This is a genomic window from Bacillus glycinifermentans, from assembly GCF_001042475.2.
Lineage (GTDB): Bacteria > Bacillota > Bacilli > Bacillales > Bacillaceae > Bacillus > Bacillus glycinifermentans.
This window is the reverse complement of the sequence record NZ_LECW02000001.1, coordinates 115,343-172,541: the sequence shown is the minus strand read 5'-3', so window position 1 is coordinate 172,541 and position 57,199 is coordinate 115,343. Positions and strand designations below refer to the sequence as shown.

Below are 57,199 nucleotides of genomic sequence, written 5' to 3'. Positions count from 1 at the left end.
GAATCTTCAAAATACTCCCAGACGGGGCCGGATATGACAAACTGCAAGCCGAAATAATTGATCATATCTTTAATAAAATCGGCAATGACCCAAATGTCATAAATGGTAGTCTGCGGTTTCCGCCGCAACCCGTACAGCCCGCACAGATCGGTGGCACCGATCCGTATGTTCAGGATGACATCCTGGTAGAAGACGAGCGTCGATTTTAGTTCCTCCAGCGCCTTTCTTCTCGTTTCCATGGCAAGTAAATCCGGGGTTTCAAAAATAGGCATTCCGTACAGTGTAATGCCTGATTCTTTCGACAATTTCGATAGAGTATCAAGGTAGTGCTCGGCATTAAACGTTGAAAATTTGGGAAAGACGAACCCGGTGAACAGGTGAAGCGCCCTGCCAAGCTTATTACCTAATTCAAGCATTTGTTCAGGCTCACGCACGCGGATGAACATCAGCGGAAGCACGTCGGGATTTATGTTCCGCAATTTTTGAGCCTGATAAATGATGTCGGCTTGGCTGACAAGATTGTTTTCAGCCTGTAGAACTTCACAGTCGCCGATCGAGTCCTCAAGACAGAAAACAACGGAGCATAGGGCGGGATATTTTCGTTTTATGATCATGTCTGCGATGTCACTGCGGTTTCCCGGCACATAAAGCGTAGCTCCGAGCGCATACTCGAGTATGTGTTTCGGGGAGTCCTTCGTCACCATACCAGGCTGTTTGAAAAAGACATTTTCTTTTTGAGAGGCCGATAAAAAATCAAAGTACTGCAAATGGATCACCTTCTTTAGCTAAAGGACAACGCCTGCCGCTGTTTGACTATGTAAAAAAGGAGTGGGGCAGGAGACCACCCTTCCACCCCTTCGATGTTCTTTTTATTCTTCCTTTGAAGCGGCCGTTTGTTCTTTGACAGCTTTTTGTTTGTTCATATAGTGAATGATAAATGTCGCTGCAAAAGCAATAACCAGAATGATGAAGAATACGCTGTGCGGCATCTCGATGTGCCATACGCTTGCAGCCATTTTCAAAGCGATGATTCCAATTAAAATAAACGCAGTCGTTTCAAGCTCAGGCACTTTATCAATCAGTGTCAGGAAGAATTTTGCGACGGTCCGCATCATTAAGATGCCGAGCATTCCGCCGATCAGCAGCACCCAAACTTTTTCAGAAATCGCAAACGCGGCAAGGATGCTGTCGACCGAGAAAGCAAGGTCCATCAATTCCACCGTAATGACGGTAGCCCAGAACATCCCGAACACGCGAACCATCCAGCCGTCTTTTTTGACGGTGTTCGCATCATCATCGCCGTCTCCGATAAAGAAGTGCTTAATGACGAGCCATGCCAGATATGCAGCGCCGAGCAGCTTGATCCACCAGAATTTGATAAGGATCATGCCGAGTCCGATAAACAGAAATCTAAAGAAATACGCTCCGACCAAACCGTAAGTCAGCGCTTTTTTACGCTGTTTTTCCGGAAGGTGTTTCACCATCACGGCGAGAACGAGTGCGTTATCCGCCGACAAAAGCCCTTCCAGTACGACCAGTGAACCGATCAGCCCCCACGAGACGGGATCGCTTAAAACCTCAACCCACATTTTCCAGTCGAAAAATGAGGCGTAAATTGAAATAATATGATTGAATAAATCCACGTTTGGTTACCTCCTAATGATTGAAAAGGGAAACTGAACCACAAAATCGTGGTCCAGTCTGTAAAACTAGACTTGCAGGCCGTAATTTCGGCAAAGCGAAGCCAATCCGCCCGAAAATCCGCTGCCGATCGCATTGAACTTCCAGTCCGCTCCGTGGCGGTAAAGCTCACAAACAACCACTGCCGTCTCGATCGAAAAGTCTTCTCCTAAATCAAAGCGAAGCAGCTCTTCATTTGTCGCATCATCGACAAGCCGCACAAAAGCGTTTGATACTTGTCCGAAATTTTGGCTGCGGCTTTCTGCATCATGAATCGTCACGGTGATGCCGATTTTCTCGACATGGGCGGGAATTTTGGAAAAATCGACGATGATCTGTTCGTCATCGCCGTCCCCTTCCCCCGTCCTGTTGTCGCCTGTATGAATGACGGCGCCGCTCGGATGCTCCAGATTATTGTAGAAAACAAAATCATGGTCGTTCACGCATTTATCATTGGCGTCAACGAGGAAAGCGGAAGCGTCCAGGTCAAAATCAGCTCCGCCCGTATATTTGTTTGTATCCCATCCTAAGCCGATCAGCGCTCTCGTTAAGCCCGGATTCGTCTTTGTCAAGTCGATCCGCTGTCCTTTCGATAATTGAATAGCCATATGGGTGGAACCTCCTTTACAAAATGTCAGGCTGCGGGCAGATGCGCCCGCTGACTAAAACATTAGCCGACTTGCAAGCCGAAATCTGTGGCAATCCGCGCCAGTCCGCCCTGGTATCCGGAACCGATCGCAGAAAATTTCCACTCTCCGCCGTGGCGGTAAAGCTCACCGGTGATCAGCGCCGTTTCAATGGAGAAGTCCTCAGCCAGATCATAACGGATCAGCTCTTCGTTTGTCTCTTCATTCAGCACGCGGACATATGCGTTTGACACCTGGCCGAAATTTTGCCTGCGGGCTTCCGCCTCATGAATCGTAATGACGAATGAAATCCGCTCGATATTAGCCGGCACAGCGTTCAAGTCGATTTTCACCTGCTCATCGTCGCCTTCGCCCAAACCTGTCCGGTTGTCGCCCGTATGTATGACAGAACCGTTGCCGCCTTGGGTTTGGTTATAAAAAACAAAGTCTTTTTCCGACGCGCACTTCCCTGAAGCATCAAGCAAAAACACGCTGGAATCCAGATCGAAATCAGCTCCGCCGTCGTATTTATTGACGTCCCAGCCAAGTCCCACGACAACTTTTGAAAGGCCCGGATTCGTTTTCGTTAAATCGATCTTCTGCCCTTTTGCTAATGAGATTGCCATTTGTATCTCTCCTTTTCGTTTTTTTCGCTTAAGCGTAGCGTTTGACGAGGTCTGTAATGCTCGTATCGTTTGTGCCTTCTCCGACGGCAGTGAACTTCCATTCGCCGCCATCGCGGTAAATTTCGCCCGCTATCAGGCTTGTCCGCCCTGAATAGTCCTCTTTAAGATTGTATCTGACCATCTCTTGGCCGTCAGCCCTGTTGACGATGCGGATGAAGGCATTTTCGATCATTCCGAAGTGCTGGCTTCGTTTGACGCAGTCGTAAATGTTCACGACAAAAACAAGCTTGTTGATTTGAGCGGGAACCTTTTGAAGATCCACGATAATTTGCTCATCGTCGCCGCTGCCTTCCCCTGTCAAATTATCGCCCGTATGATCGACGCTGCCGCATCTGCTTCTCAAATTTCCAAAATAAATCACATTCTTGTTTTCTGTGACTCTTCCATTTTCAAGCATCAACACAGAGGCATCGCAATCCACGTTCGGTGCACCTCCGCCGAAAAGCTTTCCAAAAAACCCGCCGCTCCCTGATGAAACAGGGTCCCAGCCAAGGCCGACCATGATTTTGGAAAGCCCTGCATTTCCTTTTGTTAAATCAATCCGCTGACCTTTCTCTAAAGAAATAGCCAAACCGTTCACTCCCCTATAAAATCATAAATTGTAAGAAAAATATTTGCTGAAACGACATCATTCACGCCAGCGTGATTCATTTCATCATACTACAATCATTCGATCTTTTCATTAAATATACGACTAATGAATCAATATTTAATCTGCTTAACCATATATACGGACTACTCCAAATGAAGGTTTCACTTTTTTTATAATCTTTTAAACCTAAACCATTGCAAGGGAAAACAGACTTCGTTAAAATATATCTAAAAGATATATATCATATAGATATAGAAAGGCGGCAGCCATGTCCAGGAAAAACAATACGCCTTATGCCCTGCTCGGTTTGATCACGGCCGGCTATCGAACGGGATATGACATGAAGCAAATGATCGACAGGAGTTTGAATCACTTTTGGAAAATCAGCTACGGCCAGATTTACCCCTCACTGAAGCACCTGACAGAAACCGGATGGGTGACGGCTGAAGCATCCGCCCAAGAAAATAAGCCCGATAAAAAAGAGTACCGCATCACCAAGGAGGGACAGGAAGCGCTGCAAACCTGGCTGGAAGAGCCGATCAAAGAAATCGCTGCGGAAAAAAACGAGTTTCTGCTGAAGATTTTTTTCAGCAAACAGCAAGACCGGCTGTCGACCGCCGAAAAAGTCAGGGAGTATCAGCAAAAGCTTAAAGAACGATATGACGCTTACCGCGCAATAGAACAATCGATCATAGCGTGTAAGGACAATTCGCGCGATTCAGAGTACTGGTTTTTCACGCTTGATTATGGAAAGCGGAGCACGCGCGCCGGAATTGAGTGGTGTGAAGCGACAATCAGCCGTTTAACAAACCGGGAGGATCTAGACTAATGGGAAAAACGATCTTCACTAAGCCGATAACGGCCGATCCCGATGACGAAGTAGTTGTATTTGTGATCGGCATGCGGATCAACAAATGGCACGCAGTTCATAAATGGTGGCCTGTGTTTACCGCCATGCCCCGGATGGTCCGCGAGCTTAATAAAAACAAAGATTCCGGCTTTCTCTCTATGGAAACATCGATCAATTTCCGGACGATCTTCCTCATCCAATATTGGCGTTCATTTGAAGCCTTGACTACCTATGCAAAAGAAGAAAAGCACATGACAGCCTGGCGCAATTATTATCAAAAATCGGCCGCATCCGGAGCTGTCGGCATTTATCATGAAACATATACAGTCCCAAAAGGCCGCTATGAAACGTTTTATCACAACATGCCGCTGTTCGGGCTGGCAAAAGCATACGGCCATACACCCGTCACCCGCCGGACAAAAACGGCGGAACAGCGAATCAAAGGATGAAAAAACGCCTGCATCCTGCAGGCGTTAGTCAATATGGCGCCTTTAACATGTGGCGCCGTTTTTCTTTTAAAAAGCTCCTGCTCCGCTGCCGCCGTCAGACGCCGAACCGCCTGCATCATGAGCCTCGCCGCCTGAATGAGAGGCCGTGTGCTGCCAGCTTGAAAACGGATATTGAAGATAGCCGGCTGCAGCCAGGCCGAGGACCGGGGATGTGCGGTCAAACGCATCGGATGATGGCTTGACCGATGCCTGGAATTGATTCTCAACCTCGAGAACAATCGCATAGATCATGCTTTTTTCTTTTTCTAAACTGTTCAAAGGTTCTCCTTTTTTCAGCTGACTTCTCCAATAGAGGATCGATCTTCTGTATACAGATGCGCAGCTGTTTTCTTTTAAGGAGGGAATCATGGTAATCAGCAGGATCGACAGCACGAGAGACCCGCCGTAGGACATAATGGTTTCAGCACTTTCGGTGAAAACAGATGCGAAAAACAGCCCGATGAAAAACAGGATCGAATACAGTTTAGATTTCGCAAGAACGATGCCGGCCGATAAGGCAAAACCGAAGATGATGCACGCAGTCATAAAACCGATCAGCGGCGCGATATCCGCATAAAGGATATTGAGCAAAAGCCCCGTATGGACGAAAAGGAGGGAAAGCGAAATCATTCTAAGCCAGCGGTTTTCTTGAAAGAACTCTCTGTACACAGGATCTTGCTTGACGCTTTCCGTCCATTTTTGAACCACATTTTCCAGAATGATTCGCTTTCGTTCGTACTTTTCAAGGTCTTTCCGCTTTTTGACTTCCTCTTCTGTCGGTCCGCTGAGCGAGTCCAGCCTGAATGTATATGCATTTTCTCCCGTTTCGTCAAAAAGCTTTTCGATGAGCAGCCGATCCGGCTTCGGCAGATCGGCCTTATTTCCGGAAAAATCGAATTGATACGTCTCATTCGGCGCTTTTTTATCGCAGAGAAATCTTCCCTCCGCTTGTACCCTTTTCATGGTAAGGAGCCCCCGCTGGTAAAGCGACAGCAAACCGGCGATCAGATCGCGGTCTTTGAAGGCCCCTTTTTTGTACAGAAAGGCAACAAGCACGGGATCTAACGTTTCCAACTGTTCGACCGGAAGCAGCTTTCGGTTTCTCTTTCTGATGATCGAAATGATCACCAGGATGACAAGCGCCAAACCGATGAGCCCCGCAGAAACCCATATCAGCCTGTTTGCGTTTCCCATCCGCTCGTCATGTTTGGCATAGCGTATGGCCGTGTTTCTTTCCTCTTTAAGCAAATCATCATTCGGCTCAATAGACGGATGACGGACTGCCTTTGGCAGCGCATTCTGAGGGAAGTAAATTCTCAGCTCAGAGCTTGTCCCCGCCGGGTAAAGAGCGCTTTTATACGTGACAGTCCGGTCTTTGACCTCCGCGATCTTCCCTTTTCCTTTTTCGCGTAAAAACGCGTGTATTCCGGAGTCCTTAACCGGATCCGGAAGCTTCACCCGGATCGTCACATGATGATAATCTTCATTTGTCTTTTCATAAAAAGAATGGAACAAAACGGACGTATCTTCAAACTTTTGTGCGGCTTCCTCGACGGTATAGTGGTACCGCACGGTTTTCGTTTCGTCTTTTGAAGCCGCATACACGAAATACGTTCCATCTTCAAACTTTGTTTTTAACGGCCGGGATCCGCCCCGCTTTTCGGAAAGATACGCTTTAAACCCTTTCACGCGGCCGGACGTCTTCTCGGTGAACGACCTTGTCATCCCGTTGAAGGAACCGTGAAAATCGTATGTATACACTTCCTCAACATCCAAATCGCCGTTTTCTTTCACCGATGCCTGAATATCAACCTTATCAATCGAAAAGGATTTTTCCGCGTCAGAAAATCCTGCAATAAGAAAAAAAGCACTGAACATCAAAAAGAAAAAGGAACGCTTCATCTTCAGTAAATCCTTTCATTTTTTGTCTCTGCCTTAAATATACGGAAAAGCGGGAGAATTGTTTCAGATGTTCATAGATATGACACTGAATGTCCAAATGTTTTATATAATAGATGAAAATAGATTTTTCAAAGAAAGAAGGATGCCTTTTGTTGAAAAAATTCATCATACTGCTTTCTATCACGTGTATTCTTTCAGCTTGTCAAAAGAACTATAAAGGTGAATATGTCAAATGGGGGGACTCTCTCACAGAGGAAAACAAAAATTGCTTAAAAGAGCATCAAATCCCTTTCAAAGATAAAGGCGGGACGACATATATCCCTGAGGATGCATTTGATGCAGCAATCAATAGCTGTTCTTAATGCGGGCCCGCCGACTCCTCCGAATGACTTCGCGCCGATAAGTCAGGTGACGTCAGTCACAACTGTTCCGCGGGATTCGCAAGAGTTTACTCTTTATGCAAATCTCCCCGCCTTTTTCCTTCCACCCTGATGCACTACGGCCTTCCGCAAAGGCCGTAGAAAAAAAGGTGCAGCATTTCTTCGGTAAAATGGCTGTTTTTCTCAAAAGCCTCTCCCAGCTCTTTTGAATGTTGAATGATCATGTTCATGTACACAAGAAAGCTTTGCGCGGTAATGATAGAAGAGATCGCACCCGACCGGTGGCCGTCTTCTATCAATTGAAGCATAAGCGGAATGATTTTTTCGTCATATTGCGTTTGAATATAGTCCATCATTTCATTGTCTTCGATCATCAGCTCTCTGATCATCGTGAGCGTAAACTTTTCGCGATTGGCTTCTTTCTTTTGCAAAATGATATGTTCAATCTTTTCTTTCACCGATATATCTTTATTCATGTATTCCGTAAACTCGTCGACGGCTTGGTCAATATAGTCCTTGAATACCTCATGCAGAAGCGCTTCTTTGCTCCCGAAATAATTGTAGATCGTTACCTGCGAAACATTGGCTTTCCTGGCGATGTCCGTGATGCGGATTCGCTTCGGTTCCCACGTCTTCAACAGCTCCAATGTCGCTTTCTTGATCTTCTCTTTAATCAATGAAGCCCTTTTTTCAAATCCGTTCATCCAATCATCCTTGCTGTAAATATTCTCATAATGAAATTATAACATAAAAATATTTCATTAATTTTCATTGACACGCCAGTTGTTCCGAACGTAGAATGAATTATGTAATTTATGATTAAAAATATTTCATTTTTTTCACTTTGGAGGGTATTCCAATGCTGACAGTTCAAGGATTGACCAAAACATTCCCGAACGGAAAAGGCATATTTGATGTTTCATTTTCCATTCAAAAAGGAGAGGTTTTCGGATTTTTGGGCCCGAACGGCGCCGGAAAGTCGACAACCATCCGCCATATCATGGGGTTTATGCAGCCTGATCAAGGCGAGATCACGGTAAACGGAATGGACGTGCGGAAGCATCAAGGTAAGATTCAGCACCATATCGGCTACCTTCCCGGAGAAATCGCTTTTATCGAGGGAATGACGGGGAAGACGTTTCTCGATTTCATGGCTGACATGCAGGAGATCAAAGATACCGCGAAGCGCGATAAACTGATCGACCGCCTGCAATTCGACGTGCATACCCCGATCAGAAAAATGTCAAAAGGGATGAAGCAGAAAGTGGGGATCGTCGCCGCCTTTATGCATAGTCCTGAAGTGATCATCCTTGATGAACCGACATCAGGGCTTGACCCGTTGATGCAAAAAGTGTTTATTGACATCGTCCTCGAAGAAAAAGCGAACGGGACGACGTTTTTAATGTCCTCCCACAGCTTTCCGGAAATTGAAAGAACCTGCGACAGGGCCGCGATCATTAAAGACGGCAGGCTCATCGCCGTAAAAGATATTCACGAGCTGCAGACCATGCAGAGGAAAGTGTTTGAAGTGACGTTTGAAAACGAAGCGGACATCCCGGCTTTCATCGAGTCCGGCCTGCAAATCGAATCGCGTCAAGGCAACCGGGTTAAGGTCGCCGTTTGGGGAAATCATGATCGGTTTATAAAAGAGGCTGCAAAATATCGCGTCCGCCATATTGATGTGTCGACGCAAAGCCTTGAAGAAGTGTTTATGAACTACTATGACAGAAAGGGTGCAGCGAAATGAATCTCTCCCTGTATAAACAAATGATGAAAACGAATGTGAAAGGCATCATGAGCTATGCGGCAGGTTCGGCGTTTTATATCCTTTTGATCCTCGGCATCTATCCAAGCATTGCAAAAAATACCGGGGATTTTGAGAACATGATCAACTCAATGCCGGAGGGAGTTCTGAACGCCTTCGGGTTTGAAAACGGGTTTGGGAGCCTGGAAGACTTTATGTCAGGGGAATATTACGGACTCATCTTTATCATTATCCTTTCGATCTTTGCCGTCATGCTGTCAACAAAGCTTTTGGCAAAGCTGGTTGACCAGGGCGCAATGGCTTATATCCTGTCAGCACCGACAACAAGGGCAAAGGTCGCTTTCACACAGGCCGCCGTTTTAACAACCGGGCTGTTTATCATTATGGCCGTGACAACCATTGCCGGGTTGGCCGGATATGTATGGATGATCGGGGATGAATACGACTTTCATGTATCCAGGTTCCTTTTCATCAATCTGCTTGGCTTTTTGCTCTTTTTTGCGGTCAGCGGCATTTCGTTTTTCATTTCGGCCGCTTCAAATGACGAGAAAAAAGCCCTCAGCCTATCCGGAATGATTACATTTTTGTTTTTCAGCCTGGATCTGATCGGTAAGCTTAGCGAAAAGACGGAATGGCTCAGAAATCTCTCTATCTTTTCTTTATTCAGGCCCGGCGACATTGCAGGAGACAGCGCCGAAACATTGAAAGCCGCCCTTATTCTTTCAGTCATCGGCTTAGCCGCTTTTTTGACCGGTACTTTGATCTTTAAAAAGCGCGATTTGCCGCTGTAATGCAAAAAACCGCCGTTCCTTTTCAGGACGGCGGTTTGTGTTTATTGTTTATTCAACGACGCGTCTTACGACTCCGCTGAAATGGGCTCTCCAATAAGGGTTGCTCATGGAATCGATGGATACTCCGCGTGAGCTGTTGTCATTCAGGAATTGGCCGTTTCCGAGATAGATTCCCACATGGCCGTTTGTTTTATAAGTGTCGAAGAAAACCAAATCTCCGCGTTTCATGCTAGACGGGCTGACAGCGCGGCCTTTGCCGAGAAGCGTGTCAGTGTTACCGCCGAAACCAAGCTCTACGCCTGCTGAAGCATAAGCCCAGCGAACGAAAGATGAGCAGTCAAAACGGCGGGCATCGATATCAGCTTGCGTGCGTCCGCCTCCCCATTTGTACGGAGAACGGCCGACGATGCTTGATCCTGTGCTGATCGCGACTTCAATCGCACTGCCGTTGTTGCTTACAGCTGAACCTGAAGAATAGCTGCGTGAAGAGCTTTTTCTTGCTTTGCTGCTTGATGATGAACCGTTGTCAGAAGATCCGTTTGATTTGCTGACTGATCCGGAATCTGATGAAGATTCGGATGTTTTGGCTTTCGCTGACTCTTCCTTAGCTTTGGCGGCGGCTGCAGCTGCTGCTTTTTCATCTGCGATTTTTTTCGCAAGCGCAGCTTCCTCTTTTGTGAGTGAGCCTGATTCTTTTTTCAGGTCGTTCAGTTCTGATTCGGCTTTATCTTTCTTGGCTTGCAGCTGTTTGGAGAGGTTGTCCTGCTCCTTCAGCTGTGCATCAAGGTCTTTTTTAAGGTTTTTCAGATCCGCAAGCGTTTTTTGGATCTCGTCCAGTTTCGTATTCAAATCAGACATTGCTTTTTCAAGCTTGTTTTTATCTTTTTCCTGTTCATCAAGAAGGTCTTTGTCCGCATCTACGATCGTTGAAACAGCAGTCGCACGGCTGATGAAATCGCCAAAGCTTTGCGCGCCGAGAAGAACGTTGATGTAGCTTTGCGATCCGCCGCTTTCCTGCAGGCTGCGCACGCGCTTTTTAATGACTTTTGAACGCTCTTCAATTCTTTTTTCCGTTTCTTTGATTTCTTTTTTCAGTGCGGCCACTTCTTCTTTCAATTTTTTGTTTTCAGCTTCTTTGTCTTCGATTTTGTTGCTTGTAGCAAGCGCTTTTTCATCAAGCTCTTTCATCTTTTCTTCAAGCTTTTGCTGTTCCTCTTGAAGCTTTGCGATTTCCCGTCTTTTGCTGTCGATGCTTGAATCAACTTCAGAACGTTTTTTCTGAACTTCCTGCTTTTGTTCTGATGCGCTTTTCGCTGACGCATTTTCGTTCATAAAAGGGGTAAATAGACCGGCGGTGCCAAGGACCGACGCTAAACCAAAAGCATAAACTTTTTTCTTCACTTTCTACTCCTCTTTCCTTTATGTATTTTTGTCTTTCCTTTATGTATTTTTGTTTTTTCATTATGTAAATTCGAGAAAATATTAAAATGTTAAATAATAAATCTTCCAGACTTACGTCCTATGATAAAAATCTTCCAAACTGATGTACAGACGTTATTATAACATCTATTTTCGACAATAGGTGCCAAGTTATATTACATTTATATTTCGTTTTTATTTCAAGGCTGTCATGTTTTGACTGATTCTGTTAACAGCTCGTTTGTTTGACCTTGCAGCGATAATTTTCTATGCTGGTTTTACACGTTTTGGACGTTCAATTTACAGGAAAGGAAGTCCGAAGACTCATGCTACATCTCAGCATTTTAGACCAGGTTCCGGTGTCAAAAGGATCTGATCCGAATACGGCGCTGAAACAGTCAGCCGAGCTGGCCGGATTGGCTGATGAATGGGGGTACAGAAGATACTGGTTTGCCGAGCATCACAGTACAAGAGGGCTTGCAAGCACTGCCCCCGAGATCTTAATCGCCCATATTGCAGCAAAGACCTCGAACATTCGCGTCGGTTCCGGCGGCGTCCTGCTCCCGCAGTACAGCCCGTTTAAAGTAGCCGAAACCTTCCGCCAGCTCGAAGCGCTGTATCCCGGCCGGATCGACCTCGGGCTGGGCCGCTCGCCCGGGGGAACCGCAAAAACGCGTCTCGCGCTGACAGACGGAGTAAAGAAGAGCCTGCACGATTTTCCGAGGCAGCTTCGGGATTTGATCTACTATCTGACAGATGACATCCCTTCTGATCATGAGTACGCCGGGATAAAGGCCGCTCCCCTTACGGCTTCATCTCCAGGTCCATGGCTGCTCGGGCTCGGGGAAAACAGCGCGGAACTGGCGGCCGGCATGGGCGCGGGATATGTATTCGGCCATTTCATCAATCCGGAAAGAGGCGAAGGCGCCTTTAAAACTTATCACGAACGCTTTCAGCCGTCCCCTTTCTTTGACAGACCCCATTCTCTCGCCGCCGTCTTTGTCGTCTGCGCCGAAACCGATGAAAAAGCGGAAGAGCTCTGTTTAAGCCAGGATCTTTGGCTGCTTCGGGTGGAAAAAGGGCTGGACAGCCGCGTTCCAAGCATAGAAGAGGCAAAATCGGCCTCCTATACGGCCGCCGATAAGGCGAGGCTTGAGAAAAACCGAGGGCGCATGGTGATCGGCTCGCCCAAAACCGTCAAGCAGAAGCTGCTGGAGCTCTCAGAGCGCTACCAAACGGAAGAGATGATGGTGTTGACGAACGTTTACCGTTTTGAAGATAAAAAGCAGTCTTTTGAAAGACTGGCGGAGCTGTTTTTATAAAAAAGCAAAAATCCCTTTTCAAACGGCTTGAAAAGGGATTTTCAGATTTTAAAACATCCGGTAAACATTTTCGCACTCTTCTGCTCTCGGCTCATAAAAACAGTGCGATTTGTAGCGTCCGACATGCGGCTGGTTATACCACTGAGCCGGGCATGCACCCGCCGGCTTGAAGTACCACAAACTATATTTTGCGGGCCAGAACCGTTCCCCGTTTATAGACCTTCGGGCCAAACGCCTTTCTTTGTCCCTCGCCCTTTGATAAAAATATCCGTGTATCACCGCCTCAAAGGCGTGGGGCTGAAAAATCATCTGCCGAATGGTGCGCAGACCTTTAAAATCCGAACAATTCGCTCTGATACGGTTGATTCCGACGTTTCCGACAAGAAGCATTCCCTGAACCCCTTCGCCTTCGGCTTCCGCTCTCAAGAGCCTTGCCAAAAGGGTAACGTCTTTAGATGAAGCCTGAACCACTGCCATTTTGCCACCCCCATTTTACTGTCATCTTTATCATATTCTTTTTGATTTGGGTGATGACATTAAAATCGTTTCACGGCTTATCTTTGACATCCTGTGCGGAATCAGGATATTCTTCTGTTAATCAGAATTGTAAAAAATTGAAATCGGGGTGGTGCACGTGTCAGCAATCGTAAGCCCGGATTGGGTCATAAAGCGGCTGAAGGAAGATCCGGACCGAATGGTTATCGTCGATGTAAGCTTTCACTTATCAAAGCCTGAAGAGGGCCGAAAAGCGTATTTGAAAGGGCACCTTCCGGGAGCCGTTTACGTTGATTTGGAGCGGGATTTATCAGGGGATACCGGAACACACGGAGGAAGGCATCCCCTGCCGGCGCCTGAAACGTTAGCGAAAATGCTTGGCGATATCGGCATCGATCACGAGACGGCCGTTGTCGTCTATGATGACAACGGCGGCATGTTCGCCGCGCGCTTCTGGTGGCAGCTCCGCCATCTCGGCCACACAAGCGTCTATGTATTGGACGGCGGCTTGTCGAGCTGGGTAAAAGAAGGGTATGACATCACGTCAGAAGTGCCGAAGCCCGTTCCGCGCAAATTTGTTCCAAAACCCCGGGAAGATGAACTCCTTGATGCAAAACAGGTGAGAGAACGGATCGGCCGCACGGGTTCGATCTTGATCGACGCGCGGGAAAAAGCGAGATATGCTGGGGAAATCGAGCCTCTTGATCATAAGGCCGGCCACATTCCCGGAGCCAAAAACTACTTTTGGAAAGGCAATTTTCGCGAAGACGGCAAATGGAAGAGCCGCGAAAAGCTTAAACAGCACTACGCCTCATTAAACCCAAACAGCGAAATCGTCGTCTATTGCGGATCAGGCGTCTCAGCCTGTCCGAATGTGCTCGGATTAAGGGAAGCGGGATTTAAGAACGTAAAGCTGTATGCCGGGAGCTGGAGCGACTGGATCAGTTACGCTAGTAACCCGGTGGCGACCGGGGAGGAGTAACCGGGGGCTCTATGCACTCCTTCATTTAGGTTTTTTGCAGATTAAAAGAATTGTACCGGGAGAGATAATGAAGGTGAACGAAGACGTCGTAACTTTTAAATGCCCGACATGTAAACAGGTTCCTGAGAAGCCAAAAATGGAAAGCAGCCGATTTGAAATGGTTGCTTTTGAGGAAGGGATTGAATGGTCCGATTTCACCGGCAATGTGCCTTCTTTGGATGAGCGGATATGGACTAGATCTGATCAAGCCCCGGTTGCCGGGGAGGAAAGGATTATACAAGTATCCCATCCGTTTCACTTGGCTATTGGCGAGACGTTCTGGACGTTGTTCATGCCCGCACGCTCCAGTCTAAACGGATGGGACAGCTATCCTTCCGAAATTGGCCGGTCCGCGTTTGTCCAATTCGGCCTGGAGCAAGTCATTGACCGCAATGAAGAAAAGGCATGGGTGAAAATCAACATACACCATGCCGTTTATCTGAAAGACATCAGCTCCATCCTCCCCGTCCGCGATGGTTCGGGGGCTTTGAATTTTTTTCATTTGTTCGATCCTGTTTCCACCTACGGCGACTGGATCCTGCTGGATGCAAACGCACAAAGCAATTTGGGAGTATGGGCGCTGATACATAAAACAGCCGAACGCAGCCATCTGGCGATCTGGCGGCATATGGCGAGTGGGAATCTCATTCCTATTTGGTCTATGGCGGAAATCTGATCATACCTGAGAAGGAGTTGGCGGCTTTTCTAAACACCTGAATTTAGCGTTTGTATGCGCCCTGGTTTTTGCGCCGGGCGGAGTTGTCGATGCAATCAATTATCATCCGTTTCTTAGATCATTTTCCCTATAAAAACTTTTCCGTTATGAGCATCGATGAATACGGGCGATATCGGGCGGTAGACGAGCCTGTAATGATCATTTTTTTCCCGTTTGTATTCTCTCTCCCATTGCAGCTTCACATCAAAAGCCTCTGTGAAAATAGCTTTTGCTTCTTCAGCTGAAATAGCGGGTGACGGGTTCATCTCTTTCAGTGTTTCCGGTTCTATTTCGGGCCCGAAAAACCCGATGACACGACCGTTTGCGCGGCTGATGATGATGTTCACAGATTCCGCTCTTAATGGCATTCCTTCATATTGAACATCAAATTGAAAATGGGCGTTCTGTCCGCTTTCTTCATTCTCCAAAGGGTGCATGCGGAAAAATTCCCCGGCATTCGGATAAAGCCGATAGAGAAATTGCAACGCCCTTTGAAGGCATGCTTCTTCGGTCAAAACAGGAGGTCCTTCCGCTTTAATAAAAGAGAACATTCCCTTCAGTTTTCCCGATTGTTTATCTTTCTTGATTTTCAGCGTATTTTGATTGCGCTCTTTGAAAAAGCCTGTCATGGTAAAGTCTGTTGGCTCAGGATCGCCTCCTTCACGCCATACGGTTACAATCGAATCTCCAAAATCAATTTCACGAATTTTCCGAAGAGAAGAGCTGAAGCCGATCATTTCATTGATGTCTGCGTCACGCTCAGCTTCAGGCAATAAAGGGAGCGGTGTTGTTTCCGTCTCTTCTTCATCCATTGACACTTGTAACATTTCACTTTCCTCTGACGAATCGGCAGGATGGCTCAAAAACGGCAAATCCGCCTCATAAACAAGATGCGGCCGATCGTCTCCCCCCTTGTACAAATTCTGATGAATCTTTTCGATGGCAAGATTCAATTCAACGCTCTCAAGATAATGGGAGATCACCGTTTCCTTATCAATGATCTGCTTTGGAACAGCAAACGAATCTGTCCCGCCGTCATAGCGAAATCTCTTCACTTCTCCGTTTCTTCCGACCGTCACGGAAAAGCCCGTTTGCGGCAGCGGAAGATCGAGAACGGTCTGGGCGTATGAATATTGAACAGTGTCTTCTGTCACGTTCTCCCGCTGGAAAACAAACGCTTCTGCTGCATGTGGATAATGGCGTTCGACAAATTGCAGGGCCTTTTGCTGCAAGCGTTCTTCCGGAAGCGTGTCCTTGTATGTTTTTAATGACGCGCCTTCTTTCGTCAGACTGATCAGGCTTCCTTCATGATCCAATTCTACTGTAATGCCTCTATCTTCATTGTCCGCATCCTCCCAAACATAAAAAGCCCGGCCTTGTTTTTCTTCACAGCAATCTTCGATCATGAGCCGATAGTTTTCAGGGACAGCACCGATATGATGAGCTTTTTGCTTTAACTGTTGACCGTTCAAATCCAATCTCCCTTTCCTTTTATTTTTCGCAACTATTTATACGAAAGGGTCTTTTAATAGTTTCAAAAAATTGGATTTGATTGATATTCAGATGAATGATGCCAGTCTGACACTGTAATATCTCATCGCCTTAGGTACCCCTTTTATTTCAAATACCCCTTTATAAATCAGCTCCCGGATTCGATATTCGATAAATTCATCGCCGATGTATTCATCCAGATGGCCGAGAACCTCGCCAACGACCCTCGGCCAAACGATAAAATCCTTTTTTGAATGGCGTTCCTGGAGCTTTGCTGCTCTATCAATAATCAACGCATCGAAAAAGTTCTCTTCTACACCTTTGATTTTTTTATTTTTCCACGTTCTTAATACGTTTTTACTTCTTGAAAGTTCTTCCCATTCCGTAAGAAAACGATGCTTCCCTCCTTGAGCCAGGCGGGATTTGAAGGCTCTTTTTTCATACAAAACTCCGAGTTTTTCAGGGAGGATTTCGCCTGAATGCCTATAAACGACAGCACCCTTTGAAGATGTATTAATGTGGAATATATCGTTTGTTTTGCGATGCAATAACTTGAGCGCAAACCTGAGCCCGGTTTGTTCATGGGCATTGTCTCCCGCCCAGATAATGACGGGAACATGCTCTTGAATGCCGTCCAATCGGTGTATTTCCTCTTCAAAGCGGATATGTTGTTCTTTCAATTCATCATCATAATCGTTGAGATGCTCTTTCAGCCATTTATAGCGCTTCATTCGGCCTTCTTTCGTTTCAAGCCGGGAAAGCGGACCGATTGACAATATGCCGGGGAAGGCGATGATGTCTTCTTGATCGGCTTTCCCGGCTTGTTTGAGCGCCATTTTTAAGCTGCCGGCAACAGAAAGGCCAAACACGATGTGAATGGCTTGAACGTCATGCTTTCTTGGCGGCTGATCCCCTCTTTTCTTGAAATCATCAAAAAAATCGATCATCCGTTCACAAAACTCGTCTTTTGGAACGCCTCCATCCTGCTGCATTTCAATCGTTATCAGCATGTTCAGCAAAATGCTTTTCGCTTCCTGTTCGGTTAGTCTGCTAATGTTTTTCTTCAGTTCCTCCGCCATGAAAATCTCTCCCTTCGAAAACGCTGTACCGGGTTTATTCTCTCATGTTCCATTGGAATATCAAAACCCGGCCCGGTTTTCGAAAAAAGTCCTACTCCAATTGCGAAGGATACAGCGTCATTCCGCCGTCAACAAACAATGTCGCGCCGGTGACGTAAGACGCCTCATCCGAAACGATCCATGCCGCCGCTTGAGCGACTTGCCGGGGTGTTCCGAATGCATTCATCGGAATCTTCCTTAACTGTGCCGCTTTATGGCTTCCCTCCAGATCGTCATTGCTTTCGGTTGCGATCGTTCCCGGGGCGATGGCGTTGACGCGGATGCCCTTTTCGGCATAGTTGATGGCCAGCGTTTCAGTCAGCAGCTTCATTCCGCCTTTTGAAGCCGAATATTGAACGTTTGTCGGTCTCGGGATTTGCTGATGAACGCTTGATATATTGAGAATGCTTCCCTTTAAATCGCGCTCCAGCATGTATCGAATCGCTTCTTTTGCGCCGAGAAATGCACCTGTTAAATTGACATCGATCACCTTTTTCCAGTCGTCAAGACTTAGTTCGTGCGGAAGTGCGTTTTTGCCGTTGAATCCCGAATTATTCACCATGATATCAATCGTGCCGAAATGTTGAACGGCAGCTTCAAGAAGCGCCTTCACGCCCTCCTCCTTTGAGACATCAGCGCCTACCGCATAAGCGTTTCCTCCGCTTTGTTTAACATGATCAACGGTTTCCATAGCACCGGCGGGATCGCCGTGATAATTAATGATGACATTCATCTTTTCTTTCCCAAACCGTTCTGCAATCGCTTTTCCGATTCCTTTTGAGGAACCTGTGACGATCGCCGTTTTCCCTTTCAAATCATTGTACACGCTAAAGCCCTCCTGTCTTCTCGTTTTCTACTGTTCTACTACCCGGCATGAACGTTATAAAAACGAAAATGGATCTTTAGCATGATCTTTCTTTAAAATATGGAAGATTCAGAATTATTTTGCTAATATCTAACTAAACATAAAAACAAAATAAGGAAGTGATATTTTGATGGCGAAAAATGGTGTTTCACGCGTTTTCATTGCCGGACTCATCGGAATTTCTATTTTTTCTTCGGGCATTTACTCCGCACAAGCTGCATCATCGCCGCATACCCCAGTCTCCAGCGACCCTTCGTACAAGCCCGGCTCCACCTATGATCCCAACATAAAAATTGACAATAACGGCGCATATTCGAAAGCCTTCGAAGGAACCGGAACACCCGGCGGCTCCGTTCAGGCCAAACCGAAAAAAGAATCGCCCGCCGGCCCGCCTTACAGCCCTAAATCGGTAATCGGCTCAGATGAACGGACAAGGGTGACTGATACAACGGCCTTTCCATACAGAGCAATCGTCCATATTTCAAGCAGCATCGGCTCATGCACAGGCTGGGTGATCGGACCGAAAACGGTAGCAACGGCCGGACACTGCGTCTATGACACGGCAAGCCGATCATTCGCGGGAACCGCCACCGTTTCCCCGGGACGAAACGGTTCAGCTTACCCTTACGGATCTGTTACATCGACCCGCTATTTCATCCCGTCGGGTTGGCAGAGCGGAAATTCCAATTATGACTACGCAGCGATCGAGCTCAGCCAGCCGATCGGCAATACCGTCGGCTATTTCGGATATTCATACACCGCTTCATCGCTTGCAGGAGCAGGCGTGACCATCAGCGGATATCCAGGAGACAAAACAACAGGCACCCAGTGGCAAATGTCCGGAACGATCGCTGTTTCAGAAACGTATAAACTGCAATATGCGATCGACACATACGGAGGTCAAAGCGGTTCCCCGGTATATGAGAAAAGCAGTTCAAGGACAAACTGCAGCGGCCCATGCTCGCTGGCCGTTCATACGAACGGCGTGTACGGAGGATCCTCTTACAACAGGGGCACCCGCATTACGAAAGAAGTATTTGATAATTTCACAAGCTGGAAAAACAGCGCACAGTAACACCATTACACAACCCGTTTCCTCATGGAACGGGTTGTTTTCAGTTTGGAAGTATAAAAGAATGATGTTTTGAAAGCGTTTCATTTTGTATAATGGTTGGTAAAGGATGTGATGACTGATGATATCTGCACAAATTAAATCGCAATTAATGAACATCGTCAGCCCGGAAAACTATGATGATTCAAATGCAGGACGCCTTGTCTATTCCTATGATGCGACGCCGCAATACCAATCAATGCCTGATGCCGTCGTCGCACCGCGCTGCACCGATGAAGTGTCGCGCATTTTGAAGCTTTGCAACACCCACCGCATTCCGGTTGTGCCACGCGGCTCCGGTACCAATCTTTGCGCAGGCACATGCCCGACCGAAGGCGGGATTGTCCTCTTGTTCAAGCATATGAATCAGATTGTGGAAATCGATGAAGAAAATCTGACCATGACCGTCCAGCCAGGTGTGATTACTCTTGACTTGATACAAGCCGCAGAAGAAAAAGGCTTGTTTTATCCGCCTGACCCGAGCTCGATGAAGATTTCGACGATCGGCGGAAATATCAATGAAAACTCAGGGGGGCTGCGCGGCCTGAAATATGGAGTGACCCGCGATTATGTAATGGCTTTAGAAATTGTACTGGCAAACGGCGATATTATCCGCACCGGCGGAAAGCTCGCAAAAGACGTTGCCGGCTATGATCTGACGCGCCTGTTTGTCGGCTCTGAAGGGACATTGGGCGTCATCACCCAAGCGACACTGAAATTAATCCCGGCTCCTGAAACAAAGAAAACCGTCCTCGCCCTCTACGAAGATATCGATTCCGCAGCCAAGACCGTATCCAACATCATCGCCAGCAAAATCATTCCGACAACACTAGAATTTCTTGATCAACCTACCCTTCAGGTCATCGAAGACTTCGCCAAAATCGGCCTTCCGGTTCATGCCAAAGCCGTCCTTCTGATCGAACAGGACGGCACAGAAGAAACCGTCAACCGTGATATCAGCGTTATTGAAGAGATTTGCAAAAAAGGGAACGCCGTATCCGTGCAAACGGCGAAAACAGAAGCGGAAGCTGAAGACCTCCGCAACGCCCGGCGCGCTGCGCTTTCCGCTCTGGCCCGCTTAAAGCCGACCACCATTCTGGAAGATGCCACGGTTCCCCGGTCAGCCATTGCCGCCATGGTGAAAGCGATCAACCGCATTGCCGAACAATATGATCTTACCATTTGCACGTTCGGCCATGCGGGAGACGGAAACCTTCATCCGACATGCACGACAGATGTACGGAACAGCGAGGAAATGGAACGGGTCGAACGGGCCTTTGCCGACATTTTCAAAAAAGCCGTTGAGCTTGGCGGTACGATTACCGGCGAGCACGGTGTCGGCGAAATGAAAGCCCCTTACCTCGAACTTAAGCTCGGCGAAGCGGGAGTGAATGCAATGAGAGCAGTGAAGCAAGCTTTTGATCCGAACAACATTATGAATCCGGGCAAGGTTTTCGCAAAAGATTCCCGCAAACGGGTGGTGGTGTCAAAATGACGACAGCAAATGAAAAACAGGCCATTCAGCAGCAGTTTCACGAACGGATGGATGAAGAAGAGCTGCTGAACTGCATGCGCTGCGGATTTTGTCTGCCTTCCTGCCCGACTTACATAGAATCAGGCTTTCAGGAAAGCCATTCTCCCCGCGGGCGCATCGCCTTAATGAAAGCCGTCGCCGATGGAGTCATTGAACCTGACGAAGATGTCGAACGTTCCCTTGAGCTTTGCCTCGGCTGCCGGGCATGTGAACCCGTATGTCCCTCAGGCGTCAACTACGGCCGCCTATTGGAAGAGGCCAGGGACATCATTCAGCAAAATAAAAAACACCGTCTTCCGGCAAGGATGCTTCGCAATGCAGTTTTTAAAGGGCTTTTCCCGCACCAAAACCGCGTTCGGGCGCTGACCGGGATGCTCGGCATCTATCAGCGTTCAGGGCTGCAAAGCGCGGTTCGGAAATCGGGAATGCTGCGGATGCTGCCCGATCACCTCGCAAAAATGGAAAGCGTTCTGCCCAAAGTGCCGGATCTGAAGCAGCTGAAAAACCGCCCGAACCTCCTTCCGCCGATCGGCAAGCGCAGGAAGCGGGCCGCTTTTTTCTCAGGCTGCCTGATGGATACGTTGTTTTTAGACACAAATATGGCGACCATTAAGCTCCTCCGGCTGTCGGGATGCGAGATCGTCATTCCCGAGCAGCAGGCATGCTGCGGAGCCCTTCACGGGCACAGCGGGGAGAAGGAACAGGCGGTCGAATTGGCTAAACGGAACATCCGGGCGTTCGAGAATATAAACGCAGATTATATCGTAACAAATGCGGGAGGATGCGGAGCGTTTTTAAAAGAGTATGAGCATCTCCTAAAGGATGAGCCGGAGTGGCGGGAACGGGCTAAGGCTTTTTCACAAAAGCTGAGGGATTTTTCCTCCGTCCTTCTAGAGCTGGATTTCTGGAAAAAACCCCTCGAGCTTCCGAGTCAAATCGTAACATATCAAGACTCATGCCATTTGCGGAATGTGATGAAAACTTCCGCTGAACCAAGAAAGCTTCTCCGCGGCATCAAAGGCGCTGAATATAGGGAAATGAAACATGCGGAAAGCTGCTGCGGCTCAGCCGGAATTTACAATATTGTCGAATCAGTTATGTCGATGAAAATTCTTGACGCCAAAATGGAGGCGGCAAAAGTGACCAAAGCGGCAACGATCGTCACCGCAAATCCCGGCTGCCTGCTGCAAATGAAGCTTGGCATTGAACGGGAAGGCCTTGGAAACGAGGTGAGAGCCGTCCACCTCGCAGACTTATTATTAGAAGCCGCAGGTGTGCCAAGTTAGCGTATCGTGTATATTTCTCGGGAAATAAATCGAAACGTGTCTGCCGCTATTTCCGGACAGCAGGGAACTCGCCGTTCGGCTGTATAAACCGAAGGCCCTTCACCTGTCCGGAACCGTCGGCTTCAAAGCGCACGCTGAATCCCGGGAGATTTTTGATTTGAAATGTCATCTCGCGGTATGGCACAAGCTCGTAATCAGGCTGTCCGGGCAGCGAAACCCAGAGCGTCTTCGCGCCTCGAAGGGAAACGGCCAGCTCTGTTCCGTCTTCCAACGTATATTTTCCAGTGAGCGATGCGAGAAATTCGGGATCGTACAATTGCTGATCAGGCTTTCTGATAAATTCAATTTCCTTCGCGCCTTCCGCCATTTCAAACGGCACAGAGAAGCTGCTGATATATCCGTGCAAATCGTCGTCAAATGACGACAGCATCTTCGCCCCGGTAAGTTCCAGTTTCATTTCGAATGTATCGTAATGATAATGCTGCAAAGGCATGACAAACGAATTGTACATTACTTGCAATACTCCGTCCTTAAGCTCTATTTTCAGTTCCCCGTAGCCCGGATGCTCATAAATTCCGGTATAGTCCCCAAGCGCATGCGATGGCTCCGTTCCTTCCATTCTGCTGATATCGGCAGACCGGTCCACTCCCAAGGCCGCTTTCTTGATCTTTTCCGTCTCGCCTTTCAGCCTGCCGCTCCAGTCGATTTCATCAAGGCCGAGCAATCGGTCAAAGATATTGTAGGCAAGCAAATTCGGAAGCACGCTGCCGTTTAAATTCGTCAGGATGACGGCGCCGATGTTTTCGTAAGGCATAAAGCATACAAGCGATGAAAAGCCATCGATATTTCCCCCGTGGTGAATCATATGATGTCCCCGGTAAGGCTCGACAAACCATCCGAGGCTATAGCCCGCCATCGGAAACTCTTTCTCTTTGAACGATTGGTCGCATGATATACACGGCGTATGCAGCTCATTGAGGCTTCCCTCCGATAAAATCCCGCTGAATTTGCTGCTGCCGAGATGGAGCCGCACCCAATTGGCCATATCCAGTACATTCGAATTGATCGAACCGGCGGGGCCGATTGCATTAATATTGCGAAAAGGAATTTTTTCGATCTTCCCGTTTTTTTCCTGATACGGAAGCGCATAGTCTTGAAGCTTCTGCATGTCTTCCACCGAAAAATTGCTTGACTTCATGTGCAACGGCTTGAACAGCCGCTCGTGAATAAAATCCTCCCACGTCGTTCCGGCGATTCTCCCTGTCAAATAGCCCGCCGTCATGTACATCAGATTCTGGTATTGCCATTTCGCCCGGAAATCGCGATTCGGCTCCAAATAACGAAGTCGCTGAAATATCTCTTCCCTGGAAAAGGGGGAATTGTACCACATCATATCATGCCTCGGCAGGCCTGAACGGTGGCATGCCAAATCCCGCGGAGTCAGCCGTTCGGTCGCAACCGGGTCATGCATCTTGAATTCGGGAAGGTATTCTCTGACAGGCAGATCCCAATCCATTTTTCCCTCATCGGCCAAAATCGCCATCCCGGCGGTTGTGAACGCTTTCGTCGCCGATCCGATCGCAAATACCGTCTCAGGGTTTACTTTTAATTTCTGTTCCTCGTTCTTAAAACCGAAGCCTTCCGCCATGATAACCTCATCGCCCTTTACCACCGCGATCGCTGCTCCGGGTACGTTCCATTCCTTCATTTTTTGTAAAACAAAACTGCGAAAGCCCTTCCATTCTTTTCGTGAATGTTTCATCTGACAGCTCCTCTCTTTGCCTGGATCCCGTGTCTTTTCCTGATGTATAAAATCCGTCCTGTAGGTCATACGTTTGATTTCCTGAATGGTTTCAATTCCCTCCATTCGGAAAAATTTTGTATATTTTTTAAAAGATTTCAGAAGCTAACGTTGAAAGTAAAAAACGCACTGAAACCTAAGGAGGTATTTATAAACGTGTTTAGTTTTATATGGTCTTTAATTATCGGAGGTATTTTAGGCTGGCTTGCGGGCCTGATCATCAGAAAGGATGTGCCGGGAGGAGTCATCGGCAATATCATCGCCGGGTTTATCGGCTCATGGCTTGGATCGGCGATATTGGGGCGGTGGGGTCCGACAGTCGGAGGCTTTAATATCATTCCTGCCCTGATTGGCGCGATCATCCTGATCTTTATCGTCAGCCTGATCATGAGAAGCACCGGCGGCAGAAAAAGCGGCGCCCAATAAACCGAAACTGCGGCGGCTTGGTCAAAAGCCGTCGTTTTTTATTGATTTCATTCGACCTCCATCTCTTATATAATTAATTAGGAACACGAAATGATTTGGAAATGGAGGACGTATATTGGAAAAAATAGCGGAAACAAGATGGAAACGTTCAGAAGTGCCGAAAGAGCTGACATGGAAGCTGGCGGATTTATTCCCCTCAGATGAAGCCTGGGAAGCGGAACTGCTTCAGATTGAACGCGACCTTCCGGCAATTGCCGCTTATAAAGGCAGGCTTCGCGAAGGAGCAGGAACTCTTTTAGAATGTTTAACCTTGCAGGAAAAGCTCATGGAACGCATGACCCGTGCCATGACCTATACCCACCTCAAAAAATCCGAGGATCTAACGAATCCCGTCAACCAAGCAAACGCCTCAAGAACAGCCGCGCTGCAGGCGCGAATCAATGCAGCTTTGTCATTTATCGAATCAGAAATCCTCGGCCTTCCCGAGCATTCAATTGAAGCTTACATAAACAGCGAAAAAGGACTCGGGCCCTTCCGGAAAATGCTGACAGAAATACTGGAACGAAAAACCTACAAGCTCGCGCCGGAAACGGAAGAAGCACTAGCCGCATTGGGGGAAGTGCTTCAGGCGCCCTATAAAGTTTTCGGAATGGCAAAGCTCGCCGACATGAGCTTCGCTCCGATTGAAGATCAAAACGGACATGAGCTGGCCAACTCCTTTGCTTTATACGAGGGAAAATATATGTTTTCTCCCGACACGAACATTCGCAGAAAAGCCTTCGACTCCTTTGCCGATACATTGAAACTGTATCAAAACACAATTGCCGCAGTCTATGAAACAGAAGTCAAAAAACAGGTCAGCCTATCACGGCTGCGCGGCTATGAATCGGTTACCCATATGCTGCTGAAACCGCAAAACGTGACACTCGATATGTATCACAATCAGCTTGATGTCATTAAAAATGAGCTTCGGCCGCACATGCGCCGGTATGCCCGCCTAAAAAAACGGGTGCTGGGCCTTGATCAAATGCGTTTTTGCGATTTGCAGGCCCCGCTGGATCACGAGTTTCAACCGAAAACCTCCTTTGCGGAAGCGCGCAGCATGATCATTGAGGCATTGCGCGTGATGGGGCCTGAATATGTACAAGTCATGGAAACGGCCTTGACCGGAAGATGGGTCGACTTGGCCGACAATATCGGCAAATCAACTGGGGCGTTTTGTTCAAGTCCGTACGGCGTTCACCCTTACATCCTGATAACCTGGACGGATACGATGCGGGATGTCTTTACCCTTGCGCATGAACTCGGCCATGCCGGCCATTTTTATTTCGCAAACAAACACCAGAGAATCATGAACGTCCGTCCGTCTCGCTATTTCATTGAAGCGCCTTCGACCATGAACGAAATGCTTCTCGCCCAGCACCTTCTCTCGAAAACAAACGATTCAAAAATGAAGCGCTGGGTGATCAATCAGCTGATGGGAACCTATTATCATAATTTCGTCACCCATCTGCTTGAAGGGGAATACCAGCGCAGAGTCTATCAAATGGCTGAGCAGGGAGCCGCTCTTACCGCGTCCGTTTTATCCGAACAAACAAGAGAGGTGCTTTCCGAATTCTGGGGCGACGAAGCAGAGCTTGACGAAGGAGCAAGCTTGACATGGATGCGCCAGCCCCACTACTATATGGGGCTGTACCCTTACACGTATTCGGCGGGGCTCGTAGCTTCAACGCTCGTCTCGCAAATGATCAAAAAAGAAGGCCAGCCTGCGGTGGACAGATGGCTGAACGTCCTGAAAGCAGGCGGAACGATGAAGCCGCTCGACCTCTTAAAAGAGGCAGGCGTCGATATGTCGACGGACGAGCCGATCCGCCGGGCTGTCGCATATGTCGGCTCCCTGGTCGATGAGCTTGAAGCGCTTTATGAGAAAAACTAAGAACGGCCGATTTCCGGCCGTTCTTTTTAGTCCCCTTTAAGCAAACATCGGATTTCCTTTCATGCCAATCCATAAGTCCGACTGCTCCAATGCATGGGCCATCCGAAGCAGCCAATGTTCTTTCCCCTTTGGCGCCATAAACTGAACACCGAGCGGAAGCCCGTCTTTTGTAAGATGCACCGGAACGCTCATTGCCGGCTGTCCGGTCAGGTTTGCAAGCTGTGTGAACGGTGTGTATGTGAGACTCTTCAAAAACATCTCATACACCAGCGCCTGCTGGTCGTTTTTTTCCATGCCGCTTACCTTCAACAGCGCTTCCGCTTCCTTTTGCGTATGGGTCAGCTCGCCGATCTTCGGAGCCTGGTAAGCCGTTGCCGGTGTGACGTACAGGTCAAATTTCTGATGGAATGCCGCCATTTGTGCGGCCGCTTTGTCCCATGAAGCGAGACTTGCCGTAAACTCCGCTGCCGTCACTTTTTTGCCGGCTTCATTCAGCACCCATGTGACGATTTCAACATCCTCTGCGGTGATCGGCCTTCCGAGCGTTTTTTCCATCCCTGCAATCATCGCTGAAATTTCTCCGCAGTTCATCAAATAATAGTTTTCCATCAAGCGGAGACCATCGACGTCATGCGCTTGTTCCTCAACATGATGACCTTGTGCTTCCAGCCATGCGACGGTTTTGCAGACAGCGCGTTTTGCCTCCTCGCCAACAGGCGTCCCGACGGGGGACTCTGTAGAAAACGCGATTTTCAAAGGGCGCTCAGCCCCTTTTTTCATATCTTCCAAATAGCTTCCGGGAAATAACGGTGCTTGAAAAGCAGCTTCAGGCTGGATCACCTGGAGAATGTCGAGCAAAGCTGCACTGTCTCTGACGGTCCGCGAAAGGGCGAAATCGATGGACGCACCTTGCCACTGCCTCCCTGCTCCAGGCCCTACAGGCGTTCTGCCCCGAGTCGGCTTCAATCCGAAAAGCCCGGTAAAAGAAGCCGGAATCCTGATGGATCCTCCCCCGTCGCTCGCACCCGCCACAGGCACGATTCCCGATGCGACCGCGGCTGCCGATCCCCCGCTTGAGCCTCCCGGCGAATGCGCAACATTCCACGGGTTTCTCGACGGCCCGTACAATTCAGGCTCAGAAATGTTTTTCAGTCCATATTCGGGCGTATTCGTATGCCCGATAAACAAAAAGCCGGCTTCCCTCATCCTGGCGACCCAATTTGAATCCTGCTTCGGAATATAGTCTTTCAGCAGCTTTGCACCGGCCGTCAAAGGCTCGTCCTTCACCGCCTGTGAAATATCCTTTAAAAGGATGGGTACGCCGGCGAACGGCTGCCGGGAAATATCAATCCGGCTGATTTCATTGACGGCTTTTTCTTTTCTTGTCCGAATCACCGCATGGAGGTGCGGGTTTACCTCTTCCAAACGCGCAAAAGCAGCCTCAACCAATTCTTTCGCCGATACTTCCTTTTTTTTGATAAGCTTAGATAAACGAACGGCGTCATGCGCCATATATTCAGATACGTTCATGCCAATTCCCTCTCTTCTCGGTTCGCTTGTGTTTACTATTTTGCCCGAGCCGTCCCGGGAATTCAATGGTTTGACTATCAACAAAGAAAAGGAGAATGCTGTATGGAAATCAGAAAACTTCCTTCAGAAAGCCCGTTGCCGCTGGATTTACTGCTGTCTGCGGACCCTTCGGAAAAATTGGTGAAAGATTACGTCAAAAGAGGACAGTGCTATATAGCTGAAGCCGACCGGCAGATCATCGGCGTCTACGTTTTGATTCCGACAAGGCCGGAAACGGCTGAACTGGTCAACATTGCCGTGACAGAAGAATGGCAAGGCAAGGGCATCGGAAAAGCGTTAATTAAGCATGCCCTGCAAACCGCAAAATCGCAGGGCTTCAAAACGATCGAAATCGGCACAGGCAATTCAAGCATCTCACAGCTGGCGCTCTATCAAAAATGCGGATTTAGAATTACAGGAGTTGACCGCGATTTCTTTATCAGGCATTATCAAGAGCCCATTTACGAAAACGGCATCGCTTGCATCGATATGATCCGTTTATCGATGGACATTTAAAAAGCTGCCGGAACCGGCAGCTTTGCTCAATATTCGTTAAAGTATTTCTGGATTTTTGCGGGATCATTCGTTTTTGTCAGCGCAAGCATCAGCAATATTCGCGACTTCTCGGGATTGAGCGAATTTGAGGCGAGAAGCTTTTTCTTTTCAAGTTCCTGGCTCGGTGTGACAACGCCGTTTTTCGTCCGGCTCGACCGGACGACGGCCATGCCTTTTTCCACGGCAGCAATGGCGCCTTTCTTCGCCGCATCCGAGATTGAACCGTTTCCGCTGCCCGCAAAGACGATTCCTTTTGCACCCGCTTTTTGCGCCGCATCAAACAAATATCGTCCATCGCTTTGATACCCGTAAATAATATCGACTTGCGGCAGCTTATCGATTTTCGAAATATCAAAATCGGTTTCCTTTGTGTGTTTTTTCGTAATCTCATTAAAAATATAGATATCTTCTGCGATAACGCCGATATTGCCCATTTCCTCCGACTTGAACGTATCAGGCGTGGTCGTGTTCGTTTTCGTCACATACCTTGCCGAAGCGATGCGATCGTTCAAGACGACTAAAGTTCCTTTCCCTTTCGCTTCCTTGCTGGCGGCGACTTTGACGGCATTGTACAAGTTGGACGGGCCGTCCGCTCCAATTGCGGTCGAAGGCCTCATCGATCCGACGACGACGATCGGTTTATCGCTTTTTATGACGAGATTCAAAAAGTAAGCCGTTTCTTCCAGTGTATCGGTGCCGTGGGTGACCACGATTCCGTCGACATCATCCGAAGCGAGCAGCTCATTCGCGCGTTTGCTCAGCTTCAGCAATGTTTCATTCGTCATATTTTGGCTGCCTATATTTGCGATCTGTTCACCGCTGATATTGGCGATATCCTGCATTTCAGGCACCGCTTCAATCAGCGCATCAACCCCTACTGCACCTGCCCTGTAATTGGTTGTTGACGTTTTCGACTTATCTGCTCCCGCAATCGTTCCGCCGGTCGCCAAAATTTTTACATTGGGAAGACTTTTCTGTTTTTGTTTTGTTTTAGCTGCTGCGGTTTCCGTCTTCGCTTCAGCCTTTAATTCATTAGCAGGCTCATTCGAACTCGAACACCCGGTGATCAACAACAGCCCTAATACGATCATCAGCATTCGTTTTTTTATCATGGCTTTGATCTCCCCTTGCTGTACGTAAGATATTTTTTGTATTTTCTCCTTCCGCCTTGCTTTAATACCAGTGTAAATTTTATGAATATTATGTCTAAACTTATGATAGATTTTCTTCTATCCTTTTGCTATTGCTTTAAAAGCCTAAATTCATCTTTCACTTTTTTCAAAAACTCCCCATTCGTCATCAAATCATAAACGGTAAACGCCATCGATTTCGCTCCGAGCATCAAGCCTTCAAACCCTTTGCTGCTCATGGCCGCTTCCCGAAACTCCGGCGTGTGGCATGCATGCGGTTCATCACAGATTTGTACATACGGGTGGATCGACGGCGCGATCTGGCTGACGTTCCCCATATCAACCGAGCCTCCTCCATCCGCTTTTTCGTGGATCGAATCCGGATCGACGCCTAATTCGAGCATGTTTTTTGTAAAGATGTCAGATAAGACTTGATTCGTTTTCAAATCGTCATAGGACAGCTCGTAAAATGACGTTTCAAGACGGGCGCCCGTTGCCAAAGCAGCCGCCTTGGCACAGTTTTTCACTTTTTCGAGCAGTTCGTTGACATAGCTGCGTTCCGCCCCCCTGACATAGAACTGGGCCACCGCATAGTCGGGAACGACATTAGCCGCTTTCCCGCCTTCGGGAATGATGCCGTGAATTCTTGCATCAGGAAGAATATGCTGCCTGAGCGCATTAATCCCGTTGAACGTCTGAATCACCGCATCAAGCGCATTGATTCCTTCATGCGGCGCTCCCGCTGCATGTGAGGCTTTCCCGAAAAATTCAAATTGGATCGCATCCATCGCCAGCGATGTTCCGCTTTTTTCGTGTCTGTAATATGGATGAACCATCATAGCCGCATCGAGATGGTCAAAGACCCCCTGCTCGGCCATGGTCACTTTGCCGCCTTTTGTTTCCTCTGCGGGCGTTCCGTATACGTACACTTTGCCGCTGCATGACGTCATCACTTTGCTGACGCCGATGGCGGCCCCGACGGCCAATGTCCCGATCAGGTTGTGGCCGCAGGCATGGCCGATGTCGGGAAGCGCATCATATTCCGCCATCAACCCGATCGCCGGCCCGGGGCGGCCGCTGTCATATACGGCTGTGAATGCCGTCGCAAGGCCGCATGTGCCAAGCTCTACTTCAAACCCGTGTTTTTTCAGTTCTTCTGTCAGGATCTTGGACGCTTTGAACTCTTCATGCCCCAGCTCAGGATGGTGGCCGATGTATTGGCTGATGTGAAATAAATCTTGCCGGATGCTTTCAATTTCTTTTTCAATTTGGCTTTTCATGGTGTTGCCCCCTTCTTGTTTTTGATCCTAATCTTACGAAGGAATTGACAAGCGAATATGATCTATTAAAAATGATTAAATATATATTAATATGAATAATAATACATTATAAAGGAGAGCAGCCACATGAGCAATCATACTTCCGAAAAAACGGGTTTCCAATTTCCGCACACGTATGCATTGATTTTTTCTGTCATCATCCTTGCCGCTTTTGTCGACGACATGAAGCAGATCGCTTACGGTGCGCTCATCGTCGGGTTTGCCAGGGCCATCGTCGACGTATTGGAAGACAGCCAAATCATCGACACGATCATCAAAAGCCTGGCTTCGGTGATCAGTACGCTTCCGAATGAATTCGGGCGCTCTCGGCATGACGCCGTCCGGGTGGTCATCAATACATTTATTCCTTCGGGAAGCGGGCAGGCGGCAACACGATGCTTATCATGGCGCCGTTTGCAGATTTATTTGCATTTGAACGGCAGATTGCCGTGTTAGCCTTTCAGTATGGAGACGGAATCATCAATTCGATCATCCCGGCTTCAGGCATGCTGATGGAGGCGCTCGCGATTGCAGGCATTCCGTACGGCCGCTGGATCGGGTTCGTCTGGAAACTGATCGCCGGCTGTCTGTTCATTGCCGCCACAGCGATCATCATCGCGTTGATGATCGGGATTAAGTAAAAAGCCCTTCCGGCTTTTCACTCGTTCCTTAACGTAACCTTAAATTTTCCCCGAGCCGTACTTTTCACCCAAAACGGCCATTCACCTGAATTCAGGACTATTGAATCATCAGCTGTCCTTTCGACATATCAGTCCCTTTTTTTCTATTTCTCCTCTGATTTATCAAGATTTTCAGACAATTCCCGCGTATTAAAACGGCTTTCCGAATTCCATTTATTTCATCCAAAGGTAATCCTTTTGTTATAGTCTTTTTCGCCTATCCAAACTTTTCAGGAATGCCTGAACCTGAAACAAAGTGTCCGAAATTAGGATTTATAACCTATTTCACAATGATTCCCCAAACCTTAAAATGAGTACTGTTGTTTCTATTTTGCAGAAGAAACACTGAAAAAAAGGAAATTATATAATCATAATTTCACTGTTTGACAAACAAAAAGACCGGGACTTGAGTAAGACATACATCATAATGACGCCGGCCTTTTGTTGCTTGACAATGAAAAAATAATAGAAAAAGGAGATAGACATGCGTAATAAAAAGTTTTATTTAATGTTGCTCTTGATGGTCGTAGCCGTATTTTCTGCCGCATGCAGCGGGGGGAACAAAAGTGCAAGCGCTGACAAAGACGAAGCAAAAAAAGCGGATAATGCAGAGATCAAAATACTCAGCACAGAATATACGCTCCCTGATGATTCAACAACAAAATTAGCTGATGGTGAACTGATTTTAAAAGTAAAAGTGTCCGTAAAAAACACGGGAAAAGAGCCATTATCCGTCACCCGCAGATCGTTCAACCTTTATCATGGCGATTCTAAAGTGACTGATGTAAACATTTATGATGCTCAGAATGAAAGATTAACGACTGCAACGCTAAACTCCGATAAATCAGTCGACGGATACCTGTATTACCAGGTTGAAAAAGGGGAAAAGTATCAGCTCGAATATGCGCCTGAAACGTATGGCGACGAAAAAATCGAACCGATTGAATTTGAAATAGACGGCGGCAGCAGCGCCATGCTGGAGTCTGCTAAAAAGCTTGACGATCCGGCAAAAGCTTTGCTTGCTTATACAGACATCACGCTCTTCGGCAAAGATAATGAAGATTTCGAAAAGTTGACCGGCGAAAACAAACGGGAAATCGTCACCGATTATATTGAGGGCGGCCAAAAATCCCTTATCAAGTCCATGGGCATCTACAATGAAGAAGATGTCGATAAAAAGAAACTGAACAAACTGATCAGCGCCATCCAAAACGCCTACAAAGATAAATCGAAAGTCAAAGCGGTTACAAAAACGATGACCAGCGAAGAAGCAAAAGTCGAAGCAACCATTACACCAATCGACAGCTCAGACATGCAAAAAAGAGTCCAAAAGAGAATGGAAGAATACGTGAAAGACAGCGGGAAAAATTATATGTCCCGGGAAGAACTGATCAACCCTACCATCGATGTCATGGCGGAAGAACTCAAAAAAGTGGAAACCGCCTCAAACGATAAAACCGTTGAAATCACGATGAAGAAGACGAAAGACGGCAAATGGCAGCTTGATCTTACTGATTATGATACCGAAGATTATTTCTCCAGCTTCTTTAAAAACTAATGAAAAAAGCACCTTCACCGGTGCTTTTTTTCTATGACGATAAAACATGTGCTGTCCGGCAAGGATACCGTTTCCCCATTCTGATCTGTGACGTCAACCTTGGGAGAAAGGTATTCTTCATACCCCTTCTGCAAATAATGCTCAAAGACGAGGACGTTTGCACGGCCACCAAGCTCTTTCTCAATGCAGGCCCGGAACTCAGAAGGCGTAAAATAGCCGAACTGCTCCTGCACTTCATGGGGATATGCCTCTTCCCCCCATGTGTATGTATAGAGAAATTCCATGGCATCATTGACGTAAAGCGTTGCCGCATCTTTCTCCATCTCAAGAATTTGCACCTGCCTCCCTTTAAAATCGCGGACGTACCTTTTCAAAAAAGCCATTCCATCCGGGTCTTTAAAGCGGATTCGGCGAACCGCGTCCTTGTCCCCGGTCATAATTCCGTCCCTGATAATGATCCTTCCTTTCGGCCTCAGCACTTCAAACGCGCTTTTTAAAGCTTGGGAAATGACCCGGTGATTGAATTTTCTGCCCTCATAAGGAACGTATGAAAACAATTCGTGGAGAATCGATGAAAACACGATCGTATCGACGCTCTCCTTTTCGATATACTCCGGCAAATCCAGCGCATCGGCCTGCTTGACCTTCCACGGTTTATGCTCGCGGACCTTCCGTTTTTGCAGCTCTTCAATGACGTTGACCGATAGATCAATTCCGATCACTTCAGCTTCGGGATGATACTCCGTCAGCAAATCAAGCATAACGCCGCCGCCTGCGCCGATATCGAGCATCTTCTCCCCGACGGCATAATCGGCGATCTTCTTTTTATAGTCTTCCGCGCCATTCATATCTGACAAATAAGCCTGCTCGTTTTGAAGGCGGTCAAATGAATCTTTCCGAAACTCAAAAAAGTCATAAAGCAGTACGATCGCCCTTTCGTATAACGGCGATTTCTCAGCTTCTTGACAAAACTCAATCAGCTTCAGCCCCGCCTTTGAGAACGAAAAGGTGACACCGATGATTTCCGAAGCGGCGTCAAACGGCTGAACCGCTAACGAAACGTGTTCATTAACAGGCGCCTCGCCGTGAAGCAGGTCTGTGACAGACATTTCTTTCAAATAAGCTTCAATAATCCGCTTTTTATAAATATTCGTATGCCGAACGCCTTGATAATCGCGGTAAATATCCTTCATCAGCGGTTCAAAGCTGATGTGCCTGACAGACAGGGGATTGACGAAACGGCGGATGAGCAAGAAGATTTTGACGAACTCTTCAAAGCTGAAAGAGGACAGCGCTGACTCCACATACCATAAGTCTACCTGTCCAAAAAGCCGCCGCAGAGCGTTTTCTGCCGAGTGCTTTGTCAAATACTGCTCATAGCGGCTTCCGTTTTCACCCATATCAATCGCTTGCTGGCGCAGCTTTTTCAGCCTTTCTGCAAACGGCAGCTCTCTTTTGCGCTCACCTTCCGAAAGCTGCGCCACGACCCCGCTCACATCGTGTTTGACCGACTCCCAAAGCGCAGCCGACACGCCGGCGATAATGCATTTGTTCAGAACATACAGCACCCTCTTCATATCGATGTCCGCCTGTCTTGATGCTTCCATCCAATCGATCAGAGGCTCGAGCTGCCGGTATCTCGATTCCCCGCGAATGTACTGCCCCACAAGCCCGTGCGTCAAAATCAACAGATAGACAAGCTCCTCCGTATCTTGCCGTTCAGGCAAAAAAGGCCGGCTTCGGTTTGCATAGATTTGCGCTGAGCCGATGTTATGAATCGCGAGCTGAAACCCTTTGTCCCGCCATTCCTTTCTTTTATGAGGCTGCCCGCATTTCGCCGTCTCGCTCCAGACAAGGACCTCTTCAATAATCGTCTTTTCCCTCTCCGGGATATCGGCTTGCTCTAATATGCAGAGCGTCTTTTCAACATAGAGCAGAACAGGGTTGGAAGGCATCTTTTCCAATGAAGGAACGCGCTCCAGATTGACGTTTTTCTCCTCCGTTAAAAAAAGATATTTCAACCATTCGGCATGCCGCAAAACATGCCGGTCCCCGTTTTTCAGTTTTTCGATTGCTTCCAAAGATTGCAGACGTCTCATGTAGCTTCCCTCTTTCTATTCTATAAGAACGATCATAAGGTAAATAGTTTCACATAGAAATAGGACAAAATACACATAGTTTACAGCGTCTGTCCGCTGTCTGCGGTTATGATCTGCCCCGTCATGGCCTCCTGCTCAAGTACATCACAGATGAGCTTGGCGATGTCATCAGGGGAAGCGAGCCGTTCCAAAGGCATTTGGCGGGTAAGCTGCATCATTTTTTCTTCCCTGCCTTCCCACCATCTCGTGGCCACCGCTCCCGGCGCTACGCTGGAAACCGTAATCTCCGGGGCAAGCGCATGAGCCAATGATTTCGTAAGACCGTGAACCGCCGCTTTTGATACGGCATACGGAAGCGAAGACCCTGATCCGGTCAATCCGGCGATGCTGCCGACGTTGACGATGGCCCCCCGGCCGTTTTTTTTCATCAGCGGGGCCGCCGCCCTTGCACAGTGGAACATCCCTTTGACATTGACGGCATAAAGCACATCCCAGACGTCATCCGAAGCGGCCTCCAAATCGTCAAGCTGAATATGCCTGGTGATGCTTGCATTATTGACGAGGAGATCGACAGTTCCGAACTCCCGCACGATCGCTTCAACCATATTCCGGACTTCATCGTCCCGGGAAACGTCAGCTTGAACGGCGATCGCCCGTCCACCTCTTTCAGCGATCATCCGCACCGTTTCTTCCGCCTCCGCTTCTGAACGTGAATAGTTCACCGCAACCGAAGCCCCGCGCTCTGCCAGTTTAAGAGATACAGCCCGTCCGATTCCGGTGCCTCCTCCCGTCACGAGAGCCGTTTTATCCTGAATATCCATTTTGATCCGCTCCTTCCCCGGTTGTTGATGCAAGCTGTGCAATCCCATTTCCAAACGACCAATTCTCTTTCACATTCTCGGTTACGATGATCATGACATCCTCCATCCGAATGCCTGACCCGCGGTGCAGGCGTTCTGCGATGCGTCGATACAATGCTGTTTTTTCTTGGGTCCGCCTTTGTTTCATTGTGATTTGAATATAAATCAGATCTTTCGTTCGATTGATGTTCATATAGCCCGGATCGAAGAAAAATTCTTCTTCATCGTGCTGGGTAATGACTTGGAAGTAGTCGTCTTCCGGCACATCGATCGTCTCTGTCATCGCCTGATGAACAGAGCGGCTGATCGTTCGAAGCTCTTCCTTTGTTCTGCCCTTCAGAAGATCAATTCGGACAAACGGCATGTGATCATCCCTCCTTTTGTTTGATTTATAGTATTTATTGCTTTTATGGTTTAGTATAATTGAATCATTTGAACGATTTGTTCAATTTTATTGAACCCCATATCGGAGGGATTTGAACATGGATCTGAAAGCAGTAAAGACGTTTCATAAAATCGTAACTTGCAAAAGCTTCAATCGGGCGGCAGAAGAGCTGAATTACGCCCAGTCCACCGTGACGATGCAAATTCAAAAACTCGAAACAGACCTCGGAGTCCGCCTGCTGGAAAGGGGAAAAACATTCAGGCTGACGGAAGCCGGCAGGCTCTTTTTTGATCAAAGCCGGCATATCGTCAAAGAGATCGAGCAGCTGCAAAACAACATGTCTGACGTATTGCTCGGTGAAGCCGGCAGCATTCGCCTAGGGGCGGTGGAACCGATCGCAAGCCGCCTTTTGCCCGGGATTTTGGGAGAATTTTTAGCAGAGCATCCAAAGATCCGGATATCCGTCGACATTGGAAACTCGGCGCCGCTCGCAGAACGGCTTTTGCAAGGGGAGCTCGACCTCGCCGTCTGCTCGACGCCGGCGATCGGAACAGACCTTTATTTTGAACCGCTTTTCGCGGAAGAGCTGACAGTGCTCATGCCAGAAGGACATCCTGCGGCAGAACATGAGCGCGTCAGCTTGAAGGATCTCAGAGAGCATCGCCTGCTCATCACAGCCCACAACTGTACGTATCGAAAAAAAGTCGAAATCGCCTTTCAGGAATTGCCCGGGAGCCAAATGAACACAATGGAAGTCGGCAGCATGACCGCATTGAAAAACTATGTAGCCGCAGGACTCGGGATCGCCCTCGTTCCAAAAAGCATCGCGGCCTCGCCGCCTGCCGGAACAACGGTCCGCCACCTCATTGACAATCCGATTGCCATCAGGTTCGGCATCCTCTGCAAAACGTCGGCATTTCCTCTGAAGCATGCGGCGGCCAAGCTTTATCAATGCTTAAAAGAAAATCTTCAAAGACAAAAAAAGGACTTTCCGAATTGATCCGGAAGGTCCTTCCCAAACTTACGCCTCATTTAGCGGAATCGTCATTTGCACTTGTCCGCCCCCCGTCTTCGCATTCCTGATCGTCAGATCGCCTTGATGCAGTTTTGCGACATTCAGGGCAAACGTAAGACCGATTCCGTAATGTCCGTTGGATGTTCTGCTTTTATCCTCCATGTAAAAAAGCTGTGCCGCTTTTTTGAGCCCTTCAGGAGTAAAGCCTTTCCCGCTGTCGGTGATCGTAAAAGTGAGGGAGTCTCGCCGGCAGGCTGCTTCAAAATAAACCTTCCCTTCCTCAGGCGAATGGTCGGCTGCGTTTGACAGAATATTCATCAGCGCCCGCTGAAGAAGCTGGCGGTCAATTGTTGCCTCTTGTGAATCAAGGTTGTGTTCTGTCCGCACGATTTCAACGCTTTTGCTTCCTATGTATGCCGTCATTTCCTGAATCACGCTGTTTACAAGCGCCTTCACTTGAACGCGTTTCAGATCAGCACAGAATGCTTCCTCTGTTTTTGATATATGGATTAATTGATCGATATATTGTTCGATTTTATTTGCGGCATTCAGAATATAGCCGATATAATCGGACTGCTCCCTGCTTTGTGATGATAAACCCAGCAGTTCCGCATTTCCTTTAATAATCGTCATAGGGATTTTCACGTCGTGGGCAAGCGCGCCGATTTGTTCGTTTTTCGATTTTTCCATGTGCCATTGCGCCTCAAGAGATGCCTGAAGGGCATTTTTCATCTCGATAAGAGATTCAATGACATCATCAAATTCCTTGAAATTCGAGTATTCCGGTGAAATATTCAGATTCTGTTCTTTGATTTGTTCCGTTATCGTGTTTAATTTGTCGAAATGCCTTTTTAAATGATTGGCAAAATGCGTTGTCACAATAAAAATGACCGTGATGATCAACATAACCAGGATGCATATGCTCGTCAGCTCATAGTTTGGAAGATACTTTCTCAATAATGGAGAATGGAATTCAGCCCGCAAGGAATATTCCAAAACGCAATATTCGTCTTTTCGGTCAATGATCAGATAGCCTTTTTGCTTGAAGTTTACATACGGCTTGTTCTCTATTTTTTTCCTCACAATATATAAATCTTTCTCTTTTATCGTCCCTGCGGTTTTCCGCTTCGATTTCTTATCCAAAATGGCGTATGACATCGTATCCGGGATCATGCTGCCTGTTACCCGTTTTGCTGCCTGGAGCCGCGGTTTCAGCTTTTCCGCTTTATGTTCATTATCATTTGCCGGATCAATCAGACCCGCATTCATTCCCATTGTATTGACAAACAGATACAGGGCGGTAACGGCGGCTAAACTCAAGCATAACGTGGTCATGTATACAATCAGTTCTCTGCGCAGCGTCTTTTTTCTTTTCGTTATTCCCATTTGTATCCCACGCCCCACACCGTTTTAATGGGATCTTCATGATGTTCTTTGCATTTTTTTCGAATCGTCCTGATGAATTCGGTGATCGTAGAGTATAAAGCGTCGCCGTCCAACCCGTATACTTCTTCATAAATCTGTTCTCTCGAAAAGGTCCGGCCTTTATGCTGGGCAAGGAATTCGCATATTTTATATTCGTTTTTCGTCAAGTTTAATTTTTGACCGTGAATAAATACTTCCTTGCTGTCAAAATGAAACAAAAACCCGGAAATGAGCCGCCTTCTCTCGTGCTTCTCCCGATTCTCCCTTCTTAAATGCGCATTGACCCTTGCGCTAAGCTCGAGAACGCCGAACGGCTTCGAAATATAGTCGTCCCCTCCCGTCATGAGACCTTTTACGACTGCTTCTTCATCCGTCTTCGCCGTAAGGAATATAATCGGACAGTCTACGATCGGACGGATGAGCTTGCATAGTTCAAATCCGTCGATGTCGGGCATCATGACATCGAGCAAAATCAAATCGTATCCTCCGAAAACGTCGAGAGACTCTCTGTTTATTCTATCCAGCGTATGAACCAGATGCTGATCCCGCCGCAAAATATTTTGGATGAGGATCAGAATATCCTTATCATCGTCTACCGCCAAAATGTTCGCCACTTGCTAATCCACCCTTTATCACTATTCATTAGCCTTTCTTCCTTCCCAGCGGATAAACCATAGGATGCTGGTGATGAATACCGCCATTATAACAAACGTCATGATATATATTCCCGTATTCATTTCCCGGTCGAATAACGGCATATATTCGGCGTCGATTTTCCCAAAATAACGTATTCCGGCAAGGCCTGATAGTCTGATGCCCCATGCCCACGGGTTGTATTTCCATATCGCGTCGCCAAGCCCCGTATTCATCAGAGCCGTCATAAGAAAGCCGGCGCCCCCCAATAGAACGGACGCTCCTATTCCAAACGCACAGCTGATCAAAAAGTAGATCATATACAATGTGACACATCCGGCGAACAGCCATGCCCCGCCTTCCAAAAAAAGAGCATACGGAAGATCAGGCACCTTTAAGACAAACGTCAGCCCGGCCAGGTAGACTGCAATCGCCAAAAAGACGGCTGCCGCATTCATCATAAGGAGGAGGGCGATTTTACTGACATACGGGGTCAGCTTTACAGACGTTGCGCCCAGGAGCACTTGAAATTTTCCGGCCTGCTCTTCGAGTTGGGCAGCCGTCCCGCACATGATGCTGATGAGAAACGGCAATGCAACCGCCATCAACGTCATATACGATTGATATAAATCAAACGGGCTCGGGTCTTTCGAATAGAAATAGAGCAGAAAAACCCCTGCGTAAATGAACGGAATCAAAAGGTGCAGCCACATAAAAGAGGTGCGCTTCGTTTTTTGAATATCTGCCCGCAGGCACCTCAAAAACTGCCTCACTTTACGCCACCCCCCGTTCCAAAGGCGGGTGAAAACGAACGTTTTGTCGCGACCATCAAGACTGCAAACAACAGAGCCGAAAGCAGCACCGCCGGAGGAACGACAGCCCAGCTATGCAAGGGATCGCCATTCTCAAGCGGCAAGCCGTTCGGATGTATGCCGATCGCCGGACACATCATGCGGATCGACCAGCTCCACGGATTTAACCACCATAAAGACTCCGAAGCCGACATAATGCCGAGAATCAAGCCGCCTAATAAATTGACCGTAACGGCAGCGGCAAATCCAAACCTTCTCGCGAGAAACAGACAGAGCGGAATTTCCCAGAGCGTGGTGGCCCAAAGCAGCGAACTGGCTGTGATAATGGCCAAATTGACAGTCGCAAATTGCGGAATGACAAACCCCATCATATACATGAAACCTAAAAATATGACTTGCGAAGCCAATGAATAAATTGCGATGACTGCCACTTTTGCATACCACATCGTTTTCAAGTCGACCGGTGCCGAAAAGACGCCGTTGTAGTTGGAGGCTTTTTTCTCCTTTTGGTGTGATGATGCACACAGCAATCCGATCATAATCGGCATGAAAATAATCGACCACCAGTTGAATGTACCCGTGACGAAAAAGCCGGCGTTCATCAAAAAGGAGAAACATATATTGATCAAAGGGACGATGACAACGATTTTCCTCGCAAATGCCCGTTTAAACTTCAGATGCTCCGCTTTTATGTATTGTCCGATCATTGATCTCCACCGTCTTTCTCACGGTTTGACTTTACGACTTCCATAAAGAGTCGCTCAAGATCGTCCTCCTTATCGATTTCCCCCTGGTACCCGAGGCGCCCTCCGCTGATGATGCCGATATGATCTGCGATTTGCTCCACCTCTGAAAGAATATGGCTTGATAAGATAACCGTTATCCCTTCCTGCGGAAATGACTTGATGAGCTCCCTCAATTCCTGTATGCCGATCGGGTCCAGTCCGTTAGTAGGCTCATCCAGAATAAGCAGCTTCGGATGATTCAAAAGGGCAATTGCGATCCCGAGTCTCTGCTTCATTCCCATCGAGAACTGTCCCGCTCTTTTTTTTCCAGCATGGTGCATATCAACGGTTTTGAGCACCTTCTCGATTCTGTCATGCGCAAGGCCCCTTAGTGTCGCGTGGACTTTTACGTTTTCATATGCGGTCAAATTGTCATAAAGGGGCGGATATTCGATTAAAGACCCTATATCTTGTAAAAAAGACCTTTTCCATGGATGGCCGTCAAAAAAGATCTCCCCTGACGTCGGTTTTAAAATTCCGGTCAGCATTTTCAGAGTTGTTGACTTCCCGGCGCCATTGGGACCGAGCAGTCCGTAAATGCTGTTTTTTTGAACTGTAAGCGAGACATCTGTCACCACTCTGCTTCTGCCAAATTGTTTTTTGAGATGTTTCGTTTCCAACAGGATGTTTCCCATGCCTTTTCCTCTCCCCGTATTTCTGTAATATCGGAGCGGCTGCGCTCCAATTGGTGTCGTTTGATATTGTAAGATGCTTTTATCAAGATTTAATCAAGACGGGAAAACGCAAAAAACCTTCCGAATCATGTCGGAAGGTTTTTTGTGTCATGAAGGCATCAGTTCCAGATGATGATCAAGGTCATCTTTTAATGCGGCTTCGATATCTTTAAAACGGTTCGAAACGGTCGAAGCGCTGACGCCGTACTTTTTCGCAAGCTTCGCCTGGGATACCGCTTTTTCCGATTTGGATACCGTATTGATGAAATACTCCAATGCAGCCGCGAATGCTTCGGTTTTTTTAATGCTCGGGGATTTTTTGGCGCAATACGACTTCCATACGCCGATCGCCCAGGAAACGAACGTTTCCGGATGTCCCGCTTCAAGCATGCCTTTTTCAAGGACGAGCGCGGTTTCTCTTTCCATATCGTTCGCCCATTCGATCTCCCGGGGAGCAGGTTTTGATGCAGGCTCTTCTTTTTGGCAGAGCCTCATCAGCAGGCGATGAAAATCTTCCCTCATAAACCGCTCTGCTGCGCCGCCTTCACCTGTAAAGCGTTCCAGCTCTTCTGTTACCCTGTTTTTGATCTCTTCCGCCATCTTCCGCGGATAGATCGTAAATTGCAGGAAGAATTCCGTATGCCCGCCGAGCTGAATCGGAAAGCCGAGCACATACTCGCCGATGAAAGGCCCCTCTCTTTTCACGCTCATTTTGATCGTGATTTCTTTGTTTGAGACCGCATCTTCAAAACGAACCGCACCATCGGCGATTTGCTTGACCTGCAGCAAAGCCGGCGCCAGATGCTTCCAGGATTGAACGGCTTCTTTCGTTTGCGACCTGAGGATATCAGCGCCCTTTTGCCGCAAATAATCCTCAAAGATCGTCAGGCCGCCCTCTGCAAGCGGCTGGGAAAATACTCCCCACACCCCTAAATTAAAGACGCATATTTTTTGCGCAGATTCATCCAAATCTGCCAGAAAAGAATATTGATTGAGAAATTGATCAATCGTTTGTTTATGTTCTGTAAACGCGAATTCCATGACATCTTTTTGAATCTGTTTCAGCTCTTGCACAACAACGGCCGGAAATTCCGCCTTCGTATTGCCGCAGCACTTTTTATATTTCAGCCCGCTGCCGCACGGGCAAGGCATGTTTCTCTTTACTTTTCCCACGATTAAACCTCCGTATCATATACTACAACTTATATATTTTATCAAAACTTTGGAGAGTGGGAAATCGTTATTAAAAAAGAGAAGGATTTAGCGTATTCGTAAATTTTTTCAAACAATTGCTGCGGATCAGGATAAAATACTGATTCAAACAAAGAAAAAATAACTATAAAATGGGTAATGTTGTTTGTTTGTCATCCCTTTTATATCACACTACATAGAAAGGACGTTACATACATTGCAATATGCAGGTTTTTGGGTTCGCGCAGGCGCGCTGTTGACCGACTGTCTGCTTACGGTTGGCTTGCACGTCTCGTCGGACTTCATATTTGGAGGCGGTTCTCCGGGTGTAATCTGTACAGCCTTCATGGTTTATATAGTTTATCCGCTGATCATGCCGTTGACAAAGCTGCAAGGCACGATCGGAAAAGCTGTTTTTGGAATTCGTATCGTCTCTGCTGACAACGGTCAGCCGATCAAATGCCGGCAGGCTGTGATCCGCTATTTCGCCGCATGGGTGCATATCATTTCAAGGCTGTTTTACCTGACAGTCGCTTTTTCAGAAAAGAAACAAGCCGTACATGACTTCGCAGCAAAGACGTATGTCATCAAAAAACGTAGATTTACCGCTTAAGCTTTCGATATTCTAATAGACTGATGACAAACAGCACAAGAAAACATCCAAGCCACTGAACAAGGCTTAAACATTCGTTTAAAAACAATACCCCCAAGAAAATGGTGAGCACCGGCCCGGCTATTGAAATCATAGCCCCTCGTTCCGCTCCAATGCGCTTGATGCCTTCAAGCATAAATATAAAAGGAACAACCGTCGTTGCCACCGCAATGATGATAAATAAACCGTACATCGGAGCATCGTAGGAAAAAAGGTTAACCGGCTGCTCTCCAGCTGCTTGAATCGCCGTGTATACGGCGATCGCCAGGCTTGCCGCCGACATTCCATACGCATTCATTCGGATGCTGCCGATTTCGTGGACAAGCTGTCCTGATACGACCAAATAAACGGCATAAAAAATGACAGACAGAATAATCAACACAACTCCCGTCATGTTCGCTTTTACCGCATGTAAATCCCAGGCGCCAACGGCCAAAAACAGCCCGCCGCCCACAAGGAAAACCGCGCCAAGATGGCGGATCGACATCCTCTTTCTGTTCAACAAAGCAGACAGGATCAGCACGAAAATCGGATAGCTCATCACCAGCATGCGCTCGACAATCGCCGAGACATAATGAAGGCCGGTGAAATCAAACAAGGGTGACAGGAAAAAGCAGAGCAGCCCCGCAGTACAGGCTTTGATGACATCCTTATGTTTCGGTTTGGGCTTTGAACGATAGATCATAAAAATCACCCAAAACATTGGCGCCGCAATCAATTGCCGATACAATAAAACCGCCTCCGGAGCCGCCCCCCGTTCATAGACCCATTTCACAAGAATGGATTTTGACGCAAAACACATCGTTCCAAATACGATAAAACATATGCCGGCAGCCGCCTGAAGGCTGCCCCGCAAATCCCCGCTCTGCTCAACTGTACTCTTCTCAGCTCGTTTCATGTCCCACAATCATCCTTTATTCATCAATATGCTTTTTGATAAAATGAAGCAATGTATTTCCCTGTGCCGTCAAAATGACGCCTTTCCCCGAACATTTTGGACAATAAAGCCCGTCTTCTTTGCCGCTGCCTTTGCAATGCGGACAAGGAATTTCCAAGTCGTCTGTTGCGATCACCAACTGGTCCACCTCCATTCAAACTGGCATCTCTATATGGCCGCACCGGCCAGTCTTCCTCCATGGCCGTCACCTCCTTTAAAGAATGCAAAAAAACCCTCGCCACAAAAGGACGAGGGTCTCGCGGTACCACCTTTTTTAATCGCAAATACGATTCGCTCACAAACATACGGAAAGGGATCATCCTTTCGATATGTTTCTCTTGATAACGGAGAGAACATCCCGGCGCCGCCTACTGATGGAATCCGTTCAGCGGAGCGATTCAGAAGCCCATTCGGCATCAGGGGGGCATCGGTTCACACCAGCCACCGACTCTCTTAAAACCCCTCACTGACACGTACTTGCTCTTCCTCCATATCGTTTGACCGTTCATAATTTGTAAAATATATTACTCTGAAAATGGATCTGTGTCAATCAGCGTTATCTGTTCGTTTTTTGACCGGCTATAAAACGGATCGTAATTTAACTTGAATCCTGACTCCGCCAAAATTGCGGGATTTGAACGTTGGAAGTGCCGTACCTTTTTTGAATGAACTCATCATGCATGATGAGTTGCTTTTGCTGGCTCAAATTAGTAATATAAATGTATGGAATGACATATTTTCATCAGTCGACATAGAAAGAAACACAGTATCACTACCACCTGTAAAAGTATTTCTTCTTTAAGAAATGCATACAATAAAAAAGACCCGACTGCGCCAACAGTCGAGTCATCATACACAAAGCGGCCCGTCAAGGGGCTTGCTCAGACAGCTCTAACGTAGACACTATCCCTTTCACTTGCCAAGGCTTAAGGGAGTGTCTATTTTTCTTTCTTAGACAACACGGCAATCAGCATGCCGAAAGCAATCATTATAGAGATTGTTTCGTATGTTGTCATGATGCATCACCCCCTTTCAAATGGGGATGAGCAAGAAACTCCCTCAAGCGAGCATATAGCTTTTGTGTACAATGAATATTTTACCATAATACTTCAAATACCGAGATACCTTTCCATCTCGAAAAACAAAATATTGAGGCTGATGCAGGAACTAAAAAAGCCTTAACGCTGCGCAAAAAAATCGCCCCAAAGGAGAGCGATTTTTTTGGTCATGCTTGTAAAAAGCACCAACTATTCTGATTTCTTATTCCGCTCAGCAAACACCGCCATCGCGTCGCGCATAAATTCAGCTAAGCCTTCGCCGTATTGATCGATATTTTTTGTGAAGCGTTCATCATCGACATACATTTGCCCGATGCATTTGAATGTCTCAAGCGAAAAGTGATGACCGGAATATTGGTTTAAAAAATCATACCATTCTTGAATGGCCGCCTGTGCCTCTTTTGCATCAGGCGCACCGTCTCGAAGGCATGCGATTTTTCTGTAAATAGCGTCAAATTGCCGTTCCACCGCTTTCCGTTCGTCTTCAGACATGGCGGCCATATGGGCTTTCGTTTTGTCAATGGCTTCGTCTCCCCAGCGTTCGCGCGCTTCCGCTTCGTACGGGTTTTGGCTGAAATCGAAGCCCGCAAATTTTTCTTCATTTGTCATTTCTATTTCCCCTTTCGTAAATTGTATCGTTTTATCGATCGTCTCAATCATTTGGTCCAGCCGCTTTCGTTTTTCAAGCAGCATTTTCCGGTGCATTTGAAGCGCTTCATGCCGGTCAAAAGATGGATTCTCGAGAATGGTTTTGATTCTTTTCAAAGGGAAGTCGAGCTCTCTAAAAAATAAGATCTGCTGCAGCTTTTCCAGATCGTCATCTGAATAAAGCCGATAGCCCGATTCAGTCGTCTCCGACGGAATCAAAAGTCCGATTTCATCGTAATGATGCAGTGTGCGCACACTGATGCCGACCATATCGGCAACCTCTTTCACCTTTAGTTTCATAATCTGACCTCCCTTTGATATTGACTATAAAGTATCACGCAACGTGAGAGTCAATGCTTTTTTTCATAAAAAAAGCAAGCCTCAGCCTGCTTTAATATCTTATATTTGCAACGTGAAACTTCTTTTTTAGTTTTTGCATCATTTCAATATCATTTCCGTTAAGGCTGCCGTTTGGACGGGAAAGAAGGTGAATCTCATCCTCATCCCAATACTTTCTGGCAGTAAATAGATGCGTCCCTTTTTCATCAAAACAAGAGATCATGATAAAATCGTAATAATACTCGAACATCTCTTCATCTTCGTCACTGCATTCACAGTCAATCTGCCGGTATTTTTTTAGCAAATACGCGTCATCATGAATTTTCCAAATCCATTCTTCGCATTCAAACGGCTCGTTATAGACGATGTTAGACATGTTGGATGGCATTCCTTAAAAACGGATCATCCAGCCATTCGTCTATCTGGGCTGCGGAAAATCCTTTAGAGACATTCAGATCAATCAGCGTCCCGCCTGAATAGCCGAATGAAGCGGATCTGTCGGGGATTGCGTCCGAACCTTTTGCCAATACATTCTTCAGCTTTTTCAGCATGTTTCCGCAGCTTCTGTCCAAATCGCTTTTCGGGTTTGCGGCGGCTTGAATGACTTTTTCGAGCTTCTCATTTCCGCCGATGATGTCACCCGCTTCATTCAAACTGACGTCCGACAGAGTCAGCCCTGCCATCGTTTTTAGAAACTCATTGACATGCCATTTTTCGTAAGCGGCTTTGTCTACCGGCTTTCCATTCTGTTCACCGACATAATCCGAATGGCTTAACAGCTCCGCTCCCAGCTCTTCTGCCCCATTCAGCGCCTTTTCTATTTGCGCTCTTTTCTGATTGTCAAAAGTCCCTTCAACTGTAATGTGATTTTTGCCATCGACATGAATCTGCATGCTTTCATTTTCCGCAAGGGTAATGCCGTTTTCTCTGAGGGCTTTTTCGATATCACTGTTTAAGAGCTGCCTGTTTTCATAGAGAAAATAAATTGAAAGCTGTACGCCATTCATTTGCGATTTTACAGATCGTCCGTTTTTTTGCGCTTCTTCAGCCTCCTTGCTGATGGTCAGCGTATCTTTTTTTGCAGCGGCTTCGGTCTCAGGCCTTTTTGTTTTTGACTGCTGTTTGTTTGAAACAAAATCCATTAATTTTTCTGTATAAAGTGCAAGTTTAACCCTATCTCGAATATTCATGGGAGCTCCCTTCCAGCTCATCATTTTTTACCAGCCGTATGTTTGATCATATTGGTAGATCTGGTCTTTCAAAAGTCTACACAGATTTAACTCCGCTGTTTTCTGATTTTTTAAGAATGCGGGACTTACCGGCAGCACAAGTACAAGAAACAGCATGATAACCCCTAAAACAATCAATAACCAAAATGCCGCTTGAACAGGAAAAGCATCCAAACTCCATCCCATAGTGACCGGTAGCATAGCAGAAGCAAGCAAAATGCTTGTCGTCTGCTCTGTCTTTCCCGGGAAAAACTGATTGGTAATGATCAAAGCGATCGCAAACATTCCCGCCATAAACAGACCGGCCAGGAAGCAAAGCGCAAATCCCGCCCAAACGCTGCCGCTCATTGCTAACATGATGAGCGACAATAGACTGCCAATATTAATCATCCCGAGAAAGCGGTGATAGGTTATTTTCTCAGAAATGATCCCCGTCAATGCCCGTTCGGTGACCATCCCGGACCAGTAAAGGGTGACCGATATCGTCGCCAAGGAATTAACAATCTGCCAATTTTCAGCAAAAACGGCCGGCATGAACAGGAAAAGAACCGGCTCGTTTCCGAGCCGGTTCAGCTTATTCGAAAAATATACTCACTGCCCTTTAGCAGCAAGCTCCCGCAAATCCTTTTTGACGATCTTGCCCAGCCTGTTTTTCGGAAGGCTTTCGGCAAACACGATGTCAGGAATTTTGTATTCCGCGAGGCGCCCTTTGCAGAATTCGACGATATCCCGTTCGCTTAAAGGAGAGCTCTCGTTTTTCACGACGTATGCCCTCGGAACTTCACCGTACATCTCATCGGGAACGCCGATAACGGCCGTTTCGACAACGCCCGGAACCTGCTCGATCACTTCCTCCACCTGATCCGGATAAATATTGTCTCCGCCATATACAATCACGTCTTTATAGCGGCCGGTAATGTATAAAAATCCGTTTTCGTCAAGCCTGCCCGAGTCGCCCATGTAAAACCAGCCATCCTTCAGTACCTTTTGCGTCGCTTGCGGATTTTGATAATAGCCTTCAAACACGTACGGGCTTTTGACCGCGACTTCCCCGACTTCACCTGTCGGAAGCTCTTCGCGTGTCTCGGGATGGACGATTTTCACGCTGACGTGCGGAATCGGTTTACCGGCGGAATTGGCTTTATCCCAGCCCATGTCAGGCCTCCAGACGCTGATCGTCCAGGCTTCGGTGCTTCCGTACCCCTGCACCATTTGGATGCCGCGTTCATGGTATTCTTTAATCAGCCGCACCGGAACCTTTGTCCCGCCTGAAATCAGGCTCAAGATCGATGACAGGTTATACTCGCGCTTTTTCATTTCCTCAAGCATGTAAGTGTATACAGACGGAAACGCCATCATCATATGAATGCCTTTTGCTTCGATTTCCTGCAAAATCTCTGCAGGCTCCGGATCAGATAAAAAGTAGAGCCCGACCCCTTCAAAAGCGCCCTGAAACACATGGTTCAGAGAGCTCATATGATACAGCGGATGGCTCGCCAGAAAACGGGTTCCTTTCAGCCGCTTTCCTTTTACATTCACTTCTGTCAAATACGCGGTGAGGCTGCCGTGATTGACCATGCATCCCTTCGGATTTCCCGTCGTTCCGGAGGTGAACAGCATCAAAGCTAAATCGTGTTCTGTCACCTGCTCCGTCTCAACCTCGGATGGTCTGTCTTTTAAAAGGCTTTCAAGTTGTTCGGTGGTGTCCATTCCTGCGCCTGCTTCAATCAGGATGCAACGCTCAAGCTGCCGGCGCAGCGGCAATAAAACGTCTGCAAACTCCCGATCGTAAAAAACGGCCTTGGGCTGAGATTTGTTTAAAATCCCCTCCAATTCGTAGGATGTCAGCTGCCAGCTGAGCGGAACGGCCGTCGCGCCGATCTTCAATGACGCCAGCAAAATGACGGGGAAATGGTGATTATTTTTACATAAAATCGCAACATGATCTCCTTTTTGAACACCCGCCTCCAGCAGATAATGCGACAATTGGTTTACCCGCTCGCAGTATTCCTTGAACGTAAACGTCCGGCTTCCTCCGGATAAAGCCGCCAATTCGTCTGAGTTTTCCATATGGTGATTGATTAATTGCTGAAGTGTACCCAAAATATTCATCTCCAATTGTTCATTGTATCTCACACATGGTTATATGATGTGACGTACAAATTCATTCTAAAACAAAAAATATCCATTGTAAAACCATTTCAAGTTGGAATTATTCTGTTTATTAATTGATAATCAAAGAAAACAATTTGGATTTATTTTCAATATCAAAAATGTCTTTCTATACGTTTCACTTATGATAAAATTGACCTATGTTCGACTAGTACAAATCAATGAGGCCGCTATACGGAAATGAGGAATCCTTCATGAAGCAACATATCATGGAAGCTAACCTGTTAGACCATGCCTTGTCGAAATTTTTGCGATCTTCAAAGGAAATCGATGAAAAAACGATTCCCAAGCATATCACAAGCGTAAAAGGGTTTATTTTACGGATCATTCACAGACACGGAACATGTACCGTGAAAAACATTTTGCAGGAAGTATCGCTGTCCCCATCGGCTACGACGAACGCGCTGAACCATTTAGAAAAAGAAGGGCTTGTCATTAGATCAAGAAACACTGATGACAGGCGCACGGTCTGGCTTGAACTGTCCCAGGAAGGAAAGCGGATCGCAGAGCAGATGGTCGAAAACCGCCAGGCATTGATTGATCAGCTGTTTGAAAAGCTGTCAGAAGAAGAAAAAGAGACTTTTTTTGCTTTGATTGAGAAGATTTTTACGTGATGCCCGCTTGCATACCAGGCCATCGATACGATCGACAGCCTGGTTTTCTTTTATTTGAGGCCGAGCGCCTCAAGTGCCATGTCCATATGCTCTTTTTGCTTTGTCAAAAGCGCAAACATGGCGATCTCGATTCCGTAAGCGGCCTGCATCTCGGCAATATGCTGTTTCATCCCCGGCCAGACCCGTCCCCCGGCTTCTTCGTAGAAGCCGATGAGCCGGGCTGTTTCCGCTTCGCCTAAAATCGTCTGAAACAGAAGAAAATCTTTAGCAGGATCGGCGACCTTGGCTTCTGTCCAATCCAACAGACCTGTCACACAGAGATCCCTGTCAATCAGAATATGCGGCGGATGCAGGTCGCCATGGATCAACACGGAATGCCTTGGCCAATACGAATCATCCGAAATCCACCTTTGCCACCTTTCCCACAGCATCTCGCTGACCCCAAGCTCCGCCCTGATCCGCTCCATGTCGTCTGCTTTTGTTTGGCGTACATCGTCTGGACTCATCACTTGTACACCTGCTTCCTCCGCCGCATGATGATCGATCCCGTGGAGATCGGCAAGCGTTTGTGCGAGCGAACGGACAAATGGCTCGGCAGGCGGCTGATGCTTCATATTCCACACATAATTCCTGATCTCCATATCGATGACGGCAGCCGGAACACCGGCAAGCATCGGATACGCAATTAATTCCGGCTCATCGATTTGCCAATCAGGAACCTCGGCCTGAAGGCGGCCCCGAAGCATTTTGAGCACTCTTCCTTCGGCAGCGGCCCTTTTGATGACATCGTCCCGCCTCGGCCTTCTCAGCACCCATCTCCTCCCTGATTCATCATCTGCAAAAACGACTTGAAAATCCATGCCCGACTCATTGATCTCCGCACCTTCAGATTTCAGCTGAAGACCGTATGTCTCCGCCAGCCCCAGCATTTGTTCCATATTCAATTCAATTTCCTCCTCACCCGTTTTTCGATCAAAAAACACAGGCCATCCGCCTGTGCTGTTTTAAAATCGGTTCAAAAACGCAAAAAAAGAGGCGTCCGAATCGCGCCCCTTTCCTCTCATATTAGATTCCATCAAAAGGCAGATCAATCCCGATTACCCTGCACACAGGCAGAGACCTTGTTCCACTATTTAATTAGCGGTAATCGGAATCTGATGTATGCCATATTGGAATCCCTCCGTTCTGTAAAGTTAGGTTTATTCTAACAGGTTTGCCAATGATCCTCAATCCCTTTAACTAATCATTCATACCGGTTTGACGCTTTAAGTTTTCGAACCAGGCCGTATCTCCTGTTCCATAAGTCTTCTTCTGTCCTATATCTCTCAAAGATCCATTGCTGTAGTCAATCGATAAAATAAAATCCGGAATGGAATCATACCCGACTTTCGCAAGCTTGCTAAGCTGTGATCCATAGTGAGCCAATGCATAATTGACCGTTTTCTTTTGCACGGGATCCTTTTCAAGCTCTTCTTTATACACATCTAATAAATCGCGGCCGTCAGGCGTTACAAAACGGCCGTCGATGACTTCCAAATCCTTCACATGATAGCCCGTCACTTCATACATTTCGCGGGCTGTTTGGTATTTTTGATACGCATCAAGGGAATATTGGGCAGAATCACTGCTTAAGCTTTTCATAATATGCAAAAATAGTTCTTTGCTGTTTTCGCCCGTTTCTAATAATTTCTCGATTTGATTGATCAGTTCTTCATCATCTGTACCGCTGACCTTAACTTTATAATCAATCGGCGTAATCGAAATCGTGAGCACCGTATCCTTTGGAATGTCAATTTGATACCGGTCCAGCAAAATTTGAAGCTGCTGGTTGACCTGGCTGCGCTGATATATCTTTTCATTCTCAGCATCGACTTCGCCATTTAAAGACACATTTCGGAATGCAGCATCTTGCAGGTTATAGCTTTGCGCCTTTCCTTTGAACAGCCATTCCGTTTCATTGTCATATGCAGCCTGCCGCTCCGTTGCTGTTAAATCGCTTCTAAAATAAGGGGAAGCCGGATTTTTATATTTATCCTTAATATAGCCGAGCGGGTCAGGCTTCGTTTTGTTGATCGCATTGATCCTGCTGTACTTTTCATCAAGGATTTTGGTGCAGATGTCGCTTTGTGACTCATAGGGATTGTTTGCATGAATCACCGTTTCTTCCCCGGTATCTGCCACAGTCCGGTTATTCGCGGTTTGGTACAGTCTGCTGAAGCTCCCGGCATTGTTAACAATCCTGTCTTTTGAATAGTTCAGCTGCTTCAGCCCTTCAGCAGACGATTTTTCGAATACCGCAGCAGTATGGGAAGAACGGGTTTTGCTTGTTTTAGATGCATGCTCTTTCAGCATGTTTTGGACCATCAGCTGTGTACGGATGTATTGACGATTCAGTCGCATCGGAGCCCTCCTGTTCAACTCTGTCTATTGTTTTATATCGGCTTGATTGTGTTAATGTTAACCTTATCAAACAATTTTTTACACAGAGTGTAACCGCCCTACATTCGGCGGCAAAATCCCGTTATTCCTGCTCCCCGCTTTTGTTAGTGATCCTCTCCATCACCTCATGCAGCCCTTCAGGCTTATAAAACTCCACCGGAGAGCTCCCCTTTTCAAACGAAATCGTCTCTGCTTCAATGAGCGCGACGTAGCGGCCGTTTACTTTCGCAAGATGGATAGAGTCCCCGAAGTCGGCAAGCAATCCTTTAATCTCGGTTTCTCCGAGCTTCATTTTCAGCTCTGCCTCAGGCATATGCTCAATGATCTGCGCGGAGGCTTCGATCACCTGATGGGTGTCAAGCCGCTCTTGAATCTCCCGCTTCTCGCTGGCTTCCCAGATTTCCATGTCATGTTCAAATTGCTTGAGCTCTTCGCTGCTGTCTTCAAATGTCTCATATACGTGCTCCTGCACCATGTTCATAACCTGCGACTTCATGATCTCAGGCATTGATTCCCCGTACTCGACGAATTTCAGAAAATCCTCGAAATAGCGCGCATGCGAAGCCTGGTGGATTTTCACTTCGCTTTCTTCTGTCATACCCTCTTCAGGCATGTGCGGATATTGGATCGATTTCATGTTTTTTGTCGTGATCGCCATTTCGACCTTGCGGATCAACGACGATTCGTCGGCGATCGAAGCGACCTTCGGCTCAAAATCGCATTTCATGATAAAGACGAATGCATCATCGAAATATTTGCGCGGCACGGCGGATGCTACTAAAAACACGCCGCCGCGGACGGCGCTCGTGTCAAGGTATGTGCGGACGAACTGCTCGCTCATTTCATTGAAATCTTCTTTTGTTTCAGCTTGCTTTGTCCGATGGAACAGGTTGTAGTTTGGGTTTGAATCAAGCTCATGCCCCGGCTCTGTAATGAAGCGGCCGATTTTCGTCGGCACCTGTTCTGACTTCGGATGGCGGTCCGCTTTCCGTTTGACGATTTTTTTCAATTCCCCGTCTAAGAAATCTTTCAGTTCGCTGTTTTCAAATTCTTCCGTATCAAGGGTCTGAAAGTGTTTAAATTGCTTGTTGGCCTGCTCGTCCTTGCCGTCGACTTGTATGACATAAAATGAAATATAACGAATTTCAAATTCCATGATGCGTATTCACCCGGTTTCCTAGTTATTTCAGTTCTTCAAGTATAGGAAAACGCCGGTTTTCCGTCAATGAAGCCAAAATGAAAAGATGACCTCCTTATCACGGGAGCCATCTTTTTTAATCCAGAGGCTTATTCTTTTTATAGTAAAGCGTCACGCTTTGCTTCCGCAAATTTTCAATAATGTCATGATAGCTGCTTGCAAACTGTTCATTATCTTGTTTCATCCGGGTAATCACCGTTTTTCGGTTTTCGCTTTTGTGATCCAATTCTTCTTTGATTTTCGTGATGATCATGCCTTTTTGCCCTTCAATCTCACTTTTTAGCTTCTTGTCAAATTCGTTCAGCTCTTTCAAAATGCTTTTCAGCGGTGCATTCAGACGGTCCGCTTTATCCTTTGCCGAGATGCTGCTTAAAAACATATATGTAGCCGAAACCGTTTCAGTTTCCTCCAATAACGGTTTTACCATGTTCATTGAATCCTCCTATGCCTTAAAATCAAATAATGCTGAGATTTGCTTGTCCTCATCGCATAACTTCTCAATGCTTGAGCGAATGTCTTTCACAAACCGTTTTTTCTCGGAAGTTTGTTTTTTTAATTCACTGATGATGCCGTCACACTCGGGAAGCGGAGCCGTGTGGTACGAGTCGTGAACGACGATTTTATTTAATTTGCCGCTTGAAGCTGCAAAGCCTGAGGCAAGCTTAAACTGAAAGTCGTATTGGTAGTGCGAGGGATTCGCTTCCATATCATGAATGGCTTTCGTAAGCGCGGCTTTTTTATTTGCGAAATGATCGTGGATTTCGTGGTGAAACACGCGTTGATAACGGTCGATTTCATCTTCGATTTTTGAAATGGCCGCCATCCCCGCCTGATAAATCCTGACGGCCGATGACAGATTGACCTTAATCTCTTTTCCGTCCTTGCCTTTCTTTGAAAAGTATATATCCCCGCCTTTATAGCTAATGCCTTTCTTTTTGGACAAGGCGTTTAAAAGCGGCGTTATACTGTGGCCTTCCGCAATTAAACTGAGGAGGCCTTCCGTATCTGCTCCCAGCTGCTTTACATAAGCGATCAAACGGTTAATGCTGTCTTTGGATTTATCAAAGATTCCTTTCCATTCAAAGAAATTCAATTTATTATCCATAAGCTGCTGATATAGATTTTTCAGTGTCGATATTTCTTTATCGATATTCCCGAGGTCTTTTTCGATTACTGCCTTTTGCGCGTTATCTATATAGCCGTTGGCCTCCAGTTGATCGAGTATAATGTCTTTGTTTTTCATAATCGTATCGACAAACCCCAAAAATTTTGGAAGCTTCTCCTTCACTTCAGCCGCAATGTCATCCGCCATACTAAAAAAGTCCCCGACTTTTGCATTCATATATATCATCTGTTGTTTGGGGCTCTTGATCTTCTTAAAGTTATTGATCAACTCCAAGTCAATGCCTGCCGCTTCTTTTAAAAAACCATTAAAACCATTCTTTTGATAGGCGCTTGAGTACTGTCTCCAGTATTTTTGTATTCTTCGGACATCCTCGTCTGGAATTTGGTCGATTAAGTTTCTAATCCCTTTCACATCATGATTCGTATCCGTCATCTTCACATCGCCGAACGTGATGAAATCCGCCTTTCCGCTGACGCCGTAGAGCGGATCGTCTTTAGAGATGCGCTGGGTGATGTTGGCGGTGACGCCTTTGTCGTTGTAGTATTTGACGATGGCTTTTTTGAGTTTGGATTTTGGAACTTTGAGTAACTCTTTAAATGTATCAACCTTAAATTTTTCAAGCATGGTATATCTTAAATGTTTATCCGCTTTTAATAAGTGATCTGTACTTATTTGTGCACCATTTACACCATATACCTCGTCATATTGTCCATCAATTAACTGAACCATCACTTGATTATTATTTGCCAACGAATGCCCTAAAGCAAAGGTTTTCAAATTTTCTTTATTTCCAGCCTTATTCTTTGCATTTCTGGTGAATTCTTTTGTAGCTTTGTATTGGTTATCATCAATTCCAAGAAATAATCCAAAAAAGTTGTAAGACCAATCTTTATTATCTGCGCTTCCTTCTGAGATAATATGAAGCTGATCAACATTATGTTTCTTGTCTACTATTTGAATAGCAGTACCGTCATAGCCTGATTCTTTATTCTGTTTAACAATCTCTTTTGAAGTATAAATTTCAATGTTTTGGGTAAGTTCTTGTTTAGTTTCTTCTTTATAGATTCTACGAATGTCTGATTCAAATTCTTCTTTAGCCTTTTTTACTTCAGCTGGATTTGATGAAGCAAATTTCTTTTTATAACTGTACTCCAAATCTATTAAGCGCAATTTCACGTTTTCGTTTTCAAAAATATTCTTACTTCCCATCTTCCTTCCCCTTTTTACTTAAATTAAAAGTAATGGATTTCAGCATTTTTTTTACCTTTTTTTCATACTCATCTGGCTTCTGGCTGCATGAATCAACTTTTGACGAACAGCTAAATCTATATGAATATGCTATTCCTACGTAATTTTGTTCTGTTGATTTTATATAACCAAGATAAATATAGGAAGGATTACTTTCCTTATTAAAAGACTCTTTTTTAGATGCAAAATAAATGTCTTTCCCTTTTAACGCCAGTTTATCAAAATCACCTTTATACTCATTTTCTCCGCTGACGATATCCAACATCGTATCAGGATTATTTATAAATGATTCATTGCGATAAAACTCAATAGAAGCATTCATTACTATATTTGTTTTTTTATCAACACTATCAAAGTAAAGTGACTCATTTTCATTAGATATTTCAGAGTCAGAATATTCCCCATCCTCCGGAAACAACATCGTAAACCCCTTCAACTTCGACTCAAGCAGGTAGTATCCGGGTCCGACTTCCTTCGTTGAAGCCATGTATTCTCTCGTTTTCTTATCCTGAAACGCCGGAACCTGCGGCAGATCCTTCGGGTCCATGT

59 protein-coding genes and 1 other annotated feature (2 of these 60 cut by a window edge) are annotated in these 57,199 nt (G+C 46.8%); of the genes, 20 read left to right on the top strand and 39 right to left on the bottom strand.

Annotated features, from left to right (window positions below):
- The 5 genes from AB447_RS00890 to AB447_RS00870 form a co-directional block, all read right to left on the bottom strand.
- A protein-coding gene (locus AB447_RS00890) for an HpcH/HpaI aldolase/citrate lyase family protein (protein ID WP_048354441.1) crosses the window boundary here: on the bottom strand, window positions 1-767 show its 5' portion. It extends 421 nt beyond the left edge of the window; 767 of the gene's 1,188 nt are visible here — the first part of the coding sequence; it begins with the start codon at window positions 765-767; its stop codon lies off the left edge, out of view.
- Between the two features lie 102 nt (window positions 768-869).
- Window positions 870-1,643, bottom strand: a complete 774-nt coding sequence (locus AB447_RS00885) for a TerC family protein (protein WP_048405922.1) — start codon at window positions 1,641-1,643, stop codon at window positions 870-872.
- A 66-nt stretch (window positions 1,644-1,709) separates the two neighbouring features.
- Entirely contained in the window at window positions 1,710-2,288 is a 579-nt protein-coding gene (locus tag AB447_RS00880) for a TerD family protein (RefSeq protein ID WP_048354442.1), read from the bottom strand.
- Between the two features lie 62 nt (window positions 2,289-2,350).
- Window positions 2,351-2,932 (bottom strand): TerD family protein, encoded by a 582-nt coding sequence (locus AB447_RS00875; RefSeq protein ID WP_046130877.1) that lies wholly within the window; start codon window positions 2,930-2,932, stop codon window positions 2,351-2,353.
- Window positions 2,933-2,960: 28 nt separating this feature from the next.
- Complete coding sequence (locus AB447_RS00870) at window positions 2,961-3,563, bottom strand: TerD family protein (protein WP_048354443.1); 603 nt, start codon at window positions 3,561-3,563, stop codon at window positions 2,961-2,963.
- A 289-nt stretch (window positions 3,564-3,852) separates the two neighbouring features.
- On the opposite strand from AB447_RS00870, the gene AB447_RS00865 reads away from it, so the two are divergent.
- Both AB447_RS00865 and AB447_RS00860 read left to right on the top strand, forming a co-directional pair.
- Complete coding sequence (locus AB447_RS00865) at window positions 3,853-4,413, top strand: PadR family transcriptional regulator (protein WP_048354444.1); 561 nt, start codon at window positions 3,853-3,855, stop codon at window positions 4,411-4,413.
- Window positions 4,413-4,883 (top strand): DUF4188 domain-containing protein, encoded by a 471-nt coding sequence (locus tag AB447_RS00860; RefSeq protein ID WP_048354445.1) that lies wholly within the window; start codon window positions 4,413-4,415, stop codon window positions 4,881-4,883. Before AB447_RS00865 ends, AB447_RS00860 begins: the two co-directional genes overlap by 1 nt.
- 66 nt (window positions 4,884-4,949) lie before the next feature.
- On the opposite strand, the gene AB447_RS00855 is transcribed toward AB447_RS00860, so the two are convergent.
- Window positions 4,950-6,824 (bottom strand): DUF2207 domain-containing protein, encoded by a 1,875-nt coding sequence (locus tag AB447_RS00855; protein WP_048354446.1) that lies wholly within the window; start codon window positions 6,822-6,824, stop codon window positions 4,950-4,952.
- A 152-nt stretch (window positions 6,825-6,976) separates the two neighbouring features.
- On the opposite strand from AB447_RS00855, the gene AB447_RS00850 reads away from it, so the two are divergent.
- Complete coding sequence (locus tag AB447_RS00850) at window positions 6,977-7,186, top strand: lipoprotein (RefSeq protein ID WP_046130871.1); 210 nt, start codon at window positions 6,977-6,979, stop codon at window positions 7,184-7,186.
- Window positions 7,187-7,320: 134 nt separating this feature from the next.
- Here AB447_RS00850 and AB447_RS00845 read toward each other — a convergent pair whose 3' ends face one another.
- The gene (locus AB447_RS00845) at window positions 7,321-7,908 is read right to left on the bottom strand and encodes a TetR/AcrR family transcriptional regulator (RefSeq protein ID WP_048354447.1); all 588 of its coding nucleotides are present in this window, start codon (window positions 7,906-7,908) and stop codon (window positions 7,321-7,323) included.
- A gap of 155 nt (window positions 7,909-8,063) precedes the next feature.
- Between AB447_RS00845 and AB447_RS00840 the strand changes: the two genes are divergently transcribed.
- Window positions 8,064-8,951, top strand: coding sequence for an ABC transporter ATP-binding protein (locus AB447_RS00840; RefSeq protein ID WP_048405923.1), 888 nt, complete (start codon window positions 8,064-8,066; stop codon window positions 8,949-8,951).
- On the top strand, window positions 8,948-9,760 hold the full coding sequence (locus tag AB447_RS00835; protein WP_057957390.1) for an ABC transporter permease subunit: 813 nt from the start codon (window positions 8,948-8,950) through the stop codon (window positions 9,758-9,760). Before AB447_RS00840 ends, AB447_RS00835 begins: the two co-directional genes overlap by 4 nt.
- Before the next feature lie 48 nt (window positions 9,761-9,808).
- Here the strand turns inward: AB447_RS00835 and AB447_RS00830 are convergent, their stop codons facing one another.
- Window positions 9,809-11,161, bottom strand: a complete 1,353-nt coding sequence (locus AB447_RS00830; protein WP_048354448.1) for a C40 family peptidase — start codon at window positions 11,159-11,161, stop codon at window positions 9,809-9,811.
- A 344-nt stretch (window positions 11,162-11,505) separates the two neighbouring features.
- Between AB447_RS00830 and AB447_RS00825 the strand changes: the two genes are divergently transcribed.
- Complete coding sequence (locus AB447_RS00825; RefSeq protein WP_048354449.1) at window positions 11,506-12,501, top strand: LLM class flavin-dependent oxidoreductase; 996 nt, start codon at window positions 11,506-11,508, stop codon at window positions 12,499-12,501.
- A gap of 48 nt (window positions 12,502-12,549) precedes the next feature.
- Here the strand turns inward: AB447_RS00825 and AB447_RS00820 are convergent, their stop codons facing one another.
- Window positions 12,550-12,978 carry a cell wall hydrolase gene (locus AB447_RS00820; RefSeq protein ID WP_048354450.1) on the bottom strand — a complete coding sequence of 143 codons (429 nt, stop codon included), beginning with the start codon at window positions 12,976-12,978 and terminating at the stop codon, window positions 12,550-12,552.
- A 157-nt stretch (window positions 12,979-13,135) separates the two neighbouring features.
- On the opposite strand from AB447_RS00820, the gene AB447_RS00815 reads away from it, so the two are divergent.
- A complete protein-coding gene (locus AB447_RS00815; RefSeq protein WP_096891977.1) occupies window positions 13,136-13,978 on the top strand; it encodes a sulfurtransferase in 843 nt (280 codons plus the stop codon).
- A gap of 67 nt (window positions 13,979-14,045) precedes the next feature.
- Window positions 14,046-14,693 (top strand): hypothetical protein, encoded by a 648-nt coding sequence (locus AB447_RS26565; RefSeq protein ID WP_241494753.1) that lies wholly within the window; start codon window positions 14,046-14,048, stop codon window positions 14,691-14,693.
- Window positions 14,694-14,806: 113 nt separating this feature from the next.
- On the opposite strand, the gene AB447_RS00805 is transcribed toward AB447_RS26565, so the two are convergent.
- The 3 genes from AB447_RS00805 to AB447_RS00795 form a co-directional block, all read right to left on the bottom strand.
- Window positions 14,807-16,204: a YcdB/YcdC domain-containing protein gene (locus AB447_RS00805; protein WP_048354504.1), complete on the bottom strand. Its 1,398-nt coding sequence runs from the start codon at window positions 16,202-16,204 to the stop codon at window positions 14,807-14,809.
- An 87-nt stretch (window positions 16,205-16,291) separates the two neighbouring features.
- On the bottom strand, window positions 16,292-17,302 hold the full coding sequence (locus AB447_RS00800; protein ID WP_053075402.1) for a DUF1835 domain-containing protein: 1,011 nt from the start codon (window positions 17,300-17,302) through the stop codon (window positions 16,292-16,294).
- 91 nt (window positions 17,303-17,393) lie between these two features.
- Window positions 17,394-18,167: a glucose 1-dehydrogenase gene (locus tag AB447_RS00795; protein WP_048354451.1), complete on the bottom strand. Its 774-nt coding sequence runs from the start codon at window positions 18,165-18,167 to the stop codon at window positions 17,394-17,396.
- A 169-nt stretch (window positions 18,168-18,336) separates the two neighbouring features.
- Here AB447_RS00795 and AB447_RS00790 point away from each other — a divergent pair, with 169 nt between their 5' ends.
- From AB447_RS00790 to AB447_RS00780, 3 genes are all read left to right on the top strand, one after another.
- Window positions 18,337-19,281 carry a trypsin-like serine peptidase gene (locus AB447_RS00790; RefSeq protein WP_048354452.1) on the top strand — a complete coding sequence of 315 codons (945 nt, stop codon included), beginning with the start codon at window positions 18,337-18,339 and terminating at the stop codon, window positions 19,279-19,281.
- A 118-nt stretch (window positions 19,282-19,399) separates the two neighbouring features.
- Window positions 19,400-20,812, top strand: a complete 1,413-nt coding sequence (glcD, locus tag AB447_RS00785) for a glycolate oxidase subunit GlcD (RefSeq protein ID WP_048354453.1) — start codon at window positions 19,400-19,402, stop codon at window positions 20,810-20,812.
- Window positions 20,809-22,137, top strand: a complete 1,329-nt coding sequence (locus AB447_RS00780; protein ID WP_048354454.1) for a (Fe-S)-binding protein — start codon at window positions 20,809-20,811, stop codon at window positions 22,135-22,137. Before glcD ends, AB447_RS00780 begins: the two co-directional genes overlap by 4 nt.
- A gap of 46 nt (window positions 22,138-22,183) precedes the next feature.
- Here the strand turns inward: AB447_RS00780 and AB447_RS00775 are convergent, their stop codons facing one another.
- Window positions 22,184-23,899 carry a serine hydrolase gene (locus AB447_RS00775; RefSeq protein ID WP_057957389.1) on the bottom strand — a complete coding sequence of 572 codons (1,716 nt, stop codon included), beginning with the start codon at window positions 23,897-23,899 and terminating at the stop codon, window positions 22,184-22,186.
- Between the two features lie 195 nt (window positions 23,900-24,094).
- Between AB447_RS00775 and AB447_RS00770 the strand changes: the two genes are divergently transcribed.
- Window positions 24,095-24,364, top strand: coding sequence for a GlsB/YeaQ/YmgE family stress response membrane protein (locus AB447_RS00770; protein ID WP_048354455.1), 270 nt, complete (start codon window positions 24,095-24,097; stop codon window positions 24,362-24,364).
- A gap of 115 nt (window positions 24,365-24,479) precedes the next feature.
- Window positions 24,480-26,300, top strand: a complete 1,821-nt coding sequence (gene pepF, locus AB447_RS00765) for an oligoendopeptidase F (RefSeq protein WP_048354456.1) — start codon at window positions 24,480-24,482, stop codon at window positions 26,298-26,300.
- Between the two features lie 36 nt (window positions 26,301-26,336).
- On the opposite strand, the gene AB447_RS00760 is transcribed toward pepF, so the two are convergent.
- On the bottom strand, window positions 26,337-27,830 hold the full coding sequence (locus AB447_RS00760) for an amidase (RefSeq protein WP_048354457.1): 1,494 nt from the start codon (window positions 27,828-27,830) through the stop codon (window positions 26,337-26,339).
- 102 nt (window positions 27,831-27,932) lie between these two features.
- On the opposite strand from AB447_RS00760, the gene AB447_RS00755 reads away from it, so the two are divergent.
- Window positions 27,933-28,385, top strand: coding sequence for a GNAT family N-acetyltransferase (locus AB447_RS00755; RefSeq protein ID WP_048354458.1), 453 nt, complete (start codon window positions 27,933-27,935; stop codon window positions 28,383-28,385).
- A 26-nt stretch (window positions 28,386-28,411) separates the two neighbouring features.
- On the opposite strand, the gene AB447_RS00750 is transcribed toward AB447_RS00755, so the two are convergent.
- Together AB447_RS00750 and AB447_RS00745 are read right to left on the bottom strand one after the other, a co-directional pair.
- Entirely contained in the window at window positions 28,412-29,536 is a 1,125-nt protein-coding gene (locus tag AB447_RS00750) for a type II asparaginase (protein WP_048354459.1), read from the bottom strand.
- Between the two features lie 128 nt (window positions 29,537-29,664).
- Window positions 29,665-30,834 (bottom strand): M20 family metallopeptidase, encoded by a 1,170-nt coding sequence (locus tag AB447_RS00745; RefSeq protein ID WP_048354460.1) that lies wholly within the window; start codon window positions 30,832-30,834, stop codon window positions 29,665-29,667.
- 126 nt (window positions 30,835-30,960) lie between these two features.
- Between AB447_RS00745 and AB447_RS27150 the strand changes: the two genes are divergently transcribed.
- The 3 genes from AB447_RS27150 to AB447_RS00730 all read left to right on the top strand — a co-directional run bounded on the left by AB447_RS27150 (window position 30,961) and on the right by AB447_RS00730 (window position 33,111).
- On the top strand, window positions 30,961-31,329 hold the full coding sequence (locus AB447_RS27150; RefSeq protein ID WP_048354461.1) for a hypothetical protein: 369 nt from the start codon (window positions 30,961-30,963) through the stop codon (window positions 31,327-31,329).
- On the top strand, window positions 31,269-31,514 hold the full coding sequence (locus AB447_RS27145; protein WP_057957388.1) for a hypothetical protein: 246 nt from the start codon (window positions 31,269-31,271) through the stop codon (window positions 31,512-31,514). Before AB447_RS27150 ends, AB447_RS27145 begins: the two co-directional genes overlap by 61 nt.
- Window positions 31,515-32,037: 523 nt before the next feature.
- Window positions 32,038-33,111: a DUF5105 domain-containing protein gene (locus tag AB447_RS00730; RefSeq protein ID WP_048354463.1), complete on the top strand. Its 1,074-nt coding sequence runs from the start codon at window positions 32,038-32,040 to the stop codon at window positions 33,109-33,111.
- 14 nt (window positions 33,112-33,125) lie between these two features.
- On the opposite strand, the gene AB447_RS00725 is transcribed toward AB447_RS00730, so the two are convergent.
- The 3 genes from AB447_RS00725 to AB447_RS00715 all read right to left on the bottom strand — a co-directional run bounded on the left by AB447_RS00725 (window position 33,126) and on the right by AB447_RS00715 (window position 36,434).
- Window positions 33,126-35,210: a class I SAM-dependent methyltransferase gene (locus AB447_RS00725; protein WP_048354464.1), complete on the bottom strand. Its 2,085-nt coding sequence runs from the start codon at window positions 35,208-35,210 to the stop codon at window positions 33,126-33,128.
- An 80-nt stretch (window positions 35,211-35,290) separates the two neighbouring features.
- Window positions 35,291-36,031, bottom strand: coding sequence for an SDR family NAD(P)-dependent oxidoreductase (locus AB447_RS00720; RefSeq protein WP_048354465.1), 741 nt, complete (start codon window positions 36,029-36,031; stop codon window positions 35,291-35,293).
- The gene (locus AB447_RS00715) at window positions 36,015-36,434 is read right to left on the bottom strand and encodes a tautomerase family protein (RefSeq protein ID WP_048354466.1); all 420 of its coding nucleotides are present in this window, start codon (window positions 36,432-36,434) and stop codon (window positions 36,015-36,017) included. Before AB447_RS00715 ends, AB447_RS00720 begins: the two co-directional genes overlap by 17 nt.
- Before the next feature lie 118 nt (window positions 36,435-36,552).
- Here AB447_RS00715 and AB447_RS00710 point away from each other — a divergent pair, with 118 nt between their 5' ends.
- Window positions 36,553-37,455 (top strand): LysR family transcriptional regulator, encoded by a 903-nt coding sequence (locus AB447_RS00710; protein ID WP_048354467.1) that lies wholly within the window; start codon window positions 36,553-36,555, stop codon window positions 37,453-37,455.
- A gap of 21 nt (window positions 37,456-37,476) precedes the next feature.
- Here the strand turns inward: AB447_RS00710 and AB447_RS00705 are convergent, their stop codons facing one another.
- The 6 genes from AB447_RS00705 to AB447_RS00680 form a co-directional block, all read right to left on the bottom strand.
- Window positions 37,477-38,856, bottom strand: a complete 1,380-nt coding sequence (locus tag AB447_RS00705) for a sensor histidine kinase (RefSeq protein ID WP_057957387.1) — start codon at window positions 38,854-38,856, stop codon at window positions 37,477-37,479.
- Window positions 38,847-39,509, bottom strand: a complete 663-nt coding sequence (locus AB447_RS00700; RefSeq protein WP_048354469.1) for a response regulator transcription factor — start codon at window positions 39,507-39,509, stop codon at window positions 38,847-38,849. The genes AB447_RS00705 and AB447_RS00700 overlap by 10 nt, the downstream gene beginning before the upstream one ends.
- A gap of 21 nt (window positions 39,510-39,530) precedes the next feature.
- Window positions 39,531-40,301, bottom strand: coding sequence for a lantibiotic immunity ABC transporter MutG family permease subunit (locus AB447_RS00695; protein WP_082142403.1), 771 nt, complete (start codon window positions 40,299-40,301; stop codon window positions 39,531-39,533).
- On the bottom strand, window positions 40,298-41,047 hold the full coding sequence (locus AB447_RS00690; protein WP_048354470.1) for a lantibiotic immunity ABC transporter MutE/EpiE family permease subunit: 750 nt from the start codon (window positions 41,045-41,047) through the stop codon (window positions 40,298-40,300). Before AB447_RS00690 ends, AB447_RS00695 begins: the two co-directional genes overlap by 4 nt.
- A complete protein-coding gene (locus tag AB447_RS00685) occupies window positions 41,044-41,760 on the bottom strand; it encodes a lantibiotic protection ABC transporter ATP-binding protein (protein ID WP_048405932.1) in 717 nt (238 codons plus the stop codon). Before AB447_RS00685 ends, AB447_RS00690 begins: the two co-directional genes overlap by 4 nt.
- A gap of 147 nt (window positions 41,761-41,907) precedes the next feature.
- On the bottom strand, window positions 41,908-42,972 hold the full coding sequence (locus tag AB447_RS00680; protein ID WP_057957386.1) for a YecA family protein: 1,065 nt from the start codon (window positions 42,970-42,972) through the stop codon (window positions 41,908-41,910).
- 235 nt (window positions 42,973-43,207) lie between these two features.
- Between AB447_RS00680 and AB447_RS00675 the strand changes: the two genes are divergently transcribed.
- Complete coding sequence (locus AB447_RS00675; RefSeq protein WP_048354471.1) at window positions 43,208-43,603, top strand: RDD family protein; 396 nt, start codon at window positions 43,208-43,210, stop codon at window positions 43,601-43,603.
- On the opposite strand, the gene AB447_RS00670 is transcribed toward AB447_RS00675, so the two are convergent.
- The 8 genes from AB447_RS00670 to AB447_RS00635 form a co-directional block, all read right to left on the bottom strand.
- Window positions 43,593-44,540, bottom strand: coding sequence for a DMT family transporter (locus AB447_RS00670; protein WP_048354472.1), 948 nt, complete (start codon window positions 44,538-44,540; stop codon window positions 43,593-43,595). The genes AB447_RS00675 and AB447_RS00670 overlap by 11 nt on opposite strands.
- Before the next feature lie 16 nt (window positions 44,541-44,556).
- Window positions 44,557-44,718, bottom strand: a complete 162-nt coding sequence (locus AB447_RS00665) for a tryptophan RNA-binding attenuator protein inhibitory protein (protein WP_048354473.1) — start codon at window positions 44,716-44,718, stop codon at window positions 44,557-44,559.
- Between the two features lie 102 nt (window positions 44,719-44,820).
- Window positions 44,821-45,079 (bottom strand) — a binding site (T-box leader).
- Window positions 45,080-45,517: 438 nt separating this feature from the next.
- Window positions 45,518-45,595 carry a putative holin-like toxin gene (locus AB447_RS26560; protein ID WP_128748380.1) on the bottom strand — a complete coding sequence of 26 codons (78 nt, stop codon included), beginning with the start codon at window positions 45,593-45,595 and terminating at the stop codon, window positions 45,518-45,520.
- A 231-nt stretch (window positions 45,596-45,826) separates the two neighbouring features.
- Complete coding sequence (locus tag AB447_RS00655; RefSeq protein WP_048354475.1) at window positions 45,827-46,585, bottom strand: MerR family transcriptional regulator; 759 nt, start codon at window positions 46,583-46,585, stop codon at window positions 45,827-45,829.
- Between the two features lie 91 nt (window positions 46,586-46,676).
- Window positions 46,677-47,000, bottom strand: a complete 324-nt coding sequence (locus AB447_RS00650) for a hypothetical protein (protein ID WP_048354476.1) — start codon at window positions 46,998-47,000, stop codon at window positions 46,677-46,679.
- Window positions 46,993-47,814, bottom strand: coding sequence for a hypothetical protein (locus AB447_RS00645; RefSeq protein ID WP_048354477.1), 822 nt, complete (start codon window positions 47,812-47,814; stop codon window positions 46,993-46,995). Before AB447_RS00645 ends, AB447_RS00650 begins: the two co-directional genes overlap by 8 nt.
- A gap of 27 nt (window positions 47,815-47,841) precedes the next feature.
- Window positions 47,842-48,387 (bottom strand): MFS transporter, encoded by a 546-nt coding sequence (locus AB447_RS00640; RefSeq protein ID WP_053075404.1) that lies wholly within the window; start codon window positions 48,385-48,387, stop codon window positions 47,842-47,844.
- Between the two features lie 57 nt (window positions 48,388-48,444).
- Window positions 48,445-49,956, bottom strand: coding sequence for a class I adenylate-forming enzyme family protein (locus AB447_RS00635; RefSeq protein WP_048354478.1), 1,512 nt, complete (start codon window positions 49,954-49,956; stop codon window positions 48,445-48,447).
- Between the two features lie 263 nt (window positions 49,957-50,219).
- On the opposite strand from AB447_RS00635, the gene AB447_RS00630 reads away from it, so the two are divergent.
- Window positions 50,220-50,639 (top strand): MarR family winged helix-turn-helix transcriptional regulator, encoded by a 420-nt coding sequence (locus AB447_RS00630; RefSeq protein WP_048354479.1) that lies wholly within the window; start codon window positions 50,220-50,222, stop codon window positions 50,637-50,639.
- A gap of 50 nt (window positions 50,640-50,689) precedes the next feature.
- On the opposite strand, the gene AB447_RS00625 is transcribed toward AB447_RS00630, so the two are convergent.
- From AB447_RS00625 to AB447_RS00600, 6 genes are all read right to left on the bottom strand, one after another.
- Window positions 50,690-51,577 (bottom strand): macrolide 2'-phosphotransferase, encoded by an 888-nt coding sequence (locus tag AB447_RS00625; RefSeq protein ID WP_048354508.1) that lies wholly within the window; start codon window positions 51,575-51,577, stop codon window positions 50,690-50,692.
- Between the two features lie 301 nt (window positions 51,578-51,878).
- Complete coding sequence (locus tag AB447_RS00620) at window positions 51,879-53,039, bottom strand: DUF4885 family protein (RefSeq protein WP_048354480.1); 1,161 nt, start codon at window positions 53,037-53,039, stop codon at window positions 51,879-51,881.
- 121 nt (window positions 53,040-53,160) lie between these two features.
- Window positions 53,161-54,234 carry a DUF3900 domain-containing protein gene (locus AB447_RS00615; protein WP_048354481.1) on the bottom strand — a complete coding sequence of 358 codons (1,074 nt, stop codon included), beginning with the start codon at window positions 54,232-54,234 and terminating at the stop codon, window positions 53,161-53,163.
- 118 nt (window positions 54,235-54,352) lie between these two features.
- Entirely contained in the window at window positions 54,353-54,709 is a 357-nt protein-coding gene (locus AB447_RS00610) for a hypothetical protein (RefSeq protein ID WP_231592078.1), read from the bottom strand.
- A 9-nt stretch (window positions 54,710-54,718) separates the two neighbouring features.
- Window positions 54,719-56,611, bottom strand: a complete 1,893-nt coding sequence (locus tag AB447_RS00605; protein ID WP_048354482.1) for a DUF6792 domain-containing protein — start codon at window positions 56,609-56,611, stop codon at window positions 54,719-54,721.
- A protein-coding gene (locus tag AB447_RS00600) for a hypothetical protein (RefSeq protein WP_048354483.1) crosses the window boundary here: on the bottom strand, window positions 56,601-57,199 show its 3' portion. Its footprint extends 112 nt past the window's final position; 599 of the gene's 711 nt are visible here — the last part of the coding sequence; the start codon falls outside the window, past its right edge; it ends in the stop codon at window positions 56,601-56,603. Before AB447_RS00600 ends, AB447_RS00605 begins: the two co-directional genes overlap by 11 nt.

Excerpts from the sequence above, each read along its gene's own strand:
- AB447_RS26560 (WP_128748380.1), bottom strand. The coding sequence starts at position 45,595 with ATGACAACATACGAAACAATCTCTATAATGATTGCTTTCGGCATGCTG.
- AB447_RS00800 (WP_053075402.1), bottom strand. The coding sequence starts at position 17,302 with ATGGCGGAGGAACTGAAGAAAAACATTAGCAGACTAACCGAACAGGAA.
- AB447_RS00745 (WP_048354460.1), bottom strand. The coding sequence starts at position 30,834 with ATGAAAAGCCAAATTGAAAAAGAAATTGAAAGCATCCGGCAAGATTTA.
- AB447_RS00625 (WP_048354508.1), bottom strand. The coding sequence starts at position 51,577 with ATGGAACAAATGCTGGGGCTGGCGGAGACATACGGTCTTCAGCTGAAA.
- AB447_RS00715 (WP_048354466.1), bottom strand. The coding sequence starts at position 36,434 with ATGCCGTTTGTCCGAATTGATCTTCTGAAGGGCAGAACAAAGGAAGAG.
- AB447_RS00760 (WP_048354457.1), bottom strand. The coding sequence starts at position 27,830 with ATGAACGTATCTGAATATATGGCGCATGACGCCGTTCGTTTATCTAAG.
- AB447_RS00845 (WP_048354447.1), bottom strand. The coding sequence starts at position 7,908 with ATGAACGGATTTGAAAAAAGGGCTTCATTGATTAAAGAGAAGATCAAG.
- AB447_RS00655 (WP_048354475.1), bottom strand. The coding sequence starts at position 46,585 with ATGAAACTAAAGGTGAAAGAGGTTGCCGATATGGTCGGCATCAGTGTG.
- AB447_RS27150 (WP_048354461.1), top strand. The coding sequence starts at position 30,961 with ATGAGCAATCATACTTCCGAAAAAACGGGTTTCCAATTTCCGCACACG.
- AB447_RS00690 (WP_048354470.1), bottom strand. The coding sequence starts at position 41,047 with ATGATCGGACAATACATAAAAGCGGAGCATCTGAAGTTTAAACGGGCA.
- AB447_RS00730 (WP_048354463.1), top strand. The coding sequence starts at position 32,038 with ATGCGTAATAAAAAGTTTTATTTAATGTTGCTCTTGATGGTCGTAGCC.
- AB447_RS00860 (WP_048354445.1), top strand. The coding sequence starts at position 4,413 with ATGGGAAAAACGATCTTCACTAAGCCGATAACGGCCGATCCCGATGAC.
- AB447_RS00620 (WP_048354480.1), bottom strand. The coding sequence starts at position 53,039 with ATGCGACTGAATCGTCAATACATCCGTACACAGCTGATGGTCCAAAAC.
- AB447_RS00720 (WP_048354465.1), bottom strand. The coding sequence starts at position 36,031 with ATGGATATTCAGGATAAAACGGCTCTCGTGACGGGAGGAGGCACCGGA.
- AB447_RS00790 (WP_048354452.1), top strand. The coding sequence starts at position 18,337 with ATGGCGAAAAATGGTGTTTCACGCGTTTTCATTGCCGGACTCATCGGA.
- AB447_RS00835 (WP_057957390.1), top strand. The coding sequence starts at position 8,948 with ATGAATCTCTCCCTGTATAAACAAATGATGAAAACGAATGTGAAAGGC.
- AB447_RS00780 (WP_048354454.1), top strand. The coding sequence starts at position 20,809 with ATGACGACAGCAAATGAAAAACAGGCCATTCAGCAGCAGTTTCACGAA.
- AB447_RS00605 (WP_048354482.1), bottom strand. The coding sequence starts at position 56,611 with ATGGGAAGTAAGAATATTTTTGAAAACGAAAACGTGAAATTGCGCTTA.
- AB447_RS27145 (WP_057957388.1), top strand. The coding sequence starts at position 31,269 with ATGCTTATCATGGCGCCGTTTGCAGATTTATTTGCATTTGAACGGCAG.
- AB447_RS00775 (WP_057957389.1), bottom strand. The coding sequence starts at position 23,899 with ATGAAACATTCACGAAAAGAATGGAAGGGCTTTCGCAGTTTTGTTTTA.
- AB447_RS00650 (WP_048354476.1), bottom strand. The coding sequence starts at position 47,000 with ATGTCTAACATCGTCTATAACGAGCCGTTTGAATGCGAAGAATGGATT.
- AB447_RS00725 (WP_048354464.1), bottom strand. The coding sequence starts at position 35,210 with ATGAGACGTCTGCAATCTTTGGAAGCAATCGAAAAACTGAAAAACGGG.
- AB447_RS26565 (WP_241494753.1), top strand. The coding sequence starts at position 14,046 with ATGAAGGTGAACGAAGACGTCGTAACTTTTAAATGCCCGACATGTAAA.
- AB447_RS00670 (WP_048354472.1), bottom strand. The coding sequence starts at position 44,540 with ATGAAACGAGCTGAGAAGAGTACAGTTGAGCAGAGCGGGGATTTGCGG.
- AB447_RS00825 (WP_048354449.1), top strand. The coding sequence starts at position 11,506 with ATGCTACATCTCAGCATTTTAGACCAGGTTCCGGTGTCAAAAGGATCT.
- AB447_RS00705 (WP_057957387.1), bottom strand. The coding sequence starts at position 38,856 with ATGGGAATAACGAAAAGAAAAAAGACGCTGCGCAGAGAACTGATTGTA.
- AB447_RS00685 (WP_048405932.1), bottom strand. The coding sequence starts at position 41,760 with ATGGGAAACATCCTGTTGGAAACGAAACATCTCAAAAAACAATTTGGC.
- AB447_RS00640 (WP_053075404.1), bottom strand. The coding sequence starts at position 48,387 with ATGCCGGCCGTTTTTGCTGAAAATTGGCAGATTGTTAATTCCTTGGCG.
- AB447_RS00610 (WP_231592078.1), bottom strand. The coding sequence starts at position 54,709 with ATGAACATGGTAAAACCGTTATTGGAGGAAACTGAAACGGTTTCGGCT.
- AB447_RS00875 (WP_046130877.1), bottom strand. The coding sequence starts at position 2,932 with ATGGCAATCTCATTAGCAAAAGGGCAGAAGATCGATTTAACGAAAACG.
- AB447_RS00630 (WP_048354479.1), top strand. The coding sequence starts at position 50,220 with ATGAAGCAACATATCATGGAAGCTAACCTGTTAGACCATGCCTTGTCG.
- AB447_RS00750 (WP_048354459.1), bottom strand. The coding sequence starts at position 29,536 with ATGATAAAAAAACGAATGCTGATGATCGTATTAGGGCTGTTGTTGATC.
- AB447_RS00710 (WP_048354467.1), top strand. The coding sequence starts at position 36,553 with ATGGATCTGAAAGCAGTAAAGACGTTTCATAAAATCGTAACTTGCAAA.
- AB447_RS00645 (WP_048354477.1), bottom strand. The coding sequence starts at position 47,814 with ATGAATATTCGAGATAGGGTTAAACTTGCACTTTATACAGAAAAATTA.
- AB447_RS00615 (WP_048354481.1), bottom strand. The coding sequence starts at position 54,234 with ATGGAATTTGAAATTCGTTATATTTCATTTTATGTCATACAAGTCGAC.
- AB447_RS00865 (WP_048354444.1), top strand. The coding sequence starts at position 3,853 with ATGTCCAGGAAAAACAATACGCCTTATGCCCTGCTCGGTTTGATCACG.
- AB447_RS00755 (WP_048354458.1), top strand. The coding sequence starts at position 27,933 with ATGGAAATCAGAAAACTTCCTTCAGAAAGCCCGTTGCCGCTGGATTTA.
- AB447_RS00880 (WP_048354442.1), bottom strand. The coding sequence starts at position 2,288 with ATGGCTATTCAATTATCGAAAGGACAGCGGATCGACTTGACAAAGACG.
- AB447_RS00820 (WP_048354450.1), bottom strand. The coding sequence starts at position 12,978 with ATGGCAGTGGTTCAGGCTTCATCTAAAGACGTTACCCTTTTGGCAAGG.
- glcD (WP_048354453.1), top strand. The coding sequence starts at position 19,400 with ATGATATCTGCACAAATTAAATCGCAATTAATGAACATCGTCAGCCCG.
- AB447_RS00840 (WP_048405923.1), top strand. The coding sequence starts at position 8,064 with ATGCTGACAGTTCAAGGATTGACCAAAACATTCCCGAACGGAAAAGGC.
- AB447_RS00855 (WP_048354446.1), bottom strand. The coding sequence starts at position 6,824 with ATGAAGCGTTCCTTTTTCTTTTTGATGTTCAGTGCTTTTTTTCTTATT.